Raw genomic sequence first — 53,406 nt, 5'->3', positions numbered from 1 at the left:
CAACAATTAATTTACATATATGCTCTTTAAATTCCCGTTCTTTCCATTCTCCCATAATAAACACGTCCTTTTTTAAAATTATACACGATTCTCATTTTGACGTGTCCATTAAAAAGACTAACTTTAACTTAAGCCATAATCATGTGAACTCGAGCCGATTTTGTGACAACTTGAGCCAATGTGGTGCTAGCGCTCGAAATTACGGATCGACCGTTCGATATTGTGAACATTGGCGAAATCACTGTGAATAACGGCAAAAACGCCATATTCTTAGTTATTTCGTCAGCATACGTCCGATAACCAAACGCTGAACTTCATTTGTTCCTTCGTAGATTTGTGTAATTTTCGCGTCACGCATATAGCGTTCTACTGGATAATCTTTTGTGTAGCCATAGCCGCCGAATACCTGAACGGCCTCGACCGTTATGCGCATTGCTGCATCTCCGGCAAAAAGTTTTGACATAGCAGATGCTTTTCCATAGGGTTGCCCCTCTGATTCCAGCCATGCAGCCTGATAGGTTAATAGACGGGAAGCCTCGATTTCTGTTGCCATATCCGCTAACTTAAATGATATGCCTTGGTTCGCTGCAATTGGCTTGCCAAACTGTTCGCGTTCTTTTGCATAATCAACCGATGCATCCAATGCACCCTGGGCGATTCCCAGTGCCTGTGCCGCGATTCCATTACGACCACCGTCAAGTGTAGTCATCGCAATTTTGAATCCATCTCCTTCAGCACCCAGCATATTTTCTTTCGGAATACGACAGTTTTCAAAAATAAGTTCGGTAGTTGGTGATGAACGAATTCCGAGCTTCTTCTCTTTTTTACCGAAAGTGAATCCTTCTGTTCCTTTTTCAACGATGAAGGCACTAATCCCTTTATGCTTAGCATCAGTATCTGTTTTTGCAAAAACAATATAGATATCTGCAACTCCACCGTTGGTAATCCACACTTTGTTACCATTTAGAACGTAATGGTCACCGTCTTCTTTTGCCACGGTTTTCATGGATACAACGTCACTTCCAGCACCTGGTTCAGATAATGCGTAGGCACCTAACGCTTCACCGGTTGCCAAGCGATAGAGGAATGTTTTCTTTTGCTCTTCATTTCCGTATTTATAAATTGGCCAGCTTGCAAGCGATAGATGTGCTGATAATGTAACACCTGTTGATGCACAAACACGTGATAGCTCCTCAACAGCAATTACATAGCTCACATAGTCAGCCCCGATTCCACCGTATTCTTCCGGCCATGGAATTCCTGTCAGGCCAAGCTCAGCCATTTTATCGAAAATATCACGGTCAAAGCGCTCTTCTTCATCACGCTCAGCAGCAGTTGGTTCCACATCTTTTTTTGCAAAATCTCGGACCATCTTACGCAGCATTTCTTGTTCATCTGTTAGTTGAAAATTCATAATCTGTTGTCCTCCTTAGTCTTTTAAAAGGTTTTTGGCTATTACAATATGCTGTATTTCGTTTGTTCCTTCATAGATTTCGGTTACTTTGGCATCACGGAATAAGCGCTCTACCGGATAATCCTCGGTAAACCCATATCCACCATACACCTGAACAGCTTCGATCGCAGCTTTCCTTGCAGTTTTGGATGCATACATTTTCGCCATTGATGCTTCCTTGTTACACGGCACGTTGCGTTCTACTAGTGATGCAACGTTATAGACTAATAGTTTTGCTGCCTCGACTTCTGTTGCCATATCAGCTATTTTAAATGATATACCCTGATTTTTCGAGATTGGCTTACCGAATTGTTCACGTTCTTTTGCATATGCGGTTGCATGCTCGACTGCCGCTTCACCAATTCCTAATGCTTGCGCAGCAATTCCAATGCGCCCGACATTCAGGTTCGCCATAGCGATTCTAAAGCCATCACCTTCATTGCCAAGAAGCTGTTCTTTTGGAACGACACAATTGTCAAAACTTAGTGGCACCGTACTTGATCCATGCAGACCCATTTTTTTCTCTGCTTTACCAATTTCAAACCCCGGTGTATCCTTTTCAATTATAAACGCACTGACACCTTTCGCGCCTGCTTCATCACTTGTACGGGCAAACGTAATAAATGTGTCAGCCGCTCCGCCATTTGTAATAAACATCTTTGAACCATTTAAAATATAGTTATCGCCATCTTTTTTTGCTCGTGTTTTCAGGTTTGCAACGTCAGACCCTGCACCTGGTTCGGTAACAGCAAAAGCGCCAAGAAACTCGCCTGATGCCAATTTCGGCAGATAGTATATCTTTTGTTCGTCATTTCCAAAATATAAAATTGGATTTGTACCAACAGATGTGTGTACTGATAAAATAACTCCGATTGTTGCACTGACCTTTGAAAGCTCGTTAATAGCGATAATATAGGATGTATAATTCATCCCGGCACCACCGTACTCTTCCGGAATTGGAATCCCCATCAATCCAAGCTCACCCATTCTTTGGATAATTTCTTTTGGAAAACGGTCCTCTTGTTCCATTCTCTCAATTTCCGGCTGTACTTCTTTTTGGGCAAAATCCTGAACCATTTTGCGCATCATTTCCTGTTCGTCGGAAAAATTAAGATTCATTCTAAATGCCCCCCTTCCTGTCTTTCTTGGTAGTTTTTAATATTGATAAAATCCTCTTCCTGATTTCTTACCTAACCAGCCTGCTTTTACATATTTTCTAAGTAATGGACATGGACGGTATTTGCTATCGCCATATCCTTCATGCAACACTTCCATAATATACAGACATGTATCAAGTCCGATAAAGTCTGCCAGTGTTAATGGCCCCATCGGATGATTCATACCGAGTTTCATTACTGTATCTATATCCTCTACCGACGCTACTCCTTCATGTAATGAAAAGATCGCCTCATTAATCATCGGCATAAGAATACGGTTTGCAGCAAAGCCTGGTGAGTCGTTTACTTCTACTGGGCTTTTTGATAGTTTGTTCGTCATATCCTCAATTGCCTGATAGGTTTCGTCGCTTGTCTGTAATCCACGGATAATTTCAACAAGCTTCATCACCGGAACAGGGTTCATAAAATGCATCCCGATAACCTGGTCCGGACGGTTTGTTGCTGCTGCAATCTCGGTAATTGGCAGTGATGATGTGTTTGTAGCCAGGATTGCATGTTTTGGGGCAATTGTATCAAGCTCACCGAATACTTTCGTTTTCACATCCATGTTTTCAACAATTGCTTCAATTACGAAATCACGTGATTGTGCATCCTGCAAATCAGAGGATGGTGTTAGCCTGTTTAGTGTTTCCGTTTTATCTGATTCACTGATTCGTTCTTTATCTACTGCCCGTGTTAAGAGCTTTTCAATGTTACTCATGCCTTTTTCGAGCGCTTCTTTGTTCATATCATTTAACAGGACGTCAAATCCTGATTGTGCAAAGACCTGAGCAATTCCTGCGCCCATCTGTCCTGCACCGATTACCATAACTTTATTAAATGCCATGATGTAGGTCCCTCCTTGTTTGATTTAATTGTGACCTTGAGCCGGGAAGTTGTGAACTTGAGCCGAATTTGTGACAGTTTGAGCCGATTTCGTGTGAACTTAAGCCAAATGTGTGTCCGTTTGAGCCAAACACCCTACTATTGCTTCGGTACTTCAATCAGCATTGCGTCACCTTGACCGCCGCCACTGCAAATTGCTGCAATTCCGATCCCGCCGCCTTTACGTTTCAGTTCATGGATTAATGTCAAAATAATCCGTGCACCACTTGCGCCGATTGGATGACCAAGGGCTACTGCTCCGCCATTTACATTCACTTTTTCCGGATCGATGCCTGCGATTTTGCCACTCGCCAGTGAAACAGCTGCGAAAGCTTCGTTAATTTCAAATAAGTCTATGTCATCTTTAGAATAGCCCGTTTTTTCTAGCAGTTTGTTAATAACAAGTCCTGGCGTTTGCGGGAAATCTTTTGCTTCAACGGCAACTTCCGCGTGACCAAGTACAGTTGCCATCGGAGTTTTCCCAAGTTGTTCAGCCTTTTCATCTGACATAACAACAAATGCGCATGCACCATCATTCACACCTGGTGCGTTGCCAGCGGTAATTGTTCCGTCTTTATCAAACGCCGGGCGTAAACTAGCCAGGCGCTCCACACTAGTATCTTTACGTGGTGCTTCATCCGTATCAACAACAATTGGATCACCTTTACGTTGCGGCACTTCCACCGATACGATTTCATCTGCAAATTTTCCATCCTCAATTGCTTTCACTGCACGTTGATGACTGCGGTATGACCACTCATCCTGTGCTTCTCTCGTCAAATTGTATTCGTCAGCTGTGCTGTTTCCGTAATTACCCATGTGCACACCTTCGAAAGAGCATGTCAGCCCATCATGAACCATCATATCTTTCACTTTTTTGTCTCCCATACGGTTACCCCAGCGAGCATCCGGGAGGAAATATGGTGCGTTACTCATGCTTTCCATGCCACCAGCAACAATTACATCCTCATCACCAAGACGAATCAGCTGATCAGCAAGCGTTACACTGCGTAACCCAGATGCACAAACTTTGTTGATTGTTTCTGTTTTAACATTCCAGGGAATTCCTGCTTCTCTTGCTGCCTGCCGTGAAGGGATTTGCCCTTGACCTCCTTGCAACACGCTTCCCATAATTACTTCATCGATCTCTTTTTCATCAAGACCTGCACGGTTTAATGATTCCCGAATTGCTTTTCCACCGAGCTGTGATGCTGTGAATGGCTTTAAGCCTCCTCCAAATTTACCAAATGGTGTTCTAGCTCCAGATACGATAACTGTTTTTCGCATACTCTCAACATCCTTTCAAAGATTTAATTTGATAACGCTTTCTAAATTAATGATTAAAAAACAGAATGCTCTTGCAATGCCCTGATTTATAATTCGATTGAACGCTCGCTCAATCTGTTGCCGAAAAAGTAGAGGGGCGTCGATACCCCTCTATTATTCAGGCAGTTAAGAAAGCAAAATACGCTTTCATAAGAATCCCTTTAACGAATGCCTAGTTTTCTAAGCTGTTTTTGCTTCGTCTTCAACAAATACGGACAATGCGAGAATTTCTGCTACATCCAATGTGCTGATATCTTCATCAACTTCTTTGGCTTTTGTACCATCACTTAACATTGTCAGACAGAATGGACAAGCGCTGGAGATCATGGTTGATTGTGTTTCCATTGCCTGTTCTGTACGTGCAACGTTGATGCGGTTACCAGTTGTTTCCTCCGTCCACATCAGACCACCGCCAGCACCACAGCACATGCCATTTTCTTTACTACGCTGCATTTCCACCAATTCAAGACCTGGAATTGATTTCAAAATTTCACGCGGCGGGTCATAAACACCGTTATATCTTCCCAGATAACATGAGTCATGATATGTTAGCTTTTGGTTGATTTCACGTTTTGGTTCAAGCTTGCCATTCATCACCATGTCATAGAGCATTTGTGTGTGGTGATAAACTTCTGCTTCAAAACCGAAATCAGGGTATTCATTTTTGAAAATATTATAGGCGTGTGGATCGATTGTTACGATCTTCGTCACACCATTCTTCTCAAATTCTTTAATATTTTTCTCAGCAATTTCCTGGAATAGGAATTCATTACCGATACGGCGAGCCGTATCACCAGAGTTTGTTTCCTTATTACCTAAAATTGCAAAACTGATTCCCGCCTGATTCATTAGCTTAGCAAACGCCAGTGCGATTTTTTGGCTTCGGTTGTCAAACGAGCCCATGGAACTTACCCAGAAAAGGTATTCGAATTCTTTATCTTCTTTTTTCAATTCCTTTACTGTAGGAATGTATGCTTCTTCATCAAGCTCACGCCATTTGATGCGATCCTTCTTCGATAGTCCCCATGGATTACCTTGACGTTCTATGTTCATAACCGCACGTTGAGCATCCGGATCCATTGTACCTTCTGTCATAACTAGGTAACGGCGCATATCAATGATTGTTCCAACATGCTCGTTATTTACCGGACAAGCATCTTCACAGTTACGACATGTTGTACAGCCAGCAAGTTCTTCCTGTGTAATAACATCGCCGATCAGGCTTGCACTTTCCATGCCTGCTGCTGCTTCATTTGAACCGGCACTTGCTGCTTGATTCCCATTGGTATTTGAAAATGCATAAGAGGGAACCCAAGGTGAATTACCTGTGACAGCTGCACCTTTTTCCGTTAAGTGATCACGAACTTTAATCATGATATCCATCGGTGACAGCATTTTACCTGTTCCGGATGCCGGACATACATCTGTACAACGTCCGCACTCAACACATGCATAAAAGTCGATCATCTGATGCTGTTCAAAATCTTCTACTTTTCCAACACCGAATGAAATTTCATCTTCGTTTTCTTCTTCATCAATGTCGAAGTCTATTTTTTTCAGCTTCCCTGGAACACGCTTGCTTAAAAATACGTTAATTGGAGCTGCAATTAAGTGTGCGTGTTTAGATTGTGGTACATAAACAAGGAAAGATAGTATTGTGATCGTATGAATCCACCAAAATACGTAGAATAGTACCATAGCAGCCGCTTGCGGCATCCAGCCAAATGCTGCTGCTACTAAACTAGCAATAGGCTCGGTCCATGTTAGTCCTTCACCATGCCAGATTAAGGCCATACCGTTCCCTGCTAAAACAGATACCATTAATGTTCCAATAAATATAAGAACAAGTCCTGCTTTAAAACCACGCTTCAGACGCACAAGTTTCTCGACATAACGACGGTGAAACGCCCATGCAACAGCAACAAGTATCATCAACGTTACAAGTTCCTGGAAAAATGTAAATCCTTCATATAATGGCCCAAACGGTAAATGACTGCCTGGTGCCAATCCTCTTATAAACATATCAATCGCACCAAATTGTACGAGTAAAAACCCATAGAACATCATTACGTGAATGGTCCCGGATTTTTTATCCTTCAATAGTTTCGATTGACCAAAAACGATTTTTCCTATACGGCGGAAACGTTCCTTAAAATCACGATCAAACTCAGACTTCTTACCGAGTTTAATATAGGATATGCGTGTAGCTACTACTCTAGCGAATAAATATAAACCATAGATGACGATTGCTATAAATGCTAGCAAATTTATCAATAAAAATGTGTCCATCATCCGCTCCCCCTTTTGTCTTAGTATAACGAAAAATGATAGCGATTGCATTAATTATAAAAAATTATAGATGCGCACCCCTACTATTTTTTAAGTTTAGTATACTAATACTTTATATGTGAATGATCATTCAGTCAACTCATTTTTAGGGAGTTGTGACAATTGTCATAATTAACTTGCTGCTATAAAAATAATATGACAGCTAATGCCACTTTTTTAGATTCAGAAACGATTGTAGTTATTGAAACATGCACCCATTCCTATTATGTCACACAAATTCATTGCCAAGGAGCATTTTTTTCAAGGGAAAAGTATCGTTTTTGATTTCTAAGGATGTTAGCGGACAGCAGTGCTTCTATCTGTGACAAAATGAGGTGATATAAGGTTTAGGCGGACACCAGAGCCCTTATTGAGGTAATCTATTACCATTTTCGGATGATTTTCAATGAATAAGGTATCCTGTGTCCGAAAATATTGTCAAATAGCATATCTTATCGAAATAAGAGCTTGTGTGTCCGCTAAAGTAGTTGTTTCTTAATCTGGCTTCTTCGGCAGCTTCAGCAAAACTTTTTTGAAAATTCACTTAGGGTTGAGGTTCAACTCGAATTTACATTTAAAAAACTTGCAGAGGCCATAACCCCTGCAAGCTGCTTACATTTTTTCCGGTGCTGATACACCTAGGATTTGTAATCCATTTGCAATTGTAATCCGTACTGCTTTCATTAATGCAATACGTGCTTTTGTCATTTCTGGTTCATCCTGGTTCAAGACTTTTTCTGCATTGTAAAAACTGTGCAGCAGTGTTGCAAGGTCAAACACATATTGCGTTACTTTGTGTGGTGTGTGTTTTTCAGCAGCTTCTGCAATCATTTTTGGAAACTCACCCAGTTTTTTGAGTAAGTCAATTTCTTTTTCAGCAGTTAACAGTTCTGCATTAAACTTTTCATCATTCGCGAGTCCTTTTTCTTCTGCCTGTTTCAGCATTGTACAGATTCTTGCGTGGGCATACTGAACATAGTAGACAGGATTATCATTCGATTCGGAACGTGCAAGATCCATATCAAAGTCAAGCTGTGAGTCGTTTGAACGCATCACGAAATAATACCGGACAGCATCAACGCCAACTTCTTCCATTAATTCACGCAACGCAACTGCCTTGCCTGTTCGCTTACTCATGCGAATCTTTTCGCCGCCTTCAAACAGGCTTACCATTTGAATGACTTTTACATCGAACTTCTCAACCGGATAGCCAAGTGCTTCAATTGCTGAACGCATCCGGGCAATATAGCCATGGTGATCAGATCCCCAAACATTGATAATTTGGTCAAAGCCACGTTCTATCTTATTTTTGTGGTAGGCAATATCAGGTGTCAGATACGTATAGCTGCCATCCTGTTTAATTAGCACTCGGTCCTTATCGTCACCAAAGTCCGTTGAACGGAACCATGTTGCTCCATCCTGCTCATAAACATAGTTACTATCCTTTAAGGTTTGGACTGCTTCCGTTACTTTGTTGTTATCATATAATGATTGCTCGGAAAACCAGTTATCAAAATAGACGCCAAAATCGTTCAGGTCTTTTTTCAGTTTATCAAGCTCATATGTTAAACCATACTCTTTAAAAAATTTCACTCGTTCCGTTTTATCTGCATCGGCCCATTTATCGCCATATTCAGTGGCTAATTGTTTGCCGATACCAACTAGATCTTCACCATGATAGCCGCCCTCAGGCATTTCTGCATCATGACCCAGCGCCTGCAAATACCGCGCCTGAATGGATAATGCCATGTTATCAATCTGATTTCCGGCATCGTTAATGTAATATTCCCGCTCAACATTATAGCCTGCTGCATCCAGGACATTGCAGAATACATCACCAAATGCTGCACCACGGGCATGTCCAAGGTGCAAATCACCGGTTGGGTTTACGGAAACAAACTCAACCTGAACTTTTTTACCCTGCCCTGCTTGCGTTTGTCCATATGTTTTACCAGCTTTCAATATCGTTGGGACAAGTTCACCTAGATAATCATTTTTCATGAAAAAATTAATAAAACCTGGCCCAGCAATTTCCACTCTTTCAATTTTTGCTTTTGATTGATCAATATTTGCCACGATATCATCCGCTATCTGACGTGGTGCTTTTTTGGCGACCCGTGCCAGCTGCATCGCGATGTTTGTAGCAAAGTCACCATGGGCCTTGTCCTTTGGTTTTTCTAAAATAACGGATGGCAATTCATTTTCCGTTGCGAGGTTCGCATTAAGGACAGAAGCAGCGATTTCCTGCTTTAATACATCCTCTGTTTGTGCCAAAACGTTCATTGGGAGTCCTCCTCTTTAATTGATAGTGTTATTTGTTGCTTACGTTCTTCCTGTCCATTCAGCTTCACTGTATAGTCGAGTTTTAACAAGCCATTTTGCTGATCGGCAAGCTCTTGGTATTGCATCGAATTTGTAAAAGTTTCCATATGTATATGACCATATTCATGCTGGAATACATTTTCCGATGTTTGTCTTAAACGGAATTGCTGATGCATTTTAACTGACCCTATTCGCTTAATACTAACCTTATCAGCATGAATCGTTATCAGATTATTAATTAATGATCCGTCGTCCGCCTTCTCCTTAAAGGTAAGTACATCTATATTATCTTTTTTATACAAATTCCCATTTTCTTTAACAGTATTGTATTCTGTCTGCCCATCATCGTTAATAACTGTCTGAAGTTCAATCGAAACCTCTTTTGGTTCTGAATTCATCAAATCGCTCCTGCTTTATATAATTTCCTATTATAGCGATAATTGTATGCATTTATCAACACAAAGTAGTTATTTAACCATTACCACTATATATCACTCATGATTCTACGTTTATTTCTGGTTATCTTTTCCCATAATGGAAGTAATGAAATTTTACTGGAGATAAAAGCCTATGAGAAAACTTTTCCGATTGAAAAAAAGCCAGCTTATTCTACTAATTCCTATTAGCATGTTCATCCTTGGGGTCGTGTGCCTTGCAGGGGTTTATTTGGTAAGCTTTTTGCTCGGTCCCCCGAAGCTTACAATCGATCAAAATACAATTTATTATAGCATAAATGAAGAAGTGATTGGCGAGGAACGCGGTACCGAAAATCGGTACTGGGTGGATTTGGAAGAAATGTCTCCTCAATTAATTAATGCAACTTTAGCAATCGAGGATCAGCATTTCTATGACCATAATGGATTTGATTTAAAGCGGATTGCCGGCGCGGTATTATCAGATTTAAAGAGCTTTTCATTAAAGGAAGGTGCGAGTACACTCACACAGCAATATGCCAGGAATTTATATTTGACCCACGAAAAAACATGGTCCCGTAAACTGAAGGAAGCCTTTCATACAGTAAGGATTGAAATGTACTATTCCAAAAATGAAATTCTGGAGGGCTATTTAAATACGATTTACTATGGTCATGGCGCACACGGTATTGAAGCAGCCAGTAGGTATTTTTTCAACAAATCTGCTAAAGATTTATCATTAGCTGAAGCTTCAATGCTGGCAGCAATTCCAAAAGGCCCTACTTACTATTCTCCGCTTAATGACCGGGATAATGCTGAAGATCGGCAAAAACGAATTCTAAGGCTAATGCAAAATGATGGTGACATAACAGAACAGGAGTATTTTCTAGCCAGTCGGGAAAACCTTGGATTCACAGAACAGGAAGAACGGGAAAAGATTGCAGCAGCTCCTTATTTTCAGGATACTGTTTTACTAGAGGCTGGTGATATTCTAAACGTGGAATCTGACTTGGTTCGGTCAGGCGGATATGAAATTCATACGACATTGGATGTTGACTTGCAGCAAGAGCTAAAACGCAGCGCTAAAAATGTTATTCAACCTGAAAGCAAAATAAATATCGGTGCAATGGCTATGGACCCAGCTACAGGAGGTATTCGAGCTCTTGTAGGTGGAAGGAATTATCAAAAAAGCCAGTTTAACCGTGCAGTCAGCGCAAAACGGATGCCTGGATCAGCCTTTAAGCCATTTTTATATTACGCCGCCTTAAATAATGGCTTTACACCAAGCACCATGTTAATGAGTAAACCAACAGCATTTGAACTTGAGGATGGAAAGGTATATCAGCCGAGCAACTATAATGGGTATTATGCCAATGAGGAAATATCCTTAGCTCAGGCAATAGCTTTATCCGATAACGTTTATGCCGTAAGAACGAATCTGTTCCTTGGTGCCAAAACACTTGTTGATACGGCTAAAAAAGTTGGAATAGACGGCGACTTACCTGCTGTACCGTCCTTGGCGCTTGGAACTGCTGCGGTATCTGTTGAGGATATGGTGACCGGATATGGCACGATAGCTAATGGCGGCAATCAGATAGAAGGACATACTATCACAAAGATTATTGATCGTCATGGAAATACAGTATTTAAAAGAAATCAAAAAGAAGGTAAACAAGTGCTCGACCCTAAATCCGCATTTATATTAACTCATTTAATGACTGGGATGTTTGACCGGTCACTGGATGACTATATGGCGGTGACGGGATCATCAATTGCCAATCAATTGAGTCGTACTTATGCTGGAAAATCTGGGACAACGAACACGGACAGCTGGATGATCGGATACAGCCCTTCACTTGTTGCAGGAATCTGGACAGGATACGACAATAACGACCCTATGGTAAAAACCGAAGAAGTCCGCTATGCCAAAGATGTTTGGGCAAAATTTATGGAAGCTGCTCACGAGGAAAAGCCATTAACAAGGTTCACTGCTCCATCAGGTGTTGTAGGAATACCAATTGATCCTGCTTCAGGCGAGCGGGCGACAACATACTGCGACACAAGCCGTGTCATGTACTTTGAAAAAGGAACAGAACCAGCAAAATATTGCTCAGTCCACCTGCCCGACGGCAAAACGGAAGAAAACAAAAAACAAAAAGGATTGCTCCAAGAATGGTTTGATAAACTATTTTAGTCGGAAGGTTCCCGGGTGGTGCCTGTCCCGGGTGGTGCCTGTCACTTCCCGCTTTATGTCAAACTTTGTCGAGCGCGACCACACGAAAATAAAAGAAGCTGACTCCTGTAAGGTCCATCTTACGTTTGGAGTCAGCTTCTTTTTTGTCCTAGCAATACATGAGTTAGCCCATGTATATACATTTTACAAATTTCTTGATTAAAGTACAAGTTGTAAATCAATTGTTCATAATACGGTCACAAAATGTTCATTATTTCGGAAGTACTTCTTTTAACTCATCAGAAGAATTGTTCCACATATCTCCACCTTCAAAGTCGGCAAGGAAATCTTTTAAAAGCTTTTTCGAATGATCATCCATGTGTTCAAGCATAATTTTGCCTTTTAATGATTTTTCCATGTGAGTCACATGCTCAGGCATTGATTTATAAGCTCGTTTGATTGAACGATCAACACGGACTTCACTTCCGCAAACACCAGAAAAATAGGCGCCATTTTCGTTTTTTTCAACATTCACCCAAACAATCCAATATAATTTTCCATTTGGTACCTCATCTTTGTTAGGTATAAATTTGACACGTCGCTCTATTTCACTTCGGGCATGCATTGCGCCCATATCTACAAACGCACGATCTTCATTAGGGTCAATAATCACCGGGGACATATTTTCAAGACTGATTGTTCCGGCACCATAACCGCCATGGCCGTCCGTTGAATCATCTTTAAGTATTGTAAATTGATTAGTCTTCTTTTTATTCTGGTCTTCTGAACTCACTTTTTAACCCTCCTACTTAGGTTTTAATTAATATTCTAGCATAACCGCAGGCTTCATTTCATCCATTACAATTTATAATCGAACGTTTTGACACAAAATCGATAAACTGCGAGACAATACAAAAAGCCTCCAGTGATTATAGAGCAACAAAACATGCGAGGAAAGCGCAAAAAAACCCACCATTATTGAGGTGGGTTAATTGCTTTAATAAATTGGCTTGCTTCCGTTATATCATCATTTGTATACTTTTGCTTCGGCTTGACGGTATGTATCTTTTCAAACATGTCCGTCTCCGTTAAATCATCAAAATAAAGCATGGTCGATACAAGTTCAAGAAAGCGCGAACTCTTACCTTTTAATAATTGGACCTGCTTTGTCATATCAGGCATGTCCAATGTAAATTGGTTCAGAAATTCCTTACCATCCACAGTAATACTGTAATTATATTGAAAATAGTTACTCTTTTCCTCTTTTTCTTCAGCAATAAAGCCCAGATTACATAGTTCTTCTGTTCGGAGTGAAAGTTCTTCAGAGTACGGTCCGTAGAAATGAAATTGGTATTTTTCCTCAAAAGGAATATCACATTTTTGTAAAATATAAATCATTTTCTGCAGCTTCTTCCGCCCGGTAACTTCATTTGCTACAGAAAAAAATTGCATTAATTTCGCATGATTAGTTAACATTATTTTTCCGCTCCTTCACCATATAATAACTCAAGAATTCTTCGTTTGGCTGGGCAATCATCACTAAGGTCATCCAACGAATCTTTAGGAAAATACAGCTTATGGTCCGTGCGTTTTTTCCCTGAGATAGCTTCAACGATATCCGAATGACGGGAAAGTTCTTTCAGTTCATCATTGGGCATCATCAAATGAATTGGAAGTCGTTCTTCCTCTTCACCAGGGCGGTAGAAATCATAAGGCAGATCAGATGATGAATCGACCACAAGGTAATACTCAGGGTCAATTCCGGCCTCCTGAAATAACCGATAAAGCTCCATCCATTCATTCATTTGCTGGTTTGGGTTAAATTCAATATATTTAAGCAGGCGACGATTCATAAACCGCTCACACAAATCACTTAAGATTTCGTCATCTTCTTCCTGCCATAATTGAAAATAGTAAGAGACAATCGATTCGTCCAGCTTCAAATAATCAGCTAGATCAACCTTTTCCTTAAAAAATGAAATAAAGTGCATTGGCTTCAGTTTAAAGGTATAATTTGTCTCAAATAAATATTTGGCACGATGGAGGATTTTTGACAAGATGACTTCTGCGCTTCTTGTTACAGGATGAAAATAAACCTGCCAGTACATTTGATAGCGGCTCATGATATAGTCTTCCACCGCGTGCATTCCACTTGATTTAATGACAACCTGGTCATCAATCGGACGCATCACACGTAAAATCCGTTCCATATCAAAATGGCCGTAGCTGACACCAGTGAAATAAGCGTCACGTTGCAGATAATCCATCCGATCAGCATCAATCTGGCTTGAAATGAGACTGACAACTAACTTGTCCTCGTATGTTTTATCAATCACATCAGCAACCTTTTTAGAAAATCCAGGTGAAACGCGCTCTAAAATTGTATGTATATGTGTATCACCCATAATAATTTGCTGGGTAAAATGCTCATGATCCAGCTTAAATACTTTTTCAAACGAATGGGAAAATGGTCCATGACCCAGATCGTGAAGTAAAGCCGCACATAAGCACAGCAGACGCTCATCATCATTCCAATGCGGTCGGTTTTCGAAATTATAAAGAATCCGGCGAACAATTTCATAAACGCCTAATGAATGGTTAAAGCGGCTATGTTCTGCTCCATGAAATGTTAAATTAGTCGTTCCAAGCTGTTTAATCCGGCGTAAACGCTGAAATTCCGGTGCTGCGATTAAATCCCAGATCACACGATCCTTTACATGAACATATCTATGGACAGGATCTTTAAATACTTTTTCTTCATTTAATTGTTCATCTCTGTACGCCATTTTTCCAACCCGTTTCTTTTCGACATTATTTACTTTATTATATAATGAATAACCCAAGGATAAAAGAGCCAATCTTTATGAGCAAAAGGAGAAAACTATGAAAAACTGGAAGGAAATCGTCAGGCACAAGCAGTTTCGCTATCTCGATCATTCAAAAGAAAATTTATTTGATAAAAAAGTTTATACAGCCTTAACGTCGTTTGCAATTGATGATGTACTGGCGCTATCTGTTGACAAAAAAAACACTGCACCTGCAATAAGGCTATGGGTCCACCCTGATACGGTTGTGTTAGGCATCCCCGATGCACGATTACCTTATATTGAAGAAGGCGTAGAACTGCTGAACGAACAGGGATATCATGTTGTTGTCCGGAATTCCGGAGGATTAGCAGTCGCATTGGATGCAGGTGTTTTGAATATTTCGCTGATTCTGCCTGATGTGAAGCATATTTCCATTCATGATTGTTATGAGGCGATGGTCAGCTTTATCCAGTACATGCTACGTGATTTGACAAATAATATAGAGGCATATGAAATCGTCGGTTCCTATTGCCCTGGAGACTATGATTTAAGTATCGGCGGCCTAAAATTTGCCGGAATCTCACAGCGTCGTGTAAAAGATGGGGCTGCTATTCAAATATACATAGATGTGGAAGGAAAAGGTGTTGAGCGAGCAGCAATTATTCGTGATTTTTATAGTGTAGCTCTTAAGAACGCTGAAACCAAGTTTTCCTATCCAGATGTCGATCCAGCAACAATGGCTTCGCTAAATGAACTTTTAGGGGCAAAAATAACAGTTGATGAGATGAAGGAGCGTGTTTTAGAATCCCTTCAGCACTTTAGTGACACGATTGTAACAGATGATTTTTCTGTTGATGAACTGGAGGCTTTTAAAACAAGATACGAGCAAATGGTCAAGCGGAATGAGAAGATTGCTGGGATGCAATGATTTATCGACTGGGGATTTATTTTATCGACTGCAATAACTGTTTATCAACCTGTATACCCATATATCAACACAAAAACTCATATATCAACCAACCAGCATACGATATCAACTTAAAAAGACTTACAGCAGAACTTCAATCCGCTGTAAGCCTTTCTCTTCCCGTTATGCTTGTGCTGCTGTAATGATTGCCAGTTTATAAACATCCTCTGCGCTGCACCCTCGCGATAAGTCGTTCACCGGTTTGTTGAGTCCTTGCAGAACTGGACCAACCGCTTCAAACTCGCCTAATCGCTGGGCTATTTTATACCCGATGTTTCCCGCTTCAAGACTTGGAAAAATAAATACATTTGCATCGCCATTAAGCACGGAATCCGGAGCCTTTTTCGCAGCAACACTTGGAACAAATGCAGCGTCAAACTGAAACTCACCATCGATTACGAGTGAAGGATTTTTTTCTTTTGCAAGATTTAATGCATTAACAACTTTATCGGTTTCTTCAGATTGAGCCGAACCTTTTGTTGAAAAACTAAGCATTGCAATACGTGGATCTACATCAAACAATTCAGCAGTAAGAGCGCTCTCAGCTGCTATCTCCGCCAAATCCTGACTGTCAGGGTTAATGTTGATTGCACAATCAGCAAACACATATTTTTCATCGTTACGAACCATGATAAATACGCCGGAGGTCTTTTTAATCCCATCCTTTGTTTTTATAATCTGTAATGCGGGTCTAACGGTATCTGCCGTTGAATGTGTCGCACCACTAACAAGTCCATCTGCCTGGTTCATGTATACAAGCATCGTTCCAAAATAATTCGCATCAAGCAATATTTCACGTGCTTGTTCAGCTGAAACTTTTCCTTTACGGCGTTCAACAAACGTTTCCACCATTAATTCAAGCTCAGCAAAGTCTTTTGGATCCATTAATTTACATGTAGCTATATCGACACCAATTTCTTCTGCTTTCTGTTTCATCTTACTCCGATCGCTTAATAAAACAGGGGTTAGAATACCTGCAGCACCAAGTTGGCTTGCCGCGGTCAGTACTCGTTCATCCATCCCTTCCGGAAAAACGATCGACTTGTCAGTTGTTTTTATTGTATCACTTAATTGATCAAAAAGATTACTCATGATGGAGCACCTCCTATTAGCGTTATGTTCTACTTAAAATGATAATTGATTATCCAGCCTATTAAAAGGAATCACCCTTGATTTTTACTGTAGTTTTGACGGAGTAGTGACAAAAACTTATTCCATGATTATCGTTCCCTAATTATGATATAGTAAAAACATATGATGAATAATCTTAAAATTAATGAAGGAGAGATATAGAATGGCAGCTCAAGCAGTTGAAACCTTGGATGGCTGGTATTGTTTGCATGATTTACGGACAATTGACTGGACATCCTGGAAATATGCATCCAGTGAAGAACGCGAATCAGCAATTCATGAATTTAAAAACCTACTTACCAAATGGGAAGCAGTTGAAAATGAAGAAAGTGGAAGTCATGTACTATATAAAGTTGTTGGCCAAAAAGCTGACTTAATGTTTATGTTTTTACGTCCAACTATGAATGAACTGACTGATATTGAAACGGAATTTAATAAATCAAAATTTGCTGAGTTTCTTCTTCCTGCCCATTCGTATGTATCTGTTGTTGAGCTTTCGAAATACGGGCCACAGCATGCAGAGGATGATCCCAGAACACAGGAACGCCTGAAACCGATTCTGCCTAAATGGGAGCATATCAGTTTCTATCCGATGAACAAAAGTCGCGATGGCGAAGATAACTGGTACTCAGTTGATTTTAAAGAGCGGGCAAAATTACTTTATGAACATAGTAAAACTGGCCGTAAATACGCTGGAAACATTAAGCAAATTATCACTGGCTCATTCGGTTTTGATGACTGGGAATGGGGCGTAACCCTGTTTGCTCATGATCCTTTACAGCTAAAGAAAATTGTTTACGAAATGCGCTTTGATGAAGTAAGTGCACGATTCGGTGAGTTCGGCGAATTCTTCGTTGGAAACCACTTGGCAAAAGATGATATTGACGCTTATTTACACGTATAAGCTGGATTAAAGATTGTCTCGAGATATTCGGGGCAATTTTTTTTGTTTAAATTGGATATAAAGCATCAACCGGATTTCAGGAACTTCAACCCCATCGAACAACTTAAATCAAAGCAACCAATAAAAATTCATTTTCAGGACAGTCATTATTCCGCCCATACTTTCATACACATATTTAGTAGGTCCAACCAGCATCAGCTACAGAAGTGAGGTGTATTTGGTGTGGCTGTAATTAGATACAACCAAAAAGGATTAAGACTACTAGCAAGATTAATGCGTGCAGAATCTGAAGGTGACGGAAAACTTGGAATGCTTATGGTTGGAAATACTGATGTAAATTGAGTCCGTGTTGACTGTCTGGATTTCACAGAAATAACTAATTTAAATGAGATGGTTTTCCAAAGTCTGGTGGGTTTGAAGCAACGCAAAAAGGCTATTTTTATCAGAGAGCCCGTCAGAAAGATATAAATTTAACACGTAAGGTTATTAAGGGAAAAAATGGTATCATCCAGCATCAAACTCTTTATGGTTTTTCAGGCCAGACGGCACATGTCCAGCCAAGTGGTTTGGGCAGTGGAACGTAGGCAGGTACAAAGCACATTGTTTTTATGCACCAACAGTATCTGAATGTCCAAAAGCATACTAATAGGAGGTTTTTTTATGAGTGAAAATGAGAAAAGCGTAAATCAAGGCTTTACAAATTCTTACCAACAGTATCCTTATTATTACTATCCACAATTTTCTCCAGCATATTACCCAGCTTATGACCCGAGACAAGTGCCTCAAAGTCCGCAGAACCAGCAGAATCAGCAGGCACAACAACAGCAGCAACAGACTGATGGTATGGGGCAACCGCAGACTGGTAACGGACAGCTTCCAATGGAGCAATCGTACATTGAAAATATTCTCCGACTAAATGAGGGGAAAGCTGCAACAGTGTATATGACTTTTGAAAGTAACAGCCAGTGGAATGCTAAAATTTTCAGAGGAATTATTGAAGCAGCTGGGAAAGATCATATTATTTTAAGCGACCCTCAATCAGGAAAGAGGTATTTACTCCTAATGATCTACCTCGACTATGTAACGTTTGAAGGGGAAATCAATTATTCATATCCTTACGGCAACGAAGGATAAATGATCCAAAATCCACAACGACAAACAACTTTTGAATGTTAGAAAAACTTGGTACAAAACCAAGTTTTTCTAATATCAACAACAGGGGGAACTAAAATGAGACATCCTTATGAGAAATTCATTCGCCTTGAATTGATAACCCTTGTTTTAGTTGTGATCATTGGGCTTATTTCAGTCTTTCAAGGTATTCTTATCATTATGTTGTTTAGTTTATATTTGTTATCTATCAGTATTTTTTGTGAAGCGCTTATCGCAATTAACACGCATAATACAGCAGAAGGTGCTAAACAGTTTGTTAAAGCTGCCATGCTTATGCTTATCACAACCATCCTTCTTTTTCAGCTATAAATATTTCATAACAGCATATCCAAGTAGCACCCAGCCGATTAGAAAAGCAACGCCACCAATTGGTGTAATCATCGCAAATGTTTTAATTCCAGTAGTTGAGTAGATATATAACGTTCCGGAGAATAATAGAATTCCAATCAGGAACATCCAGCCTGCAAAGATCAACCCCCCGCTTTGTAATTTCGCCAATAGTAGTCCGGTTACAAGTAATGCCATTGTATGAAACATTTGATAGTTAACTGCCTTGTCCCACGTTTTTAATGCCTTTTCGGACAACTTCCCTTCAAGCCCATGTGCTCCGAATGCACCAAGAGTAACTGCCAGGAATCCGTTTATTGCTCCAAGAATTAAAAATAATTTCATCTTCATGCACCTCTCTTTTTCATGCTGTTAAAAGTCAAATAAGGAACTCCCATTTGCATCATCATCTTCTTCTTGATTATGACGTGTTATGTTTTGCTTCCGACTGTTATTGCTCTCCCCGATCATTGCTTTCATTTCCTCAGTTGAAATCTCACTGCTATCCGATTTTGGCTTTTCTTCCAATATTAGTTCACAAAGTAGCTGTACATTCGCAATATGTTTTTGCACAGCGTCATTATTATCGTTTTTCTGCTGTGCTTGTGTTAGCTCTTTCATCATTTTTTGTATGATTGTATCAGTTCCCACTGCCATAATAATCACTCCTTGTATCTACCCTAAACTCAATTAAGTATAACACTACTAACTTAATTACAAAAAGCCTTGGAACTTACCCCCAAGACTTATTGGATCAATCTATTATATCGTTTCTTGCTCATTATGTAAGTAAAAGGGATAACAAGATTAACTATGACTTTATACGTTTACCTGCTGCTCCCTCGTATAGCGCTCATAAACCCATTGTAAAAACTCTACTTCGTTCTTGTACAACTGCCTTCCAAGCTTTTTTTCCGTGTCCTCCAATAGATGCAAAAAGCTTTTCATAACGCTATATCCCCCCTATTGTGATGCGCCCCGTATCCTTCCCTTTTTTAATTGTATCGTTATTTATAAAGGTAATCAACAGAAAATTTGCCAAATTGCCAAATTAACTGATAAAATATTCCTATATATTCGTGACTATCAAGTTTTAAATGGTAATATATTCCTAATTTTCAAATCTTACACTAAGTAAGCGAGATAAACCAGAACTACAATAAACACCCATATAATATCAACGAAACGCATCCCCAGCACTTAAATTTTAATATTTCCTAAACAAAAAAAGAGCAAATTCCTATTTGGAAAATGCCCTTTCTACAATATTTCGTATCAGATAAAGAAGCGGTTCAGTAAAGCGTACGAATTGTAACCTCGTACTCCGAAGCTGAACCACTTATCCTTCAGAAGTCTGCTTTCACTCTATTCTTCATCCAGTTTTTCTTCTAAGACTGATATGCGTGCGCGTAATTCGTTGATCTCTTCTTTTGTAGCTAAACCAAGTTCCTTTGCCATGTCTTGCGTTTGTTCAAATTGCTTGGTGCTCCACTCGTCTGTTTTCATTTCACCCTTTTCAACGAAGTTACGCATGACAGTCCTTGCTTGCTCCTGCGACAGCTCATTTTTGTCTACGAGCTCCTGCAGTTTTCGATCAAGCTTTTCTTTTCCACTTACTGCTGCTCCAAGGCCTAATAAAAATCCTTTTCTTAAAATATCGCTCATTCTCTACACCCCCTACTTACTTCTTATTATAAATTAATAGTGTTTTTTAAAAAAACAACTAAAAGCGTTATTAAAAATACTTCTTTAAAGGTGCCATATTGCAGATTGCAATATACAAGCACCCATCCCAATCATCGCAAAAATAATTCCCTATAGCAATAAATAGAAATCGTATCTCTCTTTACATGCTACTACTCTAATTGCTATTCCCCATTTTCCAGTCAGCCTAACATAGCTCGAGGAATTGAATGAATCATCCTAAGCTAACTAAATTTAGTAAATAAAATCCATTGTTTCAATAATTATATCATAATCAATCCTAATTAATCTTTAGATGTGTATCCTGAATTCGAACGTAACTTACAATTATACAAAGTCCTTCTTTCATATGAACGTTAATTTCAATTTCCCATTCTTCTTTTAATAATTATTAACCCTTACCCACAGCATTAAAAACACTAAACATGTACAGTTCTGTCGAAAAATTAATTTTTCTGCGCAAAAAATAATTCTTTATACCTATTAAATCGAGAAAATAGTCGCACAAATAGTTACAATTAACTATTTGTAATATTTTGAAAATTAGTAACAGCTTGTTTATAATAGGACTATATAGCGAATCCTTGCTATATAATTCTATGAATCCAGGGAGGTTTTTTATGAAGAAGTTAGTAGCATTTCTTTCAGCTAGTGCATTAGTCTTATCGTTAGCAGTTCCAGTAGCAGCTAACGACGCGCAAGAACTGCGTGACGAAGTATCCAATTGGGATGCAGAGCGTTATGGTGATACAGTTGACATTACGTCCCACCTGAACAAATTATCCAAGGATGAGGATTTCCAAAAAGAAGCGAGGGAGACTATTAAGGAATCGGCAGAGGAGCTAAATGACAGTGACTCAGATGCTGGTTCGTCTGAAAGTGATGAAAATTTCACCTATGATGGTGGAACTAAACTATTCTTAGATCGTAACTTAGCGTTTAAAGAATTCACTCTGCGCAGCGTTGGCGATAACGTGGAGATTTGGGTTGCCAATGACCTAAGTTTTCCTGAAGGTGATCCTCGTGACCCACAAGTTGTCACACAAGAACAGGCAGACAAGCTTCGTGATGAATTTGAATCTAATATCTATCCGACCGTAACGAATTTTTTTGGTACACCAGATTCACTTAATGGAAGTAATGCACCATTACCTGGATTGGTAGGTCTCCCAGAGGGCTATTATCAATCAGAAGATGGCAGCGATAAAGTTATCATGCTAGTCGATAATATTCAGGATGAGAATTACAACGATCCAGATTACCCATTCTTTGTTGCAGGGTTTTTCTGGCAAACATTAGAGATGTATATGGATCGTAATATTATTACTATTGATGCGAATAATTGGGAAGAACGGTTAGAAAGTACATTCTTCTCCACCACCATTCATGAAATGCAACATTTGATCCACGCAGATAATGACGCAACTGAAACATCATGGCTGAACGAAGGGTTTTCCACATTTTCCGAATACCTAGGCGGTTATGGCCATGATGCGGGTTCAATTAACTTCCTACTAGACCACCCAGAGAATTCATTAACAAATTGGGATGACCATTTAAATGCTGAAACAGGTCCGGAAACGATTGCTGACTATGGATTGGTTTACCTGTTCACCCTTTACAACTATGAACAATTTGGACAGGATTTCATTTTAGATGTTGCTAAAAGTCCGTTGACTTCAATTGAAAGCTATAACCAAGCGTATCAGGACAACGGAATTGACGAAACATTCCAGAGTGTTTACGAGAAGTTTGTTACGGCAGTTTTGATGGACGAGCCTGATAATGTAAAAGGGAAAAAAGGTATTTACGGATTCGACCTAATCGACTTACGTGAGCTTCCGGTAGATAACGAAGGAACTGAACGTGGTACGACTGTAAATTTTGAAAAAGCCAAGCTATATGAGAAAGATGGTGTTCCGGCATGGGGCGCTGACTACAAGGTATTAGATTTTGACAGCAAAATTAAAAATATCAACTTTGATGGAATTGACTTCCTGCCAATGAAGTGGGAAACTGCCGCAGACCCTCTTGATTCAGCAAACGATGTGTTCTGGGGTAATGAGGGACATGAAGCTGATCACAATCTAATATTCGAGGCTGACTTATCCAATGTATCTGAGGCAACACTTAATTTTGATCACTTCATGGACATTGAAGAACAGTGGGATTTCGGTGCTGTCCAGGTTTCCACTGACAACGGCCAGACATGGACTAGTCTTGCTAATGAAAATACCCGCTCAGACGTTGTTCCTGAGGGCTATCCAAAAATCAAAGAAAACCTGCCGGGATTCACAGGACATTCTGAAGACTGGATGCAAGAAAGCTTTGACCTTTCCGAATATGCTGGTGAGCAGATTCACATCTCCTTCCGTTATTTAACAGATTGGGGATACAATGACACCGGCTGGTTTGTAGACAATATTGCTATACCGGAAATCGGATTAAGTTATGACGGCTCTAGTACTGACGGTTTCCTATCAAAGACAGAGCTATTAGAAGAATACGTTAACTATACCGTTACATTTGTAAATAAAGACAAGCATGGAAAATACAAAGTAATGCACATTGATCCTTTTAATGTTACGGATGAAGACGCACTACAATTAAGACAACTGTTCAAAAAAGGAACCAACTACATGACAACCTGGTACTCTGCACCGTCTGACCAAATAGATCCTGTTCCATTTGAATATGAGATTGAGCTAAAATCAAATAACGGAAATGGGAAAGACAAAGGTAATAGGTAATATTTATCAATTTCAAAAAAGGCTGATCATCCATACGATGATCAGCCTTTTTTTCTAGTCATAATCATTAGGTTCTATTATAATAGAAAGAAAGCGTATTCATTATACAAGGGGGCACCTATGAAGAATAATTCATATAACACGAGCGATCATTTAAAATTTATCATCCCATCGCTACTCGGGATATTCCTGTTTATGACTCCAGTTGGAACTGGAGATGGCATGACAATTCCAATTGCTGTTTTAGCCGGCTGGGTACAGGAGCTGCTTGCCAATCAGCTGTCAGCAATCATGATGGTCATCATTATAATAACAGCAGTTATGACCATTATTGCCAGATCTCTTGGTATGGAAGCATTTAGTAAGACTCCTTTTTTTCAACAATTATTCCATGTAAGTATATTTTGGACAATAACGCGTGTGCTAGCAGCTATTTTTGCTGTCATGGTATATTTTCGACTTGGACCAGAAGCAATCCATGGTCCCGCAACAGGACAGTTATTGTTAGGTGATTTACTGCATGTGCTTTTTGCCGTATTTTTATTTGCTGGCCTATTTTTGCCACTATTAATGAATTACGGTTTGCTTGACCTATTTGGTACATTGATGACTAAAATAATGCGCCCATTATTTAAACTGCCAGGACGCGGGTCAATTGATTCACTTGCGTCATGGATTGGGGATGGCACAATTGGTGTCCTACTAACGAGTAAACAGTATGAGGATGGCTATTACACCAAGCGTGAAGCAGCCATTATTGGTACAACGTTTTCAGTTGTTTCGATTACTTTTACCTTGGTGGTTATTAGTGAAGTAGACCTAATGAACATGTTTATTCCGTTTTATTTAACAGTACTTGCAGCAGGGTTTGTTGCGGCACTAATCATGCCACGAATTCCGCCGCTCTCCACAAAAGCTAATACGTATATTACTGAAGCTGACGGCGGGATCGAAGAAGAAATTCCTGAGGGGTATAATACACTGACTTTTGGCTATAAAAAAGCATTGGACCGCAGCCGGAAAGAAACGAGTGTCACTAAATTCTTTAAAGAAGGTGGTCAAAACATCCTTGATATGTGGATGGGTGTTGCACCAATCGTAATGGCTTTCGGGTTAATTGCATTGATTATTGCAGAATTCACACCGTTATTTACATGGCTTGGGCTTCCGTTTATTCCATTATTGGAGCTGATGCAGGTTCCATATGCTGAAGCAGCATCCGAGACTATTTTAATCGGATTTGCCGATATGTTCCTTCCTGCCATCATTGGGTCCTCCATTGAAGCAGAAATAACCCGATTTATTATTGCAGCTTTATCGGTTACACAGTTAATTTACATGTCAGAGGTTGGTGGACTTTTACTAGGCTCCAAAGTACCTGTCTCATTTAAAGATTTATTTATCATCTTCCTATTACGTACACTGATAACATTGCCGATTATCACCTTAATTGCGCATATGTTGTTTTAAAGGAAGACCGTTTCTAAGCGTTTGCTGTTTTTGACAGAAAAGATGTAAGCTGTGACAAAATGTGAAAAAATACTTGAGCGCTATGACACCGCTCCGTTGCGGGAGTATTGCAGCTGCGTTGTCAGTGAGCTCCACTAAATACTAAGAACCGATTACCTTATACTGTGTAGCAGGCTTATATAAAACAATGGTTAAAGAGCATCAAAATTTATTAGAAAACTTGGCATTCGCCATGCCTTTGGGTGAATTGCCTTAGTTGCACTTATGCAGATAAGAAAGCAGTTATACTTTCTTATCTGCCAAAATGAGCCAAAAAACAAACACCCCACCATTTCAAAATGGTGGGGTGTTTTAATTTATAAATTAATAAAAGGGGGTATTATAGTATACGTTTTAACGAAAATTTTGTTTCGTTATTTTTGTAATTTTTTCAGTATCGAGTGAAGTATTTTTCGGTACTTCCTGATTCACTATCTCTTCCTCCGAATCTTTTTCAACAAGATTCATATCGTAGCCAAATTCCTCAGCCTTTTGCCGCATGAACTGATAAAAACTCTGATTTTCATCTGGTCCAGCATGATATACACCTGTAACATCATTCTGGACAAATTCGACTGTTACAGCTGCGAGATCGTCAACATGAACAAACGTACGAACTAAATCGTTCCGAAAAGCTATTCGTTTATCGGACCGAAGATGATATGCTAGCTTATCAGTTCGTTCATCAAGTTTGCCTATTTTGTTCTCACCATAAACCGGCCCGGCACGCAATATAGCATAATTGGACAGTTCTTTCGTGATAAATCGTTCTGCCTTCACTTTTGCATTAGCATAGCCTGCAAGTAAATGGTCATCTGGCAGTTTTGACATTGGATCTTCCTCATCATATGGCCCTTTACCCTCTGTAAATACAAAATCAGATGATATATAAACTAGTTTTGTTTGTAGTGTAAGATGCGTGATTAAGTGCATAAGACCTTGATCAACCAGTTCATGTTCATTAGGTCCGCTCATCACTGACCATACGACCACATCCGGTTGTGCCTTCTTAAAGAAATCAGAAAATGATTCTGGCTGATTAATATCAAGTTTATACAAATCATCAAACATGGTCGGTTCTGTTAGATATGTGCCAACCACATCTACATCAGTTGTTTCCTTTAACAGTTTATATATGGAAGCACCTGTATAGCCACTTGCTCCAAATACACATACTTTCATTCTTTTCACCTTCCCTTTCTCATTCAAGCATGATGGTGGTGATTTTTATTTTGCCGTTGATTAACCATTCTTTTTAACTTAGAAATATTAGCTTCTATAAACGGCTGGCTTATCACTTGAATTGGCCTACTCGATAAAACAAGAACAATTGCTGCTGACAGTACCGCAAGACCTATAAAATCCAGTGCGTTATTTACTTCAAATAAATCTGCCTGCCGGAAAAATTGAATGAAAAATCCGTGTAAAAGATAGACATATAATGTTCTTGTGCCATACTTTGTGAATTTGTTTTGGGCTCTTGGAATCCATGCTAATACACTGAATGCCATGATAGCTGACGTAAGATACACGAGTGATCGTGCAAACAAGCCAAACTCTGGCTGCCCGAGATCACTATATGACTTAGAGGCCAGCAGCCAGCCTGAATTAAATTCAGGTGCAATATATATAGCTGCCGCTACCGTCACCATAATTGCAACAGATGCTATCTTTGCACTCTTATGCTTTATCCACATAACGTGATCCTGTGTCAGCCAGTAACCCATCAGGAAAAATGGAAAAAACACAAATGTCCTGGATAAACTAAATGTGTGACCAATCTCTCCAAAATAGCCAACAGCTAAACCAATGGTTATGGCAGTAACTACACTGAATACAGCTGGAATTTTTTTGAACCAATAAAGCAATATGTGCCAGCTGAATAAACTAAATAAAAACCATAATGACCAGTGCGGATAGAACACCCCTGCCTGCCAGCCTTCTTTACCAATTAAAAAGTAATAAGCTGTATATAGAACCTGAAAAATAATATATGGTACTAATAGTTTTTTAGCTAAATTTTTTATATAATTCTTGTTCCCTGATCCCTTTGCAAAAAAACCTGCGAGGAAAATAAAAGCTGGCATATGGAAGGTATAAATCCATAAATAAAGTGAATTCATTCCCCGTGAACCATCCGTAAATGGCTGTATCATATGGCCAAATACGACAAGAAAAATTAAAAATACTTTCGCGTTATCAAAAAATGCATTTCGCTCCATGTTTCTCATCCCTTTTACTTTCAAAATCTTGCTCCCCTATAACGCTATACCCGTTTCTAAACAGAAATACGACAGCATACCGTTGATTTATTGAGGTTGTTATTGAAATGTAAATGGAATGAAAAATTGAAATGTCAGTGTAAAAAGAACATGCCCCTTTCTTATAGGAAAGGTGACATGATCGTTTTATTTAACAGTCTTCTTCTTTTGTGTTGACGACTTCTTCTTTGACTTTGTGTTTGTGTTTGCCTTTTCTTTTGTTTTCTCCTGATCATCCTGGGCACGATTCAATGAAGCCTGTAGTGCATCCATTAAATTTGTTGCTTTTTCAGGCTCCGGCTTTTCTTTGGCTGTTGTAACTTCTTCCTGATTTTTCTTTTCCTCGATTAAATCCAATAAAGCAGATCTGTACTCATCTTTATATTTTTCTGGGTCAAATTTCGTCGTTAATTGATCAATCAGCATTTTAGCAGTATCCAATTCTTTTTTCGGTGTATCTGTCTCTTTTGGAACATTTGGCACATCCTGAACATTACGAACTTCGTCAGGAAAATGGATTGTTTCCACTACAAGTGTATTCTTATAAATACGGATAACCGCAAGTTGTTCTTTGGAACGGATAATCATTTTAGCAATTCCAATCTTCCCAGTGTCCCGAAGTGCAGAACGCAGCAGACTATATGCCTTCCCCCCACCTTCACTCGGCGACAGGAAATAACTTTTTTCAAAATAAATTGGATCTATTTCATCTAATTTCACAAAATCCACAATTTCGACGGCTTTGTCAGCTTGTTCCTTCTTTAAGTTTTCTAAGTCTTCATCATCCAACACAACAAATTTATTTTTGGCATATTCATATGCTTTTACGATCTCATCATTTTCAATTTCACGATCACATACTGGACATGTACGTTCATATTTTATCGGAGATTGACATTCCTTATGGAGCTGTCGCAATTTTACGTCCTTATTTTCAGTTGCAGCATGCATTTTCACAGGAATGTTCACAAGTCCGAAGCTGATGGTTCCCTTCCACATCGTATGCATTATTCTAACCTCCCTTTTTTCCATAGTGTCCCGCCATAGCTTAATTTTATCCTTTTGATATTTTCCTTAAGTATGAGCAACATTAAGATAAAAGGAGTGTGTCAGCCATGAAATTAATGAAGCCAATTGCGAGTGAGCAAATCCCCACTGGGACTGAGTGGGGATTTGAGGTAAAGTACGATGGATTTCGCTGTGTTCTTCAGTGGGAGAAAGAAACAATCCGCCTAATCAGCAGAAACAATACAGACCTTACAGGAAATTTCCCAGAAATTATTGAGGCTTGCCAAACCCAGCAGTCGTCCATCGAGGATTCTCTTCCACTCCGGATTGATGGTGAACTGGTCGTTTTAAATAATAAATACCAGGCTAACTTTTCCTTAATACAAAAGCGTGGCCGTCTGAAAAATAAGGAACCGATTGAAAATGCTGCTGCAAGTCGTCCGGCGAGCTTTATGGCGTTTGATTTATTGGAATATAAAAGCGAAACACTAGTCAACGAAGGGTTTGCTGAACGGAAGAAGAAGCTTGCTGCCATTTTGGAGAAGGATCAGATTGAAAATCGTTTATATTTTGTACCTTTTTCAAACAACTCGGATGAATTGTGGGAGAAAATTTTCAACTATAAAGGGGAAGGTTTAGTTGCTAAACGCTTAAACAGTAATTACGAAGATGAAAAGAAGCATAAAGATTGGTTTAAAATCAAAAACTGGCGGAGCATAAATGGATTTTTAACATTTTATAATACCAATAATGACTATTTTACTGTTTGTGTTTTTGCTAACGGTGAAGTAATATCTGTTGGAAAGTGTAAACATGGGCTTTTTGACGAGGAGTTTACTACGCTGAAAGATTTATTTTACGCAAATGGAACAAAAGAAGCAGATGGCTATAGTCTCCCCCCAGCAATATGTGCTGAAATCCATACATTGGATCTTTATAAAAATGAGTTGCGAGAGCCTGAATTTAATCAATTACTGCCGAATATGGAAGCTTCAGATTGTACGCTTGATCAATTAAAACTCGATATCACAATGCCTCCAGATACTTTTGAACTTTCAAATACAGATAAAACGTTCTGGCCACAGGTTAATATGACGAAAGGTGACTTGCTCATTTACATGCGGGAGATATCTCCTTACATGCTCCCCTATTTAAAGGATCGACGTTTAACAGTTATACGCTGTCCGGATGGCGTGAATGAAGAATCTTTTTTCCAAAAACATCTTCCCGATTATGCACCATCCTTCATTAAAGGTGTCTCTATTGAGGATGAGGAATTTTTTATTTGTGATTCGTTGGATTCGCTATTATGGTTTGCCAATCATGGTGCTATTGAATTTCATATTCCCTTTCAACCGATCAGCAGTGACACCCCAACAGAAATCGCGTTCGACCTGGACCCCCCTGACAGAGACGCATTTCCATTAGCTATTAAGGCAGCAAATCTACTGAAACAAATGCTCGATAGCCTTGAGCTTGTTTCATTTGTCAAAACATCCGGTGGAAAAGGTATACAAATACATATCCCTATCCCAGATAAAAGCATGACATATGATCAGACAGGGATTTTCACCCAAGCAATCGCATGGACAATTGAAAAGGAGTTCCCTGATTTATTTACAACGGAACGACTCAAAAAAAACAGAGGCGATCGCCTGTATATTGACTATTTACAGCATGGCAAAGACAAAACATTAATTGCCCCGTACTCACCACGGAAAAGGGATGATGCAACAGTCTCAATGCCATTATTCTGGGAAGAAGTAAAGGACGGACTTACACCTGACGCGTTCACAATTGCTAATGCTGTTGATCGTGTGAAGAGGGATGGATGCCCATTCGATGGTTACTTTGAAGTAGGGAAAACGCAAGTGATGGATAAGATTTTGAAACTTGTTAAGAGGTAATCTGGGTTGGAGTGCTCGCTCGCTCGAGTTACGTGCTCGCTCGCTCGAGTTTGGGGTGCTCTCGCTCGAGTTTGAGGTGCTGTCGCTCGAGTTTGGGGGGCTGTCGCTCGAGTTGTGTGCTGGCTCGCTCGAGTTGCGTGCTGGCTCGCTCGAGTTGCGTGCTTGCTCGCTCGAGTTTGGGGGCTGTCGCTCGATTTGCATCCCCGTTTTTATGCAATAAAAATAGTCGCCCCAATTCTGGGGCGACTATTTTTTTATTCTATAGTGATGTTTCCTGTTCGATTGCTGTTTTATCGTTAAAGGTTTTCAGGTTTAATTTTTTCATTATTCGTGATGTTAGAGTACCTGAGAGCATGGAGTCATTTACGTTAAGTGCTGTACGACCCATGTCGATTAGTGCTTCAATGGAGATCAGCAGTCCTGCTAATGCTACCGGCAGCCCCATCGATGAAAGGACGATCAATGCAGCGAATGTTGCACCACCACCGACACCTGCTACACCAAATGAACTAATACCAATGATGAGTACTAACTGTGTGATGAATCCCGGTGTAAATGGATCAATTCCAACAGAAGGTGCAATCATAACAGCTAACATGGCTGGATATATTCCTGCACAGCCATTTTGCCCGATTGTTGCACCAAATGATGCAGACATATTGGCAATCCCTGAGTCAACGCCAAGTGAGTTCCGCTGTGCCTGAATATTCAACGGAATTGTCCCAGCGCTTGAGCGTGAAGTAAATGCAAAGCCAAGTACCGGCAGCACTTTTCTCAAGTATGTCATTGGATTCAATCCGAATACGCCAACCATAACAAGATGGATGATAAACATAACAGCCAGTGCTACATATGATGCAATAACAAACTTACCTAGCTCCATAATACCAGCAACGTCTGTGTTGGCTACTGTATTTGCCATTAACGCGAGTATACCAAACGGTGTTAATCGCAAAACCAATGTTACAATTCGCATAACCACTGCGTATATTGAATTTACTATTTTCGTAAACATCTCTGCCTGTTCCGGATTTTTCCTTCGCAAACCAAGAACAGCAATACCAATAATTATCGAGAATATTACAACTGCGATTACAGATGTAGACCGTTGCTGCGTCATATCCAGGAATATGTTTGATGGAATAAAGCTTAGAATTTTTTCTGGAGTAGACAGATCTTCTACGTCACCCAACCTTGATTCCAGCATTGTTCCTCGATCGTTTTCTGCTTGACCTGCCTCAATTTCACTCGCATTCAAGTCAAATATTGCGGCACTTCCTATTCCTACAAGTGCTGCAATCATCGCAGTTCCTACCAAAATACCAATAATCCATCCTGCCATTTTCCCAAGTTCAGACCCTTTTTCCAAGTTTATAATCGATTGGATAATTGAGACCATAACCAGCGGCACGACAATCATCATTAGTAAGCTAATGTATCCTCTGCCAACAATGTTATACCACTCGGTCGTTTGTGATAACACTTCTGACCCTGTACCGTAGACAGCTTGCAAAATAGCACCAAGAATTATACCAAGTCCCAAGCCTGTAAACACACGTTTACTGAATGAAAAATGTTTCTTTTGCATATATATAAGAAGTCCTATGATTGCTGCTAAAACCGTTATGTTCACTAAAATATATGCTAAATCCACGATAAAACCCTCCTTTTTGAAATTATTATCCTTTATGTTATGGCATCATTATATGATTCAACATAAAGAAATGATACTAATTTATGTATATAATTCCGATAAAAATAGTATGCTTAATAATATACAATGTTAGGTTATATATTGTCAATACATGGAATTTATATTTTGATAGAATTTTAGATTCATTAAATATGAGTTTTGGAAGAGACCATTCAGGCTGTAACAGATCACCAACCTCATTTTAAATTCTTCAATTGCATAAAAAATAACAAGGCCAAAATTCTACCTTGTTATGTTATATCTGCTTGCAATTCTATTTCAACATTACCTTTTAAAGCTCGGGATATCATACAGCTTGTTTCTGCCTTTTCAACTAGCTTATGCAATTTCTTATAATCCGTTTTTTCTGCATTTTCCTTTAATGCAACTGTTGGCTTGTGAATAATTTTTTTATAAGTAATCACGCCGTCAGTCACATCAACAATGCCTTCAGATTCTAATCCCATTTCCTTCAACGGAAGATTAGTCCGTTCAATCATTGCCGCTAATGTAATCAGATAACAAGTTGCAGCAGCTCCTAACAGCATTTCGTCAGGGTTTGTGCCTATTCCAGGGCCATCCATTTCAGGCGGTATAGATATTTTCGTCTGTAAGTTCCCTGCTTCAATTGAACCTGTACTATTCCGTCCACCAGGCCAGTCTGCTTTTAACTGAAAATGATGCTCAGCCATCAAATCACCTCTAGTTTAAAAAAATATAACATATACCAGTTTCAACTATAACACCAATAATTATGATTAGCCATGCAGGTGTTTTTCCAGAAACGGAGCAGTCCGAATAATATTGCTGCAAGCCCAAGTATGCAATCCTTTAGACGAATTATGCAGTAAGAATTATCTTCTCTGGCAATAAAGGGTATTTCACTTATTGCCGGTCTAATATTTCTTTTAAAACGCGTGCCTGATTGTATTGTTCATCTTTGGCTGCAAATAATAGTGTCAGATTTTTGTCATGCTGTTTTGTTAAATCTTTTAGTTTTTGGAGTTCTTCCTGCTGATCACCATTTTCAAGTTCTTCTTTATACTTCTCTTTAAATGCATCATATTTATTTGGGGCATGTCCAAACCATTTACGCAATTCATTCGATGGGCCGACTTCTTTCATCCAATGATCCAGATGAGCATCTTCTTTTGACATTCCCCGCGGCCAGACGCGGTCTACCAAAACACGTACACCATCATTTGTTTCGACTTTTTCATAAATTCGCTTCACTTGTACAGGCATTAGAAAACCCCCTTATGAATTTACTCCTCTTCTTCTACCTTTTTCTTACCTGACATAAACCAGCCAGCAGCTGCAATCGCAACTAATACTGCGTAGAAAATCAGTTTCCATATTGTAGAATGCGGGAAGTCATGCGGAATCCAAGCTATGTCAGGATGAGCAAATACAATTAATGCTAGTTTTACACCAACCCAACCGACAATAACAAATGCTGCTATTTCAAGGCCGGGCCGTTTATTCAGTAATTCCACAAATACGTTAGCAGCGAATCGCATTATGATCAGACCAATCATACCACCAGCAAGAACTACAGCAAACTGCCCTCCGTCAAGACTACCTATACTCGGCCAATCCGTTGGTGGTAAGGCAACCGCAAGTGCCACTGCTGCCAGAATAGAGTCGACCGCAAATGCCAAGTCAGCAAACTCGACCTTTACAACTGTCATCCAGAATCCGCTGCCTGATTCCTTTGGTTGTTTTTGTTCTTTTTCAGACCAGAGCTTGTCATATAAATGCTTGATCGAAATGAACAACAGATATGCTGCACCTAATGCTTGCACTTGCCATACATCAACAAGGAACGAGATAATGAACAATGAGCCAAATCGTAGCACAAACGCCCCTGCCAGCCCGTAAAATAATGCTTTCTTACGTTTCTTTTGAGGCAGGTGTTTCACCATTATCGCTAAAACTAGTGCATTATCCGCAGCTAAAAGACCTTCAAGACCGATTAATATGACTAATACCCATAAATACTCAACTAATAACTGTATATCCAATGAAATCTCTCCTTTAAAAAAATGGTCCCCACCAACAGGTAAGAACCATTAAAAAAGACCCTTACCGTTAGTGGTAAAGGTCTCGCTAACAACACACGTTGCCAATTACGCCGGAGATACGATCTCGAAATGACGGCTATAATTGTCCAGCTACTCCCCTTTGAGGAATATTAAGTTATTTAAATTTAACCCTTTTCTTCGTTAAATGTCAACTATTTAATTCAATTCCTGACCTTACCGCTTGTAATACAATACCCGTTTTGGAAAAAATTATTCCTAAATCTGATTTATCATCTTATCCATATACGCCTTCATTGCCTCCAGTCTATCACTGCTTTCCTGTTCACTTGATCCGCACACCCCAAAGTAACATTTAATCTTCGGTTCAGTTCCGGATGGTCGTAAACAGACCCAGCTATCTTTTTCCAGCTTATACTTAACAACGTTTTCTTGTGGCAGATCAATTTGTTCAGTCGATCGCTCACTTCCTAATATGGTTCTCTCACCAGAATCATAGTCCTCAATTTGCTCAACCTGTATACCTGCTATTTCAGTAAGCGGCTCTTTTCTGAAGGTTTTCATAATAGCAGCGATTTTTTCAGAGCCTTCTTTCCCTTTTAACGTTAAAGAAGACATTCCTTCCAAGTAATACCCATGTCTTTCATAGAGTTCATTTAACGCATCATGCAGCGTTTTCCCTTGTTTTTTCCAAAAATAAGCCATTTCACTTGCGAGTACCGCTGCCTGAATAGCATCCTTATCCCGTGCAAAACTGCTTATTAAGTAGCCATAGCTTTCTTCATAACCGAATACAAATGTTTCACCTGTTGCATCGAATTGACGGATTTTTTCACCAATAAATTTAAAACCAGTTAATGTATCAATTGTCTTCACGCCATAATAATCGGCAATTTTCCGACCTAGCTCTGATGTTACAATTGTTTTTAACATACGGCCATTCGCAAGTTTTGCCTGTTCACTATGCGACAGAATATAGTCCAATAATAATGACCCTAATTGGTTTCCAGTAAGGACATTATATTCTCCAGCATTATCTCTGACAGCAACACCCAGTCGATCTGCATCAGGATCTGTGCCGATTAGAATATCCGCGTCCGATTGTTTCCCAAGCTCAATTGCCATACTAAATGCCTGATGTTCCTCGGGGTTAGGTGACGCAACTGTTGAAAATTCCGGATCTGGTTCAGCTTGTTCTTTAACAACTTCTACATCGTTAAAGTTTAATTGCTGCAGTCCTTTCATCACTAAATCATAAGCTGTTCCGTGTAAAGGTGTGAATACGATTTGCAGGTCTTTATCTTCTTCAAGCTCATCCTCTTTCAAATTGGAAATTTGCGCTAAGCATTCCAAATAGGCATTATCAATTTCACTGCCGATCCATGTGAGTAATTCTTTTTCCTCAAGATCACTTTCTTTCATGTACGGAATCGTCAATTCATCTCCTGATTCCTGAATAGCTGCCGTTATATCATTTGCTTCGTCTGGAGTTATCTGTCCTCCATCCTCATTGTATACTTTAAACCCATTATATTCAGGCGGGTTATGGCTAGCTGTGATCATAACACCAGCAACTGTTCCGAGATACCGCACAGCAAATGACAGCAACGGCGTCGGGTGCAATGTATTAAAGACATATGCTTTAATGCCAAAATCACCAAGTACCTTTGCTGTTTCCAGCGCAAATTCCTGCGACATATATCTGGAGTCATAGGAGACCACTACACCCCGATCTCGAACGTTTACACAATTTACCTTTAAGTAATTAACAAGACCATTCACAGCTTTTCGAACTGTATAGATATTCATACGGTTAATACCAGGCCCAAGCACCCCGCGCATGCCACCAGTACCGAAAGTTAATTCCTTGTAAAACGCATCTTCTAACGTTTTATTGTCCTTTATATTTTCCAGCTCTTTTTTTAACGATGGTTCAAGTAACTGAAATGAATTCCATTTTTCATATGCTGCTTCCCAGTTATCCATAAGGTGTATCCCCCTCTTCATTACGAATACATTTGCTCAAATTCTAGCATACTTTGTGCCTATATTCTATTTCTCTATGAAAATTTACGTTTATTCACAGCTGCTTCAGGTGAAAATAGAGAAGTAAGCTTCCTATTATTGCCAAAAACAGTTAAAATAGAAATAATGAATTTTAAAAAGAAAGTTGTGATAATGGTGCTCGAAAAACGATGGTTTCAAACATTAACGATGCTTATACTTATCTTTCTATTAATCTTACTAATATCTGTCACCGATTTTATTTTTGATCCTATCTTTAAATATATGGGCGCCGTTGCCATACCTGTTGTTGGCGCTGGTATACTCTTTTATTTAACAAAACCGGTTATGCATTTCTTAGAGAATTATAAAATTAATCGTGTATTTTCGATAATTATTGTATTTCTCCTCTTAATTTTACTTGGGTTCTTAATTACCACTTATATTGCACCAATTGCCCAAAAGCAATTCTCAAATCTGATTGATAATATACCTAAAATGGTTTCTGGCGCTGAAGATATCATAACATATTGGCAAGCCAACCAAAATCTGATTCCGCCAGAAGTAAATAACACCATTGATAAGTTTATGTCAAATATACAATCACACATTGAATCTGCGATGTCATTTATATTTGGATTTGTCAGTCAGCTGATTGGATTTGTCTTTGCACTAGTTCTAGTACCATTCTTCCTGTTTTTCATGTTAAAGGACGGCGAAAGATTTGCACCGTTTATGACACAAATATTTGAAAAGAAGAAAGCTGAAAACATACGTGCTTTAATGCACAAAATTGATGATGCTTTAACTTCATACATCCAAGGTCAGTTGATTGTCAGCTTTTGTATTGGTGTCTTATTATTTATTGGATATTTAATAATTAACCTGGAATATGCGTTAACACTAGCATTATTCGGTATGATTATGTGTGTTATCCCGTTTCTCGGTCCATTTCTTGCAGTTATTCCGGCTATCATCGTTGGCTTTTTCCAGGATCCGATGACAGGTGTATGGGTAGCAGTTGTGATGGTTATTGCGCAGCAAATCGAAGGTAATTTTGTATCACCGAATGTAATGGGAAGAGCATTAAAACTTCATCCATTAACTGTTATCACCCTAATTCTTGCTGCCGGGAGCATTGCCGGTTTTCTGGGAATTCTTTTTGTAGTACCGTTCTATGCAGTAGTGAAAACAATTATCGTGCATTTTTATAAAACGTACCAGGAATCAAAAACTAACCAGGATGAAGCATTAATTTAATCGGGTTTGTTTATGTCAAAAGTAGCGTGGAAAAAACTCCATGCTGCTTTTTTAGTTTTTTCTAGTACTATTAATAGCCACAAACTTCACGAATGGGGCCTATTGTTAAATGTATATACAATTGAGGAGGCTACTTCATAATAGCCTATCTTTTTATAAATACTGTTGGAAGTTGAATTGGCTAAATCCGTGTATAAACTGCAAAACTGAAAGCCGTCCTTAAGAAGTTTTTCCGATAATTTGGCTACTGCAGCAGTTGCATATCCATTCCGTTTATATTCATCCGGGGTAAAAACTGCATTGAGCGTTGCACCATTCTTAGTTTTTCGTGAGCGATTAACCATGGAAACCGGTTTACCGTCTACTACCCAGAAATAAAGCGTTCGATTACAAATAAACGATTGAGCGATTTTATCTGCATCTTCCTTAGAGATATTTTCACTTACTGCTACACCGAATTGTGTCAGCCATTTTTTCACGAGTGGATGATCCTTAGGTTTTGCTTCATGCAGCTGTCCTTTAGTCTCTGGGATTTCATTTACTTGATCCAGTTGATATATTAATTGCTTCATTTCGATAGTTGCCTGTGATTGTGTTAGCTTTTCCCACTCATTCTTAAAAACTTCCACTTTTTCAGTTGGTCCCAATACTCCAGGAACACCAACGTTAGTATCATGAAGAAATGCTGCGACCTTACGAATAACTTTATTATGTACATGATTGACGTCAGCAAGGATCCAGTTATTCGTTGAGGTCTGCAAAAATGCGTAGATTGTTTCACCATTTTGCTCAACCAGTCCTAAATGAAAGCCTTCTTTGTAGGAATCACTATCACTTGCAAGCCGATCGAGAATTCCAAGCATCAGGTTGTTAGACGCTTCCCGTTCCATCAGCAACGGTTCAACACTTTTCTTATAATTTGCAAGAGATAATTCGAACTTAACATCCATACAAACTGCCCCCTTTTATTTACATAATAGTAACTTAATTTCTTGTTTTGTAAAGACCATTTCAGCTAAACTGTTACCTAGGAGTGATATTCATGACAAAAAAAGAAATTGAAGCGGAGATTGCAGAACTGAAGTCTGACTACATTCGTATTCAAGGGGATCTGGAAAAAGCAACATCATTTAGTGTTAACACCTCAGCCGGCGAGAAGAAATTAATTCAGATAGAAAAAGAACTTGCTGAATGTAATCGTAAACTGGAAGAAATGGAGTAATCAATTAGTTTCGCTTGTCAATAGGACTTAACAGTTAGTACCTAATTTAAAACAGGGCTGCCAGAATAACTTTCTGACAGCCCTGTTTTTTAGCTAATACATTCGACATCAATCGGGAAGAGGTATCTCCTCATTCTTCACTTTCATTCCCGTTTCCATTCTCATTTCCATTGCGTTGATTTTCGATTCGTTCGCGTATTTTTTTTATTTCTTTTACTGGTGGCGTGAGACTGACTACTGTATCTCCGTTCTCTGGTGTCACTCTCATTTCTTCTGAGTAAAACTTGATTTGACCAGATGGCTTAATGATATACAGAAGAATTGTCTCATCTTCTTTTTCTTCTAAATACTGTTTATACCTATATTGATCGGTAATTGCGGTCTGGCGAAATTTATAGTGACTTGAGATTTTATTCGTTAGTTCCTCTTTTGATACATCCTCTTTGAACAGTATTCTTCCGCCAACTTTATCAACGGTACTGTTCACATCACTATCAACCAGGTTATAAGGACTGATTTTAAATACATTCGTTCGACCATATTCTGGGATAAATGTTGTACAGACAAGTGCATTATACGAGTGGAAGTCAGTTGCTGCGATTAAGTAATCATAAGGAATTGTATCTAAATGGTATTCCGTTTGCTCTGACAGCATCTCTCCATGATAAAATGCAATTCCCGCTTCACGGGCCAATTTTAATCGTTCCCATGAAGAATCCACAATAATGACTGGTGCTTTCTGTTTTTTAAGTGATTTAGCGAGATTTATCGTAAACTTATTACTGCCTACAATTAATGTGCCAGGTCTTCCCTCCATTGAAAGATGTAGCTTTCTTGCCGTCCAGCGTATTGTGAATCCATGTGCTACAACGGTAAAAAATACTAATGCAAAGGTAAGTGTCGTAATAATCGAAGCATCCTGATAGCCTGCTTCACCCAAAATGGAAGCAAAATAACTGGATACCGTCAGTGCAACAACTCCCCTCGGAGCAATCCATCCAAGCAGTAATTTTTCGTTTAATGATAAATCCGTGCCAAATGTTGATAGGAAAATGGATATTGGACGAACCACGAACATCATTAGTATTACATAGCCAATGATATGAGGATCAAACACTTGCAGTAACGTTTCTACTTGAAGTGAGGCAGTAAGCATGATAAAGATTGCGGATATTAATAATATCGATATGTTTTCCTTAAAGTGGCGCATGTCTGCTACTGAACTTATTCCGATATTCGCCAGAGTCATTCCCATAGCTGTAACCGCGAGCAATCCTGTCTCATGCATAACCTCATCAGCTAATGTGAAGCAGAATATGACGACGATGAACACAGCGGGGGATTTTAAAAACTCTGGAATATTTCCCGTCTCAAACATCCAGCCAATACCACGGCCGCATGCCCAACCTAATATTCCAGCAAACACAGAAGCTGCAAAGAATAATAGCAATGCTGAACCATCCGGATTAGCCGAACTCAAAAAGGCAATAATTTCAAAAGCAAAGACAGCTAGCAATGCGCCAATTGGATCAACAATAATACCTTCCCATTTGAGGATTTTTGCAGGTCTTGGCTTCAGTTTTGACTGACGCAGCAGTGGCATAATAACGGTTGGTCCTGTCACAATAAACAGCCCGCCAATAACAAATGCGACAGCCCATGACAACCCGGCAATGTAGTGAGCAGTCAGCGACCCGAGAATCCAGGCAATAAATGCCCCTACCGTTGAAATCCGGAAAACCGGTCGTCCCAGCCCTCGAATTTCTTTAAAACTTAAATTTAAACTTCCCTCGAAAAGGATAATTGCTACAGCCACAGAAATAATAGGTTTATATAAATTTCCAAAGTCTTCTTCGGGATTCATAAATCCAAATATCGGACCTACCAACAGACCAGTAATGGACATGACGACAATTGCTGGCATTCGATAGCGCCATGCAATCCATTGGGAGCCAATCCCTAAAAGACCTATAAGCATAATTTCGGTCAGTATAGTTGCAACCATATCAGACCCCCTAACTTAGAGTTTTCGATAACAAAGTCAATAATAAGTTATTTTAAATGGGTAATGATTGAATGTAAACAATTTTAAATCGACTGCTCGCGGTAGTGCTTTTTCAGATTACAGTAATTATGTTTCACAGAAATGTTAGAACTCACTCATATAATACATTGACAGCGGTTTCCTAGCTTGTTAGAATTATTTTGCTTTAAGCTATTTTTCAAATTTTTCACCACAATTATTTTTGCAGTTAAGAAGCTAAGTTCTCTGAACTATTACATAATTAAAGTGAACTTGCCGGCATGAACAACATCGTAGGAGAAGGGAACGAAATATATGAACAAAGATACATTTATCATAGGCTTTATGTTATTCGCATTATTTTTTGGAGCAGGAAACCTGATCTATCCCCCAACATTGGGAATTGATTCTGGCACCTCTTACTGGGCTGCCATTGCCGGATTTGTAATCACTGGAGTTGGTTTGCCGATACTTGCTGTAACTGCTATTTCGTTTGTAAAAAACGATGCAAGGGAACTTGCTGATCGTGTACATCCAATGTTCGGACTTATTTTCACATCAGTTGTTTATTTAGCAATTGGACCATTTTTCGGAATACCTCGTGCTTCAACTGTAGCTTATGAAATGAGTGTCGAACCTTTCACGGATACTTCAACGCTTTCTTTATTTTTATTCACTACAATTTTCTTTGTATTAGTATATATTGTTAGCCGAAATCCATCCAAAATGGTTGATCGAATTGGGCAATATTTAACACCAGTTTTACTAATTGCTATTGTCGCTCTATGTGTCGGGGGATTCTTACTATTGGACAGCCCATTGACAGGACCCGCTGAAAAGTATGCAGCATCCCCCTTCTTCACAGGCTTTGTCGAAGGTTATCTGACGATGGACGCAATTGCTGCCTTAGCATTCGGTATTATCGTAGTTAATGCATTTAAAGAACGTGGTATTTCTTCACAAAAAGAACTTGTCAAATCTACCTTAAAGGCAGGGGTTGTCACCGGAATTGGACTTATAACGGTATACGGTTCGATTGGCTGGATTGGCACCAAAATGGCAACTAATGGAAACTATACCAACGGTGGCGATATATTATCAAGTGCTGCGAATATTATGTTTGGCAGTTTTGGTGCTTTACTGCTTGGGCTTATCGTAGCGTTAGCATGCTTTACAACATCAGTTGGTCTAGTTGTAGCATGCGGGCAGTTTTTCTCTAAAATAACCCGGTTTTCGTATAATTGGATTATTCTGTTTGTAACAGTTGCCAGTTATCTGACTGCAAATCAAGGATTAAACACGATTATTAGTGTCTCTGTCCCAGTACTTGTATTTATTTATCCAATTGCTATTGTTCTTATTTTACTTACTTTTACCCAAAAATTATTTAATGGGGCTGAAGCGGTATACCGCGGAGCAATTCTATTGACGGGGTTCGTTTCATTGTATGATGGCTTGACTGCGTTTGGATTAAAAATGCCAGCTGTTACATCTGCTTTGGGAATTTTGCCATTTTTCGAACTGGGACTAGGATGGATCGTCCCAGCAATAATCGGCGGCATAATCGGATACCTATTCAAAGGCAGCCTGGCACCCTCCTACTCAAGCTAAGAGCTAACGAAAAGTTAGCTCTTTTTTGGTGCCTGTCACTTCCCGTTTTTTGTCAAACTTTGTCGGTTTGTTAGCTCTTTTTTACAACGAAAAATATGTTAATATAAATGAAGCAAAGGGGAATAAACATGATAATTGAAGAAGAAAAAGTCCTGCAAACATATTTTGGTTATGAAACATTCCGGCCGGGACAAAAACAGACAATTGATAAAATTACTTCAAAACAAAATACATTAGCTGTTATGCCAACTGGTGGTGGTAAGTCGTTATGCTACCAGATTCCTGGTCTAACACTTGATGGAACAGCTATTATTATTTCGCCACTAATTTCACTCATGAAGGATCAGGTGGATGCACTTTTGTCTTTAGGAATTGCTGCAACTTACATAAATAGTTCCCTTTCAGCGAGTGAACAACAGACGCGGCTGAATGATATCGAAGCAGGTCGTTATAAATTCGTTTATGTTGCACCAGAGCGCTTCGAATCTTCTTTTTTCGTATCTGTTATAAAACGAATTAAATTAGCGCTAATTGCTTTTGATGAGGCACATTGTATTTCGCAATGGGGGCATGATTTCAGACCTAGTTACCGCTCAATCGTTCCCAACTTAAAACGATTATCCAATATTCCTGTAATGGTTGGTTTAACTGCAACTGCGACCGAAGAAGTTATATCCGATATTCAATCGTTATTAGATATAGAAAGTGAACATGTTGTTAACACCGGTTTTGAACGGGAAAACCTGGCGTTCCATATCGTTAAAGGAAAAGATAAACCGACTTATATCCGGTCTTTCTTGGATGAACATCAAAATGAATCTGGCATTATTTATGCTGCTACACGAAAACAAACAGATACATTATATGATCAGTTAACTAAAAGAGGTATTTCGGTAGCTAAATACCACGCCGGATTATCGGAAACCGAACGAAAAGAAGCACAAGCAGCATTTATCCATGATGAAAAGACTATTATGATAGCAACAAATGCGTTTGGGATGGGTATCGACAAATCCAATGTGCGCTTTGTTATCCATTACGCGATGCCAATGACAATTGAATCGTACTACCAGGAAGCGGGAAGAGCTGGTCGTGACGGGGAGCATAGTGATTGTATCCTGTTATTCTCTCCGCAAGATATCCAGCTGCAAAAATTCCTCATTGAACAATCACTCATGGATGATGACGCAAAGCAAAGTGAATACCGCAAACTGCAGGCGATGATCAACTATTGCCATACACATAGCTGTTTGACATCCTTTATTCTTGATTATTTTAATGATAACCCTTCGAACCAAACGTGTGGCCGCTGCAGTAATTGTCTTCACCGACAGGAACGGACGGATATAACGGAAGAAGCACAAATGATTCTGTCCTGTGTAAAGCGAATGGGTGAACGTTTTGGTGTCGGAATGACTGCCAAGGTTCTAAAAGGATCGAAGGATAAAAAAATAAATGACTTTCGATTGAATAAGATTTCCACCTATGGAATATTATCTGCCTACACAGAAAAAGCATTAACCGAATGGATTCATTTTTTAATAGCTGAACAAATACTCGCAACCGAAGAGGGCAAATTTCCAACAGTAAAATTAAATCAGAACTCAGTTGATGTCTTAAAAGGCAGTCGAACAGTGTGGATGTACACGGCACCGATTCCCGCAGGTGAGGAAGCAGATTATCAGGAAGAACTGTTTACCTTGCTTAGAGAATTACGTAAGAAAATGGCTGATGAGAAAGGCGTTCCACCATATGTATTATTTTCAGATGCAACGTTAAAGGAACTAAGCCGTTATTTTCCGGAAACGAAGGAAGATATGCTTTCGATTAAGGGTGTCGGTGAAAAAAAATATGACCAATTTGGTGCTGACTTTCTTGCTGTTGTTCAGGCATGGCGCCGTGACAATCCAAACGTGACAAAGGCTGTGCCTATAACCGGGGGCGGATCTACTGCTCCGAAAAAGGCTAAGCAGGCTGATGACCGCCCAAGTCACATGATTAGTTACACGATGTTTCAAGCTGGTAAACAGATAAGGGACATCGCTGTAATCCGTGAATTATCTAAGCAAACGATAGAAGGCCATATTTTTAAGGCATTTAAAGATGGATATCCAATCGCATGGGAAATATTTTTTAACAGTGATGAAGAAAAGACAATCATGCAGGCCCGTAATGAATTGGATGAGCCCAAGCTGAAGCCTCTAAAAGAATCGTTACCAGAAGGATATGATTATACGAAAATTAAGGCAGTACTTGTGAAAAATAACCTTGCATGACTGGGGCTATTTCCCGGCTATGATTCACTACTACAATCGAACCAAAAGTATAAAAAGTGGCATGTATTATTTAATTATTACATGCCACTTTTTATGATTGAGAAACGATAATTGTAACTCAACTTTCGCATCTATAGAATAAGCTCAAACAGCCTTTGAATCTCAGAAAGTTTTTAATTGTTGGCTTGGCAGTTAAGAAAGGATTAAATCCTTTCTTACTGCATAAGTACAACTAAGGCTTATCTATATTAAGGCCTGCACTCCAGAGTATAATGGTTTCTAAGAAAGAAAAAATACGCTTTCATAAGAATCCCTTTAACGAATGCCAAGTTTTCTAACCAACATTGATAGAAGTCTTTTGTACACATTAGATGTAAAATGCGAAGTAACTTTTTCGTAATTTCCTTGCATTCTTTATAAGATAAATGCTAAACAACGCTGCGGAAATATACTCGCTTTCCACGAGGAACGCTTCAGCCTCCTCACGAGCAAAATTCACTCGTTGCGGGGTCTTCAGACTGTTCCGTTTCCATAGGAGTCTCGCATTTTTCCGCAGCTTAGAATAACTCAACGAAACGTTAATTCTAAGGGACTATAACTACTCAATAATTAGAAAACCTCTATCAGTGGAGGCAGAATACGTAGACTCCTATGGGAACAGCACGTTCCGAAGACCCCGCAAGAAGCGTTTTTTGCTTCTGAGGAGGCTGAGGTCGTGCCCATGGAAAGCGAAGTATTCTGCCGAAACGAATGTAAGCACTCAGCCATCATTAGAACAAAAGAAAATCTTCACTAATTCGCATTTTATATCAACTACGTACCCTTGATTTAAAGTAAACTCAATAGTGTATCTTCAGCCTTTCTTATTCCTTCAAGGTTTATGCGTTCATTTTACGCTGCGAAGTTGAATTAATAAAAAAGGAGGAATCGACATTACTGCCAACTCCTCCATTATTATTAGTCACCTTTAATATTCAATGCCCATGTTCCATTGCGAAATACAGGTTCTGTTGTGCCATCTTCCAGCACGCCATCAATATCAAGCTCTTCTGAACCAATCATAAAATCAACGTGCGTTAAACTATCATTTACACCGTGTTTATCAAGCTGCTCATCGTTCATATCTGCTCCACCCTTAAGATTTGTAGGGTATGCTTTACCTAAAGCAATGTGACAAGATGCATTTTCATCAAATAACGTGTTGTAAAAGATCAGGCCTGATTGTGATACTGGTGACTCATGTGGAACAAGTGCAACCTCGCCCAATCGGCGTGCACCCTCATCTGTATCCAATAAATGTTTGAGTGTGTCTTCACCTTGTTCTGCCTTGTAATCAACAACTTTTCCGTCTTTAAATGTAAGACTGAAATTATCAATCAGGCTTCCACCATGATTCAATGGTTTTGTACTTGAAACTGTTCCGTTAACACCATATTTATGTGGCATGGAGAACACTTCTTCTGTTGGCATGTTCGGATTAAAAGTAGTACCCTTCTCAGATACTGCAGACCCGCCTTTCCAGATATGTCCTTCTGGAAGTTCCAGTTCCAAATCAGTCCCTGGAGCTTTATAAATAAGCTTTTTATATGCCTTCTTATTCAAAATTTCACGTGCTGTTCGTAGTGTTTCATTATGTGCATCCCATGCAGCAATTGGGTCATCCTGGTCAACACGAACAATTTTAACAATCGCTTCCCATAGACCTTCAACTGCATCTTCCTTGGACTTTTCAGGGAATACCTTTTGAGCCCAGTCACCTGTTGGTATCGAGATGATTGACCATGTAATTCGGTCATTCATCGTATATTTACGGAAATTCGTCATCGCTTGTGCAGCAGCTTTATTTGCTTTAGCAACACGTGATGAATCAATATCCTTTAATAAGTCAGGGTTTGTTGAGCGAATTGACAATACAGCCGCTCCATCTTCAGCATACGTGTCATGTAATTTGACGCGCCACTCAGGGAAATCAGCAATCACTTCATCTGGTGCATTTTCGTATTTTAATAAGGTTAATTCATCATCCACCCAATTAATATGTACATTCTTTGCGCCCATTTCATACGCTTTTCGGGCAACAATTTTTGTAAAATCCGCTCCCTCAATTGGCGCATTTATCATTAACGCTTGGTTTTCCTGTAAATTAACCCCTGTACGTAAAGCTAATTCAGCATACTTTTCCTTTGTGTGTTGATCTACCATACTTTTACCTCCAAAAAAATAATATTTCGTGTACCGTTATTATTTCACAAATCTAAATAATTACCAAATGATACAGACAGGTACTTCAAATCATGTTCAATTTACGCAACCCCTGTTATATGTTACTATATAAATAGGTTACTATTTGTAATCAAATTATTTCGTCAGAGAGGTGATCTGCATGAGTGATTTATGTCCGCGTTTTGAAAATGCAATGGAAATTATCAGTAAACGCTGGGTTGGTCTAATATTGTTTGAGCTACTAGAAGGCACAAAACGTTTTTCCGAAATGGAAGCGGATTTGCCAATTAGTGGAAGGTTGCTCTCTGATCGATTGAAATTGCTAGAACAAAAAGAAATTATTAAACGTAATATATACTCGGAATTCCCAGTCCGAATTGAATATTCATTATCTGAGAAAGGTAAAGCCTTAGAACCAGTTATTCGGGAAATTCAGCATTGGGCTGATGACTGGGTATCTATGGAAGATATCAAAGAAAGCAAAGTATAATATGATTGAGGAGCCTGCTGTTTAGGGCTCCTTTTTAACTATCCAGCGTACTATAAAATTTAAGTGCTGTGGATAGAATCAACCACGTCCAGCTTCAGCGTCTAGTGGACTTCCCTCCCCGTGTCACGATAAGAAATAAAGGATGTTCGACTAAAACCACCACATCCTGTGGCATCGTCGAACTACCCCACGTCCTGTGGGGCAGCTTACGCTCTTCGTGTATCCTTTATCTCACACGGGTCAGTCCAGTCCATACGGCGCTGAACAGGCGCTTGCGCTTTTGTTCTCTCTAAAATTCATCCGTTTCCCTTTCATAAAGCTCAACATAACATATGCTGCAACCCGGCTTGTCATATTACGAAAATCAATTGTTGGGTCAATTTCGACGATATCCATTGTGTTGACTTTTTTATTTTCAGAAGCAAATAACACCCCCTCCAAAAGTGTATTGCTATCCATGCCGCCAGGACCAATTGCAGGGCATCCTGGTGCAAATGCCTGATCCAAAACATCGACATCAACCGACATATAAATTTCATCGACTTTTCCTGCAAGTCTTTCTAATTCTTTTTCCAAAATAACTTTCATTCCATTTTGGTGCACATCATTCATTGTATAAACAGTTACCCCGTTCGCATCAGCATAGTCCTGGTATGCTCTAGCATTGGTAAAATCGCGAATTCCAATTTGGACAAGATTTTCGCCGTTTATAATGCCATCATCAAGCAAACGGCGAAATGGAGTTCCGTTTGTTGGACCACCATCTTCTGTATTGCGCAAGTCATGGTGTGCATCAAACTGAATAACGCCAACTGTCTTGTTTTCGGCATATGCCTTGATTGATGAATAACTGATGGAATGATCCCCACCAAGTATTATCCAGTGTTTTGCCGCATTAGTTGCATAGACATCTGACAATCCCTCATATATACGATGCTGGTTGCCCTTAATATCCGTCGGGTCCATATAAATATCACCAAAATCAATTATCGGATCAGTTAATTCAATTTCAGCCTCAGCGGAATAGGTTGTGTAGCTTTGCAATGCTGACCGAATCGCGCCTGGTGCCTGCGATGCTCCTGAATGACTTATCGATGGTTTGGATAATGGGACACCAACAATTGAAAAATCATGATTAAGCCCCTTTTGCCATGGCGTTAATAATTCTTTAGCCTTTGTTGTATATCGATCCTTAAAAATAGCTTCACCAGCTGATTTCACATGACGTAAACTCATCGTATTTCCCCTCTTTTATATAAAACCTCACCGTTTTTAATTACCGTATTTGCATGGTTAACCCCGTAGTGATACGGAATGTACATATAATTAGGGGCATCCCAGATGACTAGATCGGCCATGCGACCGGTAGCAATCGTTCCAGCTTCATGACCCCGGCCAATCGCATGTGCTGCATTAACTGTCACAGCATGCCATATTTCAGCTGGTGTTAGCTTTAATTTTAACGCTGCAATTGACATAATTAACTGCAGATTCTCTGTTACCGAGCTTCCCGGATTAAAGTCCGTAGAAACAGCGACAGCCGCTCCCTCATCAATCATTTTCCGGGCACGAGGATACGTATCTTTTCCTAAATAAAAAACAGTTCCAGGTAGGATAACGCCAATTGTATTCGATGACGCTAATTGTTTTATTCCATTGTCAGACGCAACAGCCAAATGTTCTCCACTAATTGCTCCAACCTCGACAGCAAGTTCGGTTCCACCTAATTGATCGATTTCATCAGCATGTATTTTCAAGCCAAAACCTTTTTCTTTCGCCTTTTTCAAATAGCGGCGGGATTGTTCAACTGAAAAGACACCTGTTTCGGTAAAAATATCTACAAATTCTGCTAGGTTCTTTTCTTTTATTTCCTCAAAAAGTTCACTCATCAGACCTAAAAATGCTTCAGGATCTTCTTTGTATTCGGGCGGAATTGCGTGAGCGCCCATGAATGTCGAAACTATATCGAGTGGATGTTTGACGTTAGCTTCCTTAGTTACTTGCAATTGTTTAAGTTCTGTTTGTTTATCAAGTCCATATCCGCTTTTCGCCTCGACAGTTGTTATTCCATGCATAACCATTCGATCCAGGTGAAATAGCGCCTTTTCAAGCAGGTCATCATATGACGCTTCCCGTGTAGCATTTACCGTTGATAAAATACCTCCGCCCTGCTTTAAGATTTCCAAATAAGGAACACCTTGCTGTTTTAGTGCCATTTCTTCTTCACGGGACCCGCCAAAAACCAGATGAGTATGAGGCTCGACAAGTCCTGGTGTAACAAGTCTTCCTTCTGCATCGATTGTTTTATCAGCTTGAATGTTAACCGCCTTTTCTGCTGAACCAATCCAGACAATTTTACCGTTTTCAGTCGCAACGGCAGCCCCTTCCATTACCGTTAAGTCATTCATGTCGCCACCTTTAACAGGTCCTTTTTTATCCATTGTTAATAGCTGCCCAATGTTTGTAATAAGTGTATCTACTTTCATAATAATAGCGCCCCCTACTTTTTAATTGGAATTGTAATGTCATGATCTTCTGCAAATCGCTGCGCTTTTTCATAGCCTGCATCAGCATGGCGGATAATGCCCATTCCAGGATCAGTTGTTAATACCCGTTCCAATCGTTCTTTTGCCAAGTCAGTCCCGTCTGCTACAGCGACCATGCCTGCGTGGAGCGAGTAACCCATACCTACTCCACCGCCATGATGAAATGATATCCATGAACCGCCGGCTGCTGTATTTATTAAGGCATTCAAAACGGCCCAATCTGCAACAGCGTCACTGCCATCCTTCATACCTTCTGTTTCACGATTTGGTGATGCAACAGATCCGCAGTCCAAATGATCACGGCCGATAACGACTGGTGCTTTCAATTCACCGTTTCGGACCAATTCATTAATGGCGAGCCCCATTTTCGCCCGTTCTCCGTAGCCTAACCAGCAAATACGTGAAGGCAATCCTTGAAAGGCTACTTGCTCCTGTGCCATATCAATCCAGCGAATAAGCCCCTCGTTTTCCGGGAACAGTTCTTTGATTAATTGGTCGGTGCGATAAATATCTTCCGGATCGCCTGATAATGCTGCCCACCTGAAGGGTCCCTTACCTTCACTAAACAGTGGCCGGATATATGCGGGTACAAAGCCTGGAAAATTAAAGGCCTCCGCAATTCCCTCATCTTTAGCAACCTGGCGAATGTTATTGCCATAATCAAACACAATTGATCCCTTTAGCTGATAATTAAGCATTGCTTCCACGTGTTTAGCCATGCTCTGTTTTGCTAGTTTGGTATAGTTGGCAGGATCATCTTTGCGTAACACAGCCGCTTCCTCAACATTATATCCAATTGGTATATACCCATTTAGAGGGTCGTGTGCTGATGTTTGGTCTGTTACGATATCTATTTGAATATCTTTTGTCAAAAGTTCATGGTGAACCTGAGCAGCATTTCCCAATAATCCGATTGATAAAGGCTTACCTTTCTGTTTTGCGTCTTTTGCCAGTATAATTGCTTCATCAAGATTATCAGTCATTACATCACAATATTTTGTCTTAATCCGTTTTTCGATATGGCTTTTATCCACTTCTACAGCAATAACTACCCCTTCATTCATCGTGACAGCAAGCGGCTGTGCACCGCCCATTCCGCCAAGTCCTGCCGTTAATGTGATTGTATGTTTCAATGATCCATCGAAATGCTTTTTGGCGAGTGCCGCAAATGTTTCATAGGTCCCTTGTAAAATCCCTTGTGTTCCAATATAGATCCAGCTTCCTGCTGTCATTTGCCCGTACATCATTAGCCCTTGTTTATCAAGCTCATGAAAATGATCCCATGTTGCCCACTTTGGAACTAAGACTGAATTGGAAAGAAGCACACGTGGTGCATGTTTATGTGTTTTAAAAACGCCAACAGGCTTACCGGACTGAACCAGCATTGTTTCATCATTCTCCAGATTGCGAAGTGTGTTAACAATCGCATCAAACGCTTCCCAATTACGTGCAGCCTTACCAATACCACCATAGACTACAAGCTCATCCGGGTTTTCTGCCACTTCCGGATCAAGATTGTTGTACAGCATCCGTAATGCAGCCTCCTGCTCCCAGCCTTTACATTCCAGTTCTAAACCTTTTTTCGCCGTCACTTTACTCATGTAAAACCCCTCCTTTATGTTTCACTTCACTTTCCTCATCATTTTTCAGCCAGTTTGCTAGTCTTTCAATATCCGTTGCAAAAACACGGTCTTTCGTGATACTAGGAACGAGATTACGAGCTTTCTTATAAAATTCACGCGTTTGTGATGCCATATTTTCAATACCTCGAAACTCAACTGCCTGCATCGCGCAAATAAGTTCAATCGCAACAACGTGCCGTGCGTTTTGCAGCATCTGCAGTGCATGACGTGCCGCAATCGTTCCCATACTCACATGATCCTCCTGGTTAGCTGACGACGGGATTGAATCGACACTTGCCGGATGTGCGAGCGTTTTATTTTCCGAAACGAGTGACGCAGCACTGTATTGCATAATCATAGCTCCTGATTCCAAACCTGGATTCGGGCTTAGAAAAGGTGGCAGATCATTTAGCTGTGGATTCACCAGACGTTCAATCCGGCGCTCTGCGATATTAGCAGTCTCGGCAATTCCGAGTTTCAAAAAATCCATCGCAAAAGCAATTGGCTGTCCGTGAAAATTCCCGCCAGAAATTACTTTATTTTCATCTGAAAAAATCAGCGGGTTGTCGGTTACGGCATTCACTTCAATTTCGAGCTTTTCTTTTACATAATTAACGGTTTGCCAGGATGCTCCAAGAACTTGTGGAATGCACCTTAATGAATACGCGTCCTGCACCCGTATTTCACCCTGCTTTGTTGTAAGCTTGCTGTCACAGAGAATTTCACGAATTCGTGCTGCTACATCAATCTGTTCCTGATGGCCCCGTACCTGGTGCAAGTCATGGTCAAATGCATCCATTATCCCGTTTAATCCTTCCATGGTCATAGCTGCAATCTGTTCACTTTGATGGAGCAGCTTTTCCATTTCCAGAAAGGCAACCACACCGACAGCAGTCATCGCCTGTGTCCCATTAATAAGCGCAAGCCCTTCTTTTGCCTTAAGTGTTAACGGTGGGACACCTGCATCTTCTAACGCATCCATTGTGTTCATCCGTTTTCCGTTATAAAAAACTTCCCCCTCGCCAAGTAAGGCCAATGCCAGGTGTGACAATGGTGCCAAATCACCGCTCGCCCCAAGTGAACCCTGCTCAGGAATAACCGGATGAATCCCAGCATTAATCAGCTCGATAAACTGATTTATCAGTTGCGGCCGCACCCCCGAATATCCTTTAACAAGCGCATTGGCTCGCAACAGCAGCATTGTCCGGCTAATTGTTTCTGTGAATGGATAACCGACACCACATGCATGCGAATGTATAAGATTTAACTGCAGTTCATCCAAGTCTTCCTCGGCAATTAAGACATCACTGAACTTGCCAAATCCAGTATTGATCCCATACATGGTCTGTTTTTCGTCAAGCATATCCTCGACTGTTTTTCGGTTGGCCATTACGTTTATCTTGGTATCTTCTGATAAGGCTACCTGCTCGTTGTCAAAAACAACCCGTTTTACCTCATCAAGTGTCAACGTTCCCTCTGTTAAAATAATCATACTGCACCTCCGTATCATCGCTTTACTATAATAAAGCACACAAAGTAAAAGGAGGCTATGGTCGTTAAACCATGCCTCCTGGATATCCGTTATTATTGGTGAGTGAATGTTGCAGTTTCCGATGTGAAAACATAAGCGCACCTCACTATTGAAATATTCTTACTTTATATTGTAAGCGTTTTCCTTTGGTGATGCAACTTTTATTTTGCTGGAGTTGGAATTGTGAACTTCGGCGATTTAATTGTGAACTTCAGCGGATTTTGTGACAACTTTAAAGTTAGTCTTTTTAATGGACACGTCAAAATGAGAATCGTGTATAATTTTAAAAAAGGACGTGTTTATTATGGGAGAATGGAAAGAACGGGAATTTAAAGAGCATATATGTAAATTAATTGTT

The 53,406-nt window shown here is 39.7% G+C and carries 43 protein-coding genes and 1 pseudogene; 14 read left to right on the top strand and 30 right to left on the bottom strand.

Annotated elements, in window-relative coordinates:
• Nucleotides 1-274 precede the first annotated feature (274 nt).
• The 7 genes from ACE1TG_RS18205 to ACE1TG_RS18175 form a co-directional block, all read right to left on the bottom strand.
• Nucleotides 275-1,414 (bottom strand): acyl-CoA dehydrogenase, encoded by a 1,140-nt coding sequence (locus tag ACE1TG_RS18205; protein WP_375053831.1) that lies wholly within the window; start codon nt 1,412-1,414, stop codon nt 275-277.
• A 15-nt stretch (nt 1,415-1,429) separates the two neighbouring features.
• Complete coding sequence (locus ACE1TG_RS18200; protein WP_375053830.1) at nt 1,430-2,572, bottom strand: acyl-CoA dehydrogenase; 1,143 nt, start codon at nt 2,570-2,572, stop codon at nt 1,430-1,432.
• Nucleotides 2,573-2,608: 36 nt separating this feature from the next.
• Complete coding sequence (locus ACE1TG_RS18195; protein ID WP_375053829.1) at nt 2,609-3,457, bottom strand: 3-hydroxybutyryl-CoA dehydrogenase; 849 nt, start codon at nt 3,455-3,457, stop codon at nt 2,609-2,611.
• A 137-nt stretch (nt 3,458-3,594) separates the two neighbouring features.
• On the bottom strand, nt 3,595-4,782 hold the full coding sequence (locus ACE1TG_RS18190) for an acetyl-CoA C-acetyltransferase (RefSeq protein WP_375053828.1): 1,188 nt from the start codon (nt 4,780-4,782) through the stop codon (nt 3,595-3,597).
• 219 nt (nt 4,783-5,001) lie between these two features.
• Nucleotides 5,002-7,110 carry a heterodisulfide reductase-related iron-sulfur binding cluster gene (locus ACE1TG_RS18185; protein ID WP_375053834.1) on the bottom strand — a complete coding sequence of 703 codons (2,109 nt, stop codon included), beginning with the start codon at nt 7,108-7,110 and terminating at the stop codon, nt 5,002-5,004.
• Nucleotides 7,111-7,761: 651 nt separating this feature from the next.
• Nucleotides 7,762-9,432, bottom strand: a complete 1,671-nt coding sequence (gene argS / locus ACE1TG_RS18180) for an arginine--tRNA ligase (RefSeq protein WP_375053827.1) — start codon at nt 9,430-9,432, stop codon at nt 7,762-7,764.
• Entirely contained in the window at nt 9,429-9,869 is a 441-nt protein-coding gene (locus ACE1TG_RS18175; RefSeq protein WP_375053826.1) for a YwiB family protein, read from the bottom strand. Before ACE1TG_RS18175 ends, argS begins: the two co-directional genes overlap by 4 nt.
• Before the next feature lie 172 nt (nt 9,870-10,041).
• Here ACE1TG_RS18175 and ACE1TG_RS18170 point away from each other — a divergent pair, with 172 nt between their 5' ends.
• Complete coding sequence (locus ACE1TG_RS18170) at nt 10,042-12,078, top strand: transglycosylase domain-containing protein (RefSeq protein WP_375053825.1); 2,037 nt, start codon at nt 10,042-10,044, stop codon at nt 12,076-12,078.
• Between the two features lie 250 nt (nt 12,079-12,328).
• Here ACE1TG_RS18170 and ACE1TG_RS18165 read toward each other — a convergent pair whose 3' ends face one another.
• From ACE1TG_RS18165 to ACE1TG_RS18155, 3 genes are all read right to left on the bottom strand, one after another.
• On the bottom strand, nt 12,329-12,850 hold the full coding sequence (locus ACE1TG_RS18165; protein ID WP_375053824.1) for a YwhD family protein: 522 nt from the start codon (nt 12,848-12,850) through the stop codon (nt 12,329-12,331).
• A gap of 182 nt (nt 12,851-13,032) precedes the next feature.
• Nucleotides 13,033-13,533: a YwgA family protein gene (locus ACE1TG_RS18160; protein ID WP_375053823.1), complete on the bottom strand. Its 501-nt coding sequence runs from the start codon at nt 13,531-13,533 to the stop codon at nt 13,033-13,035.
• On the bottom strand, nt 13,533-14,843 hold the full coding sequence (locus ACE1TG_RS18155; RefSeq protein ID WP_375053833.1) for an HD domain-containing protein: 1,311 nt from the start codon (nt 14,841-14,843) through the stop codon (nt 13,533-13,535). Before ACE1TG_RS18155 ends, ACE1TG_RS18160 begins: the two co-directional genes overlap by 1 nt.
• Before the next feature lie 97 nt (nt 14,844-14,940).
• Between ACE1TG_RS18155 and ACE1TG_RS18150 the strand changes: the two genes are divergently transcribed.
• The gene (locus ACE1TG_RS18150; protein WP_375053822.1) at nt 14,941-15,792 is read left to right on the top strand and encodes a lipoate--protein ligase family protein; all 852 of its coding nucleotides are present in this window, start codon (nt 14,941-14,943) and stop codon (nt 15,790-15,792) included.
• A gap of 162 nt (nt 15,793-15,954) precedes the next feature.
• Here ACE1TG_RS18150 and pta read toward each other — a convergent pair whose 3' ends face one another.
• The gene (pta, locus tag ACE1TG_RS18145) at nt 15,955-16,923 is read right to left on the bottom strand and encodes a phosphate acetyltransferase (RefSeq protein WP_375053821.1); all 969 of its coding nucleotides are present in this window, start codon (nt 16,921-16,923) and stop codon (nt 15,955-15,957) included.
• A gap of 202 nt (nt 16,924-17,125) precedes the next feature.
• On the opposite strand from pta, the gene hemQ reads away from it, so the two are divergent.
• The 4 genes and pseudogenes from hemQ to ACE1TG_RS18125 all read left to right on the top strand — a co-directional run bounded on the left by hemQ (nt 17,126) and on the right by ACE1TG_RS18125 (nt 19,348).
• On the top strand, nt 17,126-17,866 hold the full coding sequence (hemQ, locus tag ACE1TG_RS18140) for a hydrogen peroxide-dependent heme synthase (RefSeq protein WP_375053820.1): 741 nt from the start codon (nt 17,126-17,128) through the stop codon (nt 17,864-17,866).
• A gap of 222 nt (nt 17,867-18,088) precedes the next feature.
• A pseudogene (locus ACE1TG_RS18135) lies at nt 18,089-18,512 on the top strand (cell wall hydrolase).
• 14 nt (nt 18,513-18,526) lie between these two features.
• Nucleotides 18,527-19,000 carry a spore coat protein GerQ gene (gene gerQ / locus ACE1TG_RS18130; RefSeq protein WP_375053819.1) on the top strand — a complete coding sequence of 158 codons (474 nt, stop codon included), beginning with the start codon at nt 18,527-18,529 and terminating at the stop codon, nt 18,998-19,000.
• A gap of 96 nt (nt 19,001-19,096) precedes the next feature.
• Nucleotides 19,097-19,348, top strand: a complete 252-nt coding sequence (locus ACE1TG_RS18125) for a hypothetical protein (RefSeq protein ID WP_375053818.1) — start codon at nt 19,097-19,099, stop codon at nt 19,346-19,348.
• Here ACE1TG_RS18125 and ACE1TG_RS18120 read toward each other — a convergent pair.
• The 4 genes from ACE1TG_RS18120 to ACE1TG_RS18105 all read right to left on the bottom strand — a co-directional run bounded on the left by ACE1TG_RS18120 (nt 19,343) and on the right by ACE1TG_RS18105 (nt 21,031).
• Nucleotides 19,343-19,711, bottom strand: a complete 369-nt coding sequence (locus ACE1TG_RS18120) for a DUF423 domain-containing protein (protein ID WP_375053817.1) — start codon at nt 19,709-19,711, stop codon at nt 19,343-19,345. The two genes, ACE1TG_RS18125 and ACE1TG_RS18120, sit on opposite strands and share 6 nt — an antisense overlap.
• Before the next feature lie 27 nt (nt 19,712-19,738).
• Entirely contained in the window at nt 19,739-20,023 is a 285-nt protein-coding gene (locus tag ACE1TG_RS18115; RefSeq protein WP_375053816.1) for a YwdI family protein, read from the bottom strand.
• Nucleotides 20,024-20,185: 162 nt separating this feature from the next.
• Complete coding sequence (locus ACE1TG_RS18110; RefSeq protein ID WP_375053815.1) at nt 20,186-20,314, bottom strand: hypothetical protein; 129 nt, start codon at nt 20,312-20,314, stop codon at nt 20,186-20,188.
• Between the two features lie 417 nt (nt 20,315-20,731).
• Nucleotides 20,732-21,031 (bottom strand): phasin family protein, encoded by a 300-nt coding sequence (locus ACE1TG_RS18105; protein WP_092491410.1) that lies wholly within the window; start codon nt 21,029-21,031, stop codon nt 20,732-20,734.
• A 659-nt stretch (nt 21,032-21,690) separates the two neighbouring features.
• Here ACE1TG_RS18105 and ACE1TG_RS18100 point away from each other — a divergent pair.
• Nucleotides 21,691-23,820: a choice-of-anchor J domain-containing protein gene (locus tag ACE1TG_RS18100; RefSeq protein WP_375053814.1), complete on the top strand. Its 2,130-nt coding sequence runs from the start codon at nt 21,691-21,693 to the stop codon at nt 23,818-23,820.
• A 120-nt stretch (nt 23,821-23,940) separates the two neighbouring features.
• Nucleotides 23,941-25,290, top strand: a complete 1,350-nt coding sequence (locus ACE1TG_RS18095) for a YjiH family protein (RefSeq protein WP_375053813.1) — start codon at nt 23,941-23,943, stop codon at nt 25,288-25,290.
• A gap of 393 nt (nt 25,291-25,683) precedes the next feature.
• Here ACE1TG_RS18095 and ACE1TG_RS18090 read toward each other — a convergent pair whose 3' ends face one another.
• From ACE1TG_RS18090 to ku, 3 genes are all read right to left on the bottom strand, one after another.
• Nucleotides 25,684-26,511 (bottom strand): sugar nucleotide-binding protein, encoded by an 828-nt coding sequence (locus ACE1TG_RS18090; RefSeq protein ID WP_375053812.1) that lies wholly within the window; start codon nt 26,509-26,511, stop codon nt 25,684-25,686.
• Nucleotides 26,512-26,534: 23 nt separating this feature from the next.
• A complete protein-coding gene (locus ACE1TG_RS18085; RefSeq protein WP_375053832.1) occupies nt 26,535-27,551 on the bottom strand; it encodes an acyltransferase family protein in 1,017 nt (338 codons plus the stop codon).
• Between the two features lie 186 nt (nt 27,552-27,737).
• Entirely contained in the window at nt 27,738-28,598 is an 861-nt protein-coding gene (gene ku / locus ACE1TG_RS18080) for a non-homologous end joining protein Ku (protein WP_375053811.1), read from the bottom strand.
• Nucleotides 28,599-28,705: 107 nt separating this feature from the next.
• Here ku and ACE1TG_RS18075 point away from each other — a divergent pair, with 107 nt between their 5' ends.
• Entirely contained in the window at nt 28,706-30,505 is a 1,800-nt protein-coding gene (locus ACE1TG_RS18075; protein WP_375053810.1) for a DNA ligase D, read from the top strand.
• A 259-nt stretch (nt 30,506-30,764) separates the two neighbouring features.
• On the opposite strand, the gene ACE1TG_RS18070 is transcribed toward ACE1TG_RS18075, so the two are convergent.
• The 5 genes from ACE1TG_RS18070 to ACE1TG_RS18050 form a co-directional block, all read right to left on the bottom strand.
• Complete coding sequence (locus ACE1TG_RS18070; RefSeq protein WP_375053809.1) at nt 30,765-32,159, bottom strand: L-cystine transporter; 1,395 nt, start codon at nt 32,157-32,159, stop codon at nt 30,765-30,767.
• A gap of 290 nt (nt 32,160-32,449) precedes the next feature.
• A complete protein-coding gene (locus ACE1TG_RS18065) occupies nt 32,450-32,890 on the bottom strand; it encodes an OsmC family protein (RefSeq protein WP_375053808.1) in 441 nt (146 codons plus the stop codon).
• A 193-nt stretch (nt 32,891-33,083) separates the two neighbouring features.
• A complete protein-coding gene (locus ACE1TG_RS18060) occupies nt 33,084-33,443 on the bottom strand; it encodes a DUF488 domain-containing protein (protein WP_375053807.1) in 360 nt (119 codons plus the stop codon).
• A 20-nt stretch (nt 33,444-33,463) separates the two neighbouring features.
• Entirely contained in the window at nt 33,464-34,222 is a 759-nt protein-coding gene (locus ACE1TG_RS18055) for a TerC family protein (protein ID WP_375053806.1), read from the bottom strand.
• A 276-nt stretch (nt 34,223-34,498) separates the two neighbouring features.
• Nucleotides 34,499-36,226, bottom strand: coding sequence for a phospho-sugar mutase (locus tag ACE1TG_RS18050; RefSeq protein ID WP_375053805.1), 1,728 nt, complete (start codon nt 36,224-36,226; stop codon nt 34,499-34,501).
• Nucleotides 36,227-36,391: 165 nt separating this feature from the next.
• On the opposite strand from ACE1TG_RS18050, the gene ACE1TG_RS18045 reads away from it, so the two are divergent.
• On the top strand, nt 36,392-37,504 hold the full coding sequence (locus ACE1TG_RS18045) for an AI-2E family transporter (RefSeq protein ID WP_375053804.1): 1,113 nt from the start codon (nt 36,392-36,394) through the stop codon (nt 37,502-37,504).
• Between the two features lie 86 nt (nt 37,505-37,590).
• On the opposite strand, the gene ACE1TG_RS18040 is transcribed toward ACE1TG_RS18045, so the two are convergent.
• A complete protein-coding gene (locus ACE1TG_RS18040; protein ID WP_375053803.1) occupies nt 37,591-38,454 on the bottom strand; it encodes a GNAT family N-acetyltransferase in 864 nt (287 codons plus the stop codon).
• A gap of 92 nt (nt 38,455-38,546) precedes the next feature.
• Between ACE1TG_RS18040 and ACE1TG_RS18035 the strand changes: the two genes are divergently transcribed.
• On the top strand, nt 38,547-38,726 hold the full coding sequence (locus tag ACE1TG_RS18035; RefSeq protein ID WP_375053802.1) for an SE1832 family protein: 180 nt from the start codon (nt 38,547-38,549) through the stop codon (nt 38,724-38,726).
• 130 nt (nt 38,727-38,856) lie between these two features.
• Here the strand turns inward: ACE1TG_RS18035 and ACE1TG_RS18030 are convergent, their stop codons facing one another.
• Nucleotides 38,857-40,731, bottom strand: a complete 1,875-nt coding sequence (locus ACE1TG_RS18030) for a cation:proton antiporter (RefSeq protein ID WP_375053801.1) — start codon at nt 40,729-40,731, stop codon at nt 38,857-38,859.
• Between the two features lie 333 nt (nt 40,732-41,064).
• Between ACE1TG_RS18030 and brnQ the strand changes: the two genes are divergently transcribed.
• The gene (gene brnQ / locus ACE1TG_RS18025; RefSeq protein WP_375053800.1) at nt 41,065-42,360 is read left to right on the top strand and encodes a branched-chain amino acid transport system II carrier protein; all 1,296 of its coding nucleotides are present in this window, start codon (nt 41,065-41,067) and stop codon (nt 42,358-42,360) included.
• Between the two features lie 128 nt (nt 42,361-42,488).
• Nucleotides 42,489-44,636 (top strand): DNA helicase RecQ, encoded by a 2,148-nt coding sequence (gene recQ, locus ACE1TG_RS18020; protein ID WP_375053799.1) that lies wholly within the window; start codon nt 42,489-42,491, stop codon nt 44,634-44,636.
• A gap of 957 nt (nt 44,637-45,593) precedes the next feature.
• Here recQ and ACE1TG_RS18015 read toward each other — a convergent pair.
• Nucleotides 45,594-46,838, bottom strand: a complete 1,245-nt coding sequence (locus tag ACE1TG_RS18015) for an aminopeptidase (RefSeq protein WP_375053798.1) — start codon at nt 46,836-46,838, stop codon at nt 45,594-45,596.
• Nucleotides 46,839-47,019: 181 nt separating this feature from the next.
• On the opposite strand from ACE1TG_RS18015, the gene ACE1TG_RS18010 reads away from it, so the two are divergent.
• Nucleotides 47,020-47,349, top strand: coding sequence for a winged helix-turn-helix transcriptional regulator (locus ACE1TG_RS18010; RefSeq protein ID WP_375053797.1), 330 nt, complete (start codon nt 47,020-47,022; stop codon nt 47,347-47,349).
• Between the two features lie 240 nt (nt 47,350-47,589).
• Here ACE1TG_RS18010 and hutG read toward each other — a convergent pair whose 3' ends face one another.
• Genes hutG through hutH form a run of 4 tightly spaced genes read right to left on the bottom strand, consistent with a single transcriptional unit; the run spans nt 47,590 to nt 53,009 of the window.
• Nucleotides 47,590-48,585: a formimidoylglutamase gene (gene hutG, locus ACE1TG_RS18005; protein WP_375053796.1), complete on the bottom strand. Its 996-nt coding sequence runs from the start codon at nt 48,583-48,585 to the stop codon at nt 47,590-47,592.
• Nucleotides 48,582-49,835 (bottom strand): imidazolonepropionase, encoded by a 1,254-nt coding sequence (hutI, locus tag ACE1TG_RS18000; RefSeq protein WP_375053795.1) that lies wholly within the window; start codon nt 49,833-49,835, stop codon nt 48,582-48,584. The genes hutG and hutI overlap by 4 nt, the downstream gene beginning before the upstream one ends.
• A gap of 14 nt (nt 49,836-49,849) precedes the next feature.
• On the bottom strand, nt 49,850-51,496 hold the full coding sequence (gene hutU, locus ACE1TG_RS17995) for a urocanate hydratase (RefSeq protein ID WP_375053794.1): 1,647 nt from the start codon (nt 51,494-51,496) through the stop codon (nt 49,850-49,852).
• Nucleotides 51,489-53,009 (bottom strand): histidine ammonia-lyase, encoded by a 1,521-nt coding sequence (hutH, locus tag ACE1TG_RS17990; RefSeq protein WP_375053793.1) that lies wholly within the window; start codon nt 53,007-53,009, stop codon nt 51,489-51,491. The genes hutU and hutH overlap by 8 nt, the downstream gene beginning before the upstream one ends.
• Nucleotides 53,010-53,406: the final 397 nt, after the last annotated feature.

Origin of the sequence: Virgibacillus sp. JSM 102003 (assembly GCF_041949995.1) — a bacterium.
Taxonomy (GTDB): Bacteria; Bacillota; Bacilli; order Bacillales; family Amphibacillaceae; genus Lentibacillus.
This window is presented reverse-complemented; position numbering and strand designations above follow the sequence as displayed.

Bases quoted from the DNA above. Each gene is read 5' to 3' on its own strand.
- ACE1TG_RS18205 (WP_375053831.1), bottom strand. From the start codon at position 1,414: ATGAATTTTCAACTAACAGATGAACAAGAAATGCTGCGTAAGATGGTC.
- ACE1TG_RS18200 (WP_375053830.1), bottom strand. From the start codon at position 2,572: ATGAATCTTAATTTTTCCGACGAACAGGAAATGATGCGCAAAATGGTT.
- ACE1TG_RS18195 (WP_375053829.1), bottom strand. From the start codon at position 3,457: ATGGCATTTAATAAAGTTATGGTAATCGGTGCAGGACAGATGGGCGCA.
- ACE1TG_RS18190 (WP_375053828.1), bottom strand. From the start codon at position 4,782: ATGCGAAAAACAGTTATCGTATCTGGAGCTAGAACACCATTTGGTAAA.
- ACE1TG_RS18185 (WP_375053834.1), bottom strand. From the start codon at position 7,110: ATGGACACATTTTTATTGATAAATTTGCTAGCATTTATAGCAATCGTC.
- argS (WP_375053827.1), bottom strand. From the start codon at position 9,432: ATGAACGTTTTGGCACAAACAGAGGATGTATTAAAGCAGGAAATCGCT.
- ACE1TG_RS18175 (WP_375053826.1), bottom strand. From the start codon at position 9,869: ATGAATTCAGAACCAAAAGAGGTTTCGATTGAACTTCAGACAGTTATT.
- ACE1TG_RS18170 (WP_375053825.1), top strand. From the start codon at position 10,042: ATGAGAAAACTTTTCCGATTGAAAAAAAGCCAGCTTATTCTACTAATT.
- ACE1TG_RS18160 (WP_375053823.1), bottom strand. From the start codon at position 13,533: ATGTTAACTAATCATGCGAAATTAATGCAATTTTTTTCTGTAGCAAAT.
- ACE1TG_RS18155 (WP_375053833.1), bottom strand. From the start codon at position 14,843: ATGGCGTACAGAGATGAACAATTAAATGAAGAAAAAGTATTTAAAGAT.
- ACE1TG_RS18150 (WP_375053822.1), top strand. From the start codon at position 14,941: ATGAAAAACTGGAAGGAAATCGTCAGGCACAAGCAGTTTCGCTATCTC.
- pta (WP_375053821.1), bottom strand. From the start codon at position 16,923: ATGAGTAATCTTTTTGATCAATTAAGTGATACAATAAAAACAACTGAC.
- hemQ (WP_375053820.1), top strand. From the start codon at position 17,126: ATGGCAGCTCAAGCAGTTGAAACCTTGGATGGCTGGTATTGTTTGCAT.
- gerQ (WP_375053819.1), top strand. From the start codon at position 18,527: ATGAGTGAAAATGAGAAAAGCGTAAATCAAGGCTTTACAAATTCTTAC.
- ACE1TG_RS18125 (WP_375053818.1), top strand. From the start codon at position 19,097: ATGAGACATCCTTATGAGAAATTCATTCGCCTTGAATTGATAACCCTT.
- ACE1TG_RS18120 (WP_375053817.1), bottom strand. From the start codon at position 19,711: ATGAAATTATTTTTAATTCTTGGAGCAATAAACGGATTCCTGGCAGTT.
- ACE1TG_RS18115 (WP_375053816.1), bottom strand. From the start codon at position 20,023: ATGGCAGTGGGAACTGATACAATCATACAAAAAATGATGAAAGAGCTA.
- ACE1TG_RS18110 (WP_375053815.1), bottom strand. From the start codon at position 20,314: ATGAAAAGCTTTTTGCATCTATTGGAGGACACGGAAAAAAAGCTTGGA.
- ACE1TG_RS18105 (WP_092491410.1), bottom strand. From the start codon at position 21,031: ATGAGCGATATTTTAAGAAAAGGATTTTTATTAGGCCTTGGAGCAGCA.
- ACE1TG_RS18100 (WP_375053814.1), top strand. From the start codon at position 21,691: ATGAAGAAGTTAGTAGCATTTCTTTCAGCTAGTGCATTAGTCTTATCG.
- ACE1TG_RS18095 (WP_375053813.1), top strand. From the start codon at position 23,941: ATGAAGAATAATTCATATAACACGAGCGATCATTTAAAATTTATCATC.
- ACE1TG_RS18090 (WP_375053812.1), bottom strand. From the start codon at position 26,511: ATGAAAGTATGTGTATTTGGAGCAAGTGGCTATACAGGTGCTTCCATA.
- ACE1TG_RS18085 (WP_375053832.1), bottom strand. From the start codon at position 27,551: ATGGAGCGAAATGCATTTTTTGATAACGCGAAAGTATTTTTAATTTTT.
- ku (WP_375053811.1), bottom strand. From the start codon at position 28,598: ATGCATACGATGTGGAAGGGAACCATCAGCTTCGGACTTGTGAACATT.
- ACE1TG_RS18075 (WP_375053810.1), top strand. From the start codon at position 28,706: ATGAAATTAATGAAGCCAATTGCGAGTGAGCAAATCCCCACTGGGACT.
- ACE1TG_RS18065 (WP_375053808.1), bottom strand. From the start codon at position 32,890: ATGGCTGAGCATCATTTTCAGTTAAAAGCAGACTGGCCTGGTGGACGG.
- ACE1TG_RS18060 (WP_375053807.1), bottom strand. From the start codon at position 33,443: ATGCCTGTACAAGTGAAGCGAATTTATGAAAAAGTCGAAACAAATGAT.
- ACE1TG_RS18050 (WP_375053805.1), bottom strand. From the start codon at position 36,226: ATGGATAACTGGGAAGCAGCATATGAAAAATGGAATTCATTTCAGTTA.
- ACE1TG_RS18045 (WP_375053804.1), top strand. From the start codon at position 36,392: ATGAATTTTAAAAAGAAAGTTGTGATAATGGTGCTCGAAAAACGATGG.
- ACE1TG_RS18040 (WP_375053803.1), bottom strand. From the start codon at position 38,454: ATGGATGTTAAGTTCGAATTATCTCTTGCAAATTATAAGAAAAGTGTT.
- ACE1TG_RS18035 (WP_375053802.1), top strand. From the start codon at position 38,547: ATGACAAAAAAAGAAATTGAAGCGGAGATTGCAGAACTGAAGTCTGAC.
- ACE1TG_RS18030 (WP_375053801.1), bottom strand. From the start codon at position 40,731: ATGGTTGCAACTATACTGACCGAAATTATGCTTATAGGTCTTTTAGGG.
- brnQ (WP_375053800.1), top strand. From the start codon at position 41,065: ATGAACAAAGATACATTTATCATAGGCTTTATGTTATTCGCATTATTT.
- recQ (WP_375053799.1), top strand. From the start codon at position 42,489: ATGATAATTGAAGAAGAAAAAGTCCTGCAAACATATTTTGGTTATGAA.
- ACE1TG_RS18015 (WP_375053798.1), bottom strand. From the start codon at position 46,838: ATGGTAGATCAACACACAAAGGAAAAGTATGCTGAATTAGCTTTACGT.
- ACE1TG_RS18010 (WP_375053797.1), top strand. From the start codon at position 47,020: ATGAGTGATTTATGTCCGCGTTTTGAAAATGCAATGGAAATTATCAGT.
- hutG (WP_375053796.1), bottom strand. From the start codon at position 48,585: ATGAGTTTACGTCATGTGAAATCAGCTGGTGAAGCTATTTTTAAGGAT.
- hutI (WP_375053795.1), bottom strand. From the start codon at position 49,835: ATGAAAGTAGATACACTTATTACAAACATTGGGCAGCTATTAACAATG.
- hutU (WP_375053794.1), bottom strand. From the start codon at position 51,496: ATGAGTAAAGTGACGGCGAAAAAAGGTTTAGAACTGGAATGTAAAGGC.
- hutH (WP_375053793.1), bottom strand. From the start codon at position 53,009: ATGATTATTTTAACAGAGGGAACGTTGACACTTGATGAGGTAAAACGG.